This window comes from Nocardia sp. NPDC058176, from assembly GCF_042883805.1.
In the GTDB taxonomy this organism is placed as follows: Bacteria; Actinomycetota; Actinomycetes; order Mycobacteriales; family Mycobacteriaceae; genus Nocardia.
This window is the reverse complement of the sequence record NZ_JBHVVA010000001.1, coordinates 1308419-1366089: the sequence shown is the minus strand read 5'-3', so window position 1 is coordinate 1366089 and position 57671 is coordinate 1308419. Positions and strand designations below refer to the sequence as shown.

Annotated in this window: 42 protein-coding genes (1 of these 42 cut by a window edge); 14 read left to right on the top strand and 28 right to left on the bottom strand. The window is 69.2% G+C overall.

What is annotated here, in order from left to right; translation table 11 throughout:
* Positions 1–681, bottom strand: the 5' portion of a protein-coding gene (locus ACFVVM_RS06360; protein WP_387613636.1) for a TetR/AcrR family transcriptional regulator. Its footprint begins 6 nt before the window's first position; the window shows 681 of its 687 coding nt (coding positions 1–681); the start codon lies at positions 679–681; its stop codon lies beyond the left edge, outside the window.
* A 168-nt stretch (positions 682–849) separates the two neighbouring features.
* Here ACFVVM_RS06360 and fdxA point away from each other — a divergent pair, with 168 nt between their 5' ends.
* Positions 850–1185 carry a ferredoxin gene (gene fdxA / locus ACFVVM_RS06355; protein WP_387613633.1) on the top strand — a complete coding sequence of 112 codons (336 nt, stop codon included), beginning with the start codon at positions 850–852 and terminating at the stop codon, positions 1183–1185.
* 13 nt (positions 1186–1198) lie between these two features.
* On the opposite strand, the gene ACFVVM_RS06350 is transcribed toward fdxA, so the two are convergent.
* Positions 1199–2287, bottom strand: coding sequence for an epoxide hydrolase family protein (locus ACFVVM_RS06350; RefSeq protein WP_387613631.1), 1089 nt, complete (start codon positions 2285–2287; stop codon positions 1199–1201).
* 111 nt (positions 2288–2398) lie between these two features.
* Between ACFVVM_RS06350 and ACFVVM_RS06345 the strand changes: the two genes are divergently transcribed.
* Positions 2399–2878, top strand: coding sequence for a MarR family winged helix-turn-helix transcriptional regulator (locus ACFVVM_RS06345; RefSeq protein ID WP_387613628.1), 480 nt, complete (start codon positions 2399–2401; stop codon positions 2876–2878).
* Between the two features lie 69 nt (positions 2879–2947).
* Here ACFVVM_RS06345 and ACFVVM_RS06340 read toward each other — a convergent pair whose 3' ends face one another.
* Positions 2948–4183, bottom strand: coding sequence for a PucR family transcriptional regulator (locus ACFVVM_RS06340; protein WP_387613625.1), 1236 nt, complete (start codon positions 4181–4183; stop codon positions 2948–2950).
* A 268-nt stretch (positions 4184–4451) separates the two neighbouring features.
* Between ACFVVM_RS06340 and ACFVVM_RS06335 the strand changes: the two genes are divergently transcribed.
* Both ACFVVM_RS06335 and ACFVVM_RS06330 read left to right on the top strand, forming a co-directional pair.
* Positions 4452–20930: an amino acid adenylation domain-containing protein gene (locus tag ACFVVM_RS06335; protein ID WP_387613622.1), complete on the top strand. Its 16479-nt coding sequence runs from the start codon at positions 4452–4454 to the stop codon at positions 20928–20930.
* Positions 20931–20999: 69 nt separating this feature from the next.
* Positions 21000–22400: a DUF2252 domain-containing protein gene (locus ACFVVM_RS06330; RefSeq protein WP_387613619.1), complete on the top strand. Its 1401-nt coding sequence runs from the start codon at positions 21000–21002 to the stop codon at positions 22398–22400.
* Between the two features lie 5 nt (positions 22401–22405).
* On the opposite strand, the gene ACFVVM_RS06325 is transcribed toward ACFVVM_RS06330, so the two are convergent.
* On the bottom strand, positions 22406–23227 hold the full coding sequence (locus tag ACFVVM_RS06325; RefSeq protein WP_387613616.1) for a class I SAM-dependent methyltransferase: 822 nt from the start codon (positions 23225–23227) through the stop codon (positions 22406–22408).
* Positions 23228–23392: 165 nt separating this feature from the next.
* On the opposite strand from ACFVVM_RS06325, the gene ACFVVM_RS06320 reads away from it, so the two are divergent.
* Positions 23393–23767, top strand: coding sequence for an SHOCT domain-containing protein (locus tag ACFVVM_RS06320; protein ID WP_387613614.1), 375 nt, complete (start codon positions 23393–23395; stop codon positions 23765–23767).
* Between the two features lie 47 nt (positions 23768–23814).
* Here the strand turns inward: ACFVVM_RS06320 and ACFVVM_RS06315 are convergent, their stop codons facing one another.
* Both ACFVVM_RS06315 and ACFVVM_RS06310 read right to left on the bottom strand, forming a co-directional pair.
* On the bottom strand, positions 23815–25134 hold the full coding sequence (locus ACFVVM_RS06315; RefSeq protein WP_387613612.1) for a DUF1254 domain-containing protein: 1320 nt from the start codon (positions 25132–25134) through the stop codon (positions 23815–23817).
* Between the two features lie 109 nt (positions 25135–25243).
* A complete protein-coding gene (locus tag ACFVVM_RS06310) occupies positions 25244–26380 on the bottom strand; it encodes an epoxide hydrolase family protein (RefSeq protein WP_387613609.1) in 1137 nt (378 codons plus the stop codon).
* 62 nt (positions 26381–26442) lie between these two features.
* On the opposite strand from ACFVVM_RS06310, the gene ACFVVM_RS06305 reads away from it, so the two are divergent.
* Positions 26443–27432: a helix-turn-helix transcriptional regulator gene (locus tag ACFVVM_RS06305; protein ID WP_387613606.1), complete on the top strand. Its 990-nt coding sequence runs from the start codon at positions 26443–26445 to the stop codon at positions 27430–27432.
* A 49-nt stretch (positions 27433–27481) separates the two neighbouring features.
* On the opposite strand, the gene ACFVVM_RS06300 is transcribed toward ACFVVM_RS06305, so the two are convergent.
* The 3 genes from ACFVVM_RS06300 to ACFVVM_RS06290 all read right to left on the bottom strand — a co-directional run bounded on the left by ACFVVM_RS06300 (position 27482) and on the right by ACFVVM_RS06290 (position 29833).
* On the bottom strand, positions 27482–28309 hold the full coding sequence (locus tag ACFVVM_RS06300) for an alpha/beta fold hydrolase (protein ID WP_387613603.1): 828 nt from the start codon (positions 28307–28309) through the stop codon (positions 27482–27484).
* Positions 28310–28436: 127 nt separating this feature from the next.
* Positions 28437–28946: a DoxX family protein gene (locus tag ACFVVM_RS06295; protein WP_387613601.1), complete on the bottom strand. Its 510-nt coding sequence runs from the start codon at positions 28944–28946 to the stop codon at positions 28437–28439.
* Positions 28943–29833, bottom strand: coding sequence for a sterol desaturase family protein (locus ACFVVM_RS06290; protein WP_387613599.1), 891 nt, complete (start codon positions 29831–29833; stop codon positions 28943–28945). Before ACFVVM_RS06290 ends, ACFVVM_RS06295 begins: the two co-directional genes overlap by 4 nt.
* An 87-nt stretch (positions 29834–29920) precedes the next feature.
* Here ACFVVM_RS06290 and ACFVVM_RS06285 point away from each other — a divergent pair, with 87 nt between their 5' ends.
* Positions 29921–30517, top strand: coding sequence for a TetR/AcrR family transcriptional regulator (locus ACFVVM_RS06285; RefSeq protein ID WP_387613596.1), 597 nt, complete (start codon positions 29921–29923; stop codon positions 30515–30517).
* A 16-nt stretch (positions 30518–30533) separates the two neighbouring features.
* Here ACFVVM_RS06285 and ACFVVM_RS06280 read toward each other — a convergent pair whose 3' ends face one another.
* The 6 genes from ACFVVM_RS06280 to ACFVVM_RS06255 form a co-directional block, all read right to left on the bottom strand.
* Complete coding sequence (locus tag ACFVVM_RS06280) at positions 30534–31940, bottom strand: three-helix bundle dimerization domain-containing protein (RefSeq protein ID WP_387613594.1); 1407 nt, start codon at positions 31938–31940, stop codon at positions 30534–30536.
* A 223-nt stretch (positions 31941–32163) separates the two neighbouring features.
* A complete protein-coding gene (locus ACFVVM_RS06275; protein ID WP_387613591.1) occupies positions 32164–32754 on the bottom strand; it encodes a DUF308 domain-containing protein in 591 nt (196 codons plus the stop codon).
* Entirely contained in the window at positions 32751–35060 is a 2310-nt protein-coding gene (locus tag ACFVVM_RS06270; protein ID WP_387616771.1) for an ATP-binding cassette domain-containing protein, read from the bottom strand. The genes ACFVVM_RS06275 and ACFVVM_RS06270 overlap by 4 nt, the downstream gene beginning before the upstream one ends.
* A 160-nt stretch (positions 35061–35220) precedes the next feature.
* On the bottom strand, positions 35221–36426 hold the full coding sequence (locus ACFVVM_RS06265; RefSeq protein WP_387613589.1) for a GNAT family N-acetyltransferase: 1206 nt from the start codon (positions 36424–36426) through the stop codon (positions 35221–35223).
* A gap of 176 nt (positions 36427–36602) precedes the next feature.
* A complete protein-coding gene (locus tag ACFVVM_RS06260) occupies positions 36603–37226 on the bottom strand; it encodes a 1,4-alpha-glucan branching protein (protein WP_387613586.1) in 624 nt (207 codons plus the stop codon).
* A gap of 8 nt (positions 37227–37234) precedes the next feature.
* Positions 37235–38680 (bottom strand): S8 family serine peptidase, encoded by a 1446-nt coding sequence (locus ACFVVM_RS06255; RefSeq protein WP_387613583.1) that lies wholly within the window; start codon positions 38678–38680, stop codon positions 37235–37237.
* Positions 38681–38963: 283 nt separating this feature from the next.
* Here ACFVVM_RS06255 and ACFVVM_RS06250 point away from each other — a divergent pair, with 283 nt between their 5' ends.
* Entirely contained in the window at positions 38964–40673 is a 1710-nt protein-coding gene (locus ACFVVM_RS06250) for a glycoside hydrolase domain-containing protein (protein ID WP_387613580.1), read from the top strand.
* A 124-nt stretch (positions 40674–40797) separates the two neighbouring features.
* On the opposite strand, the gene ACFVVM_RS06245 is transcribed toward ACFVVM_RS06250, so the two are convergent.
* Both ACFVVM_RS06245 and ACFVVM_RS06240 read right to left on the bottom strand, forming a co-directional pair.
* A complete protein-coding gene (locus ACFVVM_RS06245) occupies positions 40798–40983 on the bottom strand; it encodes a hypothetical protein (protein ID WP_387613578.1) in 186 nt (61 codons plus the stop codon).
* 50 nt (positions 40984–41033) lie between these two features.
* Complete coding sequence (locus tag ACFVVM_RS06240; RefSeq protein WP_387613576.1) at positions 41034–41984, bottom strand: hypothetical protein; 951 nt, start codon at positions 41982–41984, stop codon at positions 41034–41036.
* Between the two features lie 461 nt (positions 41985–42445).
* Between ACFVVM_RS06240 and ACFVVM_RS06235 the strand changes: the two genes are divergently transcribed.
* Entirely contained in the window at positions 42446–43225 is a 780-nt protein-coding gene (locus ACFVVM_RS06235; protein WP_387613574.1) for a hypothetical protein, read from the top strand.
* A 24-nt stretch (positions 43226–43249) separates the two neighbouring features.
* Here the strand turns inward: ACFVVM_RS06235 and ACFVVM_RS06230 are convergent, their stop codons facing one another.
* Positions 43250–44233, bottom strand: coding sequence for a helix-turn-helix transcriptional regulator (locus tag ACFVVM_RS06230; protein WP_387613571.1), 984 nt, complete (start codon positions 44231–44233; stop codon positions 43250–43252).
* Here ACFVVM_RS06230 and ACFVVM_RS06225 point away from each other — a divergent pair.
* Positions 44232–45098: a nuclear transport factor 2 family protein gene (locus tag ACFVVM_RS06225; RefSeq protein ID WP_387613568.1), complete on the top strand. Its 867-nt coding sequence runs from the start codon at positions 44232–44234 to the stop codon at positions 45096–45098. The two genes, ACFVVM_RS06230 and ACFVVM_RS06225, sit on opposite strands and share 2 nt — an antisense overlap.
* 52 nt (positions 45099–45150) lie before the next feature.
* Here the strand turns inward: ACFVVM_RS06225 and ACFVVM_RS06220 are convergent, their stop codons facing one another.
* The 3 genes from ACFVVM_RS06220 to ACFVVM_RS06210 form a co-directional block, all read right to left on the bottom strand.
* Positions 45151–45894: a class I SAM-dependent methyltransferase gene (locus tag ACFVVM_RS06220; RefSeq protein ID WP_387613566.1), complete on the bottom strand. Its 744-nt coding sequence runs from the start codon at positions 45892–45894 to the stop codon at positions 45151–45153.
* A 269-nt stretch (positions 45895–46163) separates the two neighbouring features.
* Complete coding sequence (locus ACFVVM_RS06215) at positions 46164–46595, bottom strand: nuclear transport factor 2 family protein (protein WP_387613563.1); 432 nt, start codon at positions 46593–46595, stop codon at positions 46164–46166.
* Between the two features lie 116 nt (positions 46596–46711).
* On the bottom strand, positions 46712–47296 hold the full coding sequence (locus ACFVVM_RS06210; RefSeq protein ID WP_387613561.1) for a QsdR family transcriptional regulator: 585 nt from the start codon (positions 47294–47296) through the stop codon (positions 46712–46714).
* Positions 47297–47360: 64 nt separating this feature from the next.
* Here ACFVVM_RS06210 and ACFVVM_RS06205 point away from each other — a divergent pair, with 64 nt between their 5' ends.
* On the top strand, positions 47361–48524 hold the full coding sequence (locus ACFVVM_RS06205; protein ID WP_387613558.1) for an acyl-CoA dehydrogenase family protein: 1164 nt from the start codon (positions 47361–47363) through the stop codon (positions 48522–48524).
* Positions 48525–48533: 9 nt separating this feature from the next.
* Positions 48534–49661, top strand: a complete 1128-nt coding sequence (locus tag ACFVVM_RS06200) for an acyl-CoA dehydrogenase family protein (protein ID WP_387613555.1) — start codon at positions 48534–48536, stop codon at positions 49659–49661.
* 48 nt (positions 49662–49709) lie between these two features.
* Here the strand turns inward: ACFVVM_RS06200 and ACFVVM_RS06195 are convergent, their stop codons facing one another.
* Positions 49710–51215 carry a carboxylesterase/lipase family protein gene (locus tag ACFVVM_RS06195; protein WP_387616769.1) on the bottom strand — a complete coding sequence of 502 codons (1506 nt, stop codon included), beginning with the start codon at positions 51213–51215 and terminating at the stop codon, positions 49710–49712.
* 221 nt (positions 51216–51436) lie between these two features.
* Here ACFVVM_RS06195 and ACFVVM_RS06190 point away from each other — a divergent pair, with 221 nt between their 5' ends.
* Positions 51437–52123 carry a hypothetical protein gene (locus ACFVVM_RS06190; RefSeq protein ID WP_387613553.1) on the top strand — a complete coding sequence of 229 codons (687 nt, stop codon included), beginning with the start codon at positions 51437–51439 and terminating at the stop codon, positions 52121–52123.
* Here the strand turns inward: ACFVVM_RS06190 and ACFVVM_RS06185 are convergent.
* A complete protein-coding gene (locus tag ACFVVM_RS06185) occupies positions 52075–53640 on the bottom strand; it encodes an FAD-dependent monooxygenase (RefSeq protein WP_387613551.1) in 1566 nt (521 codons plus the stop codon). The two genes, ACFVVM_RS06190 and ACFVVM_RS06185, sit on opposite strands and share 49 nt — an antisense overlap.
* A gap of 128 nt (positions 53641–53768) precedes the next feature.
* On the bottom strand, positions 53769–54731 hold the full coding sequence (locus tag ACFVVM_RS06180) for a TauD/TfdA dioxygenase family protein (protein ID WP_387613548.1): 963 nt from the start codon (positions 54729–54731) through the stop codon (positions 53769–53771).
* 52 nt (positions 54732–54783) lie between these two features.
* Here ACFVVM_RS06180 and ACFVVM_RS06175 point away from each other — a divergent pair, with 52 nt between their 5' ends.
* A complete protein-coding gene (locus ACFVVM_RS06175) occupies positions 54784–55368 on the top strand; it encodes a TetR/AcrR family transcriptional regulator (RefSeq protein WP_387613544.1) in 585 nt (194 codons plus the stop codon).
* Between the two features lie 114 nt (positions 55369–55482).
* Here the strand turns inward: ACFVVM_RS06175 and ACFVVM_RS06170 are convergent, their stop codons facing one another.
* From ACFVVM_RS06170 to ACFVVM_RS06155, 4 genes are read right to left on the bottom strand one after another with little or no spacing between them, the layout of a single operon-like run.
* The gene (locus tag ACFVVM_RS06170; protein ID WP_387613541.1) at positions 55483–55989 is read right to left on the bottom strand and encodes a carboxymuconolactone decarboxylase family protein; all 507 of its coding nucleotides are present in this window, start codon (positions 55987–55989) and stop codon (positions 55483–55485) included.
* A gap of 36 nt (positions 55990–56025) precedes the next feature.
* Positions 56026–56214: a hypothetical protein gene (locus ACFVVM_RS06165; protein WP_387616767.1), complete on the bottom strand. Its 189-nt coding sequence runs from the start codon at positions 56212–56214 to the stop codon at positions 56026–56028.
* Entirely contained in the window at positions 56165–56470 is a 306-nt protein-coding gene (locus ACFVVM_RS06160; protein WP_387613538.1) for a DoxX family protein, read from the bottom strand. Before ACFVVM_RS06160 ends, ACFVVM_RS06165 begins: the two co-directional genes overlap by 50 nt.
* A 14-nt stretch (positions 56471–56484) precedes the next feature.
* A complete protein-coding gene (locus ACFVVM_RS06155) occupies positions 56485–57636 on the bottom strand; it encodes a serine hydrolase domain-containing protein (RefSeq protein ID WP_387613536.1) in 1152 nt (383 codons plus the stop codon).
* Between the last annotated feature and the right edge of the window lie 35 nt (positions 57637–57671).

The following is a 57671-nucleotide window of genomic DNA, read 5'->3' as shown; positions in this document are numbered from 1 at the left end:
CTGCGGATCAGGCGTGGGCAGGGTGCGAACCAGTGCGCGCACAGCCGATTCGAGCCGCTCCGGCGGAAACCGATCGGCATCGCCGATGACCAACCGCGCGAGCACCTCGACGAGACCGAGCATCACGTAGCCGACGAGTTCGGTATCGGCGTTGTCCGGGCCGCCACGCAGTTCGAACCCAGTCTCGAGCAGTTCGATCAACCGGTTCACGATGTTCTCGCGCGCCACGAACAGCAGTTCCTTGTAGTCGGCGGGCGCGCCGTCGGCGTGGGTGAGAATCAACCGCCACCGCACCGGATCGCGCTGCACCGCACGCAGGAACGCCATCACCGACGCGGTGTACTCGGCGTCGGGATCGGAGCCGTCCAGATCGGCGGGCAGCGATTCGCGCACCTGCCGCATACCGCGCGCATGCTCGCGCTGCAGCAGTGCCGCGACCAGTTCGGGCGCCGAGCGATACACCGCGTACAGCACCGGTTTGGCGACTCCGGCCTTCTTTGCGACCGCCTGCATGGTGAGCCCGGCCAGGCCGTTCGCCGCCACGACATCGAAGGCGGCATCGAGCAGCTGCTCTCGGCGTTCGTCCAGCGGCAGTCGCGGACCGTTGCGCCGACCGGTCTTTCGACCGCCGGCCGCGGGCGAGACCCGCCAGACTCCCGAGGCTTCCTCCGCGACACTCACCTGCGGATTCTCTCAAACACCGCGCCCGTTGCGAACCCCCGCCCCGGAACCGCCCCATAAGCCCAGATTATGAGGTGGTAGGCAACCGCCCACTACCCGGCGCCGCGGGCACGCCGAAGGATGGTGGACAGCCCGGTTCGCGGGGTGGAGACGGCGGAGGAGAACAGTGTGACGTTCGTGATCGGCGCCGCGTGTGTGGACGTGCTGGACCGGGCCTGTGTGGACGAGTGCCCGATCGACTGCATCTTCGAGGGTAACCGGATGGCCTACATCCAGCCCGACGACTGCATCGACTGTGGCGCTTGCGAACCGGCGTGCCCGGTGGAGGCGATCTACTTCGAGGACGATCTTCCGGCGGGGCAGGAAGAGTTCATCGCCGAGAACGCCCGGTTCTTCGCCGAGCCGCTGCCGGGGCGGTCCGCGCCACTGGGCCAGCCGGGCAGCGCCTCGACGGTCGGCGTGCTGGGCGTCGACACCGCGTTCGTACAGGAGTACCAGCCGTGAACGCGGTACTCCCCTAGCCGTCGGCGAGCAGCTTCAGGAAGAACTCCCGGATGTCGCCGGCGAGCAGGTCCGGCACCTCCATGGCGGCGAAGTGCCCGCCGCGATCGAACTCCGACCAGTGCCGGATGTCGTAGACCCGTTCGGCCAACGGACGTACCGACTGGGTGATGTCGTGGGCGAACACCGCGACGCCCAGTGGCACCGGGCACGGTTCGGTGCGGCGCGCGGCGTCGTGGTGCAGGCGCGCCGAGGAGGCGGCGGTGGCGGTGAACCAGTACAGGGAGATGTCGGTGAGCATGCGGTCCTCGTCGACCGGTGTGCGCGGGTCGGTCCACTGGGCGAAGCGTTCGGCGATCCAGGCCAGCTGGCCCACCGGCGAATCGGTCAGGGCGTAGCCGATGGTCTGCGGTGTGGCGGCCTGAAGCGCCTGGTAGGGCGGACGATTCGCCATGAGTTGCTTGACCTTGTCCAGCCGAGCCACCTCGATGTCGGTCAGGGCGATGTCGGCGGTGGGGTCGGGCCGGGTCGGCAGGTAGTTCACGTGGACGCCGACGACATGGTCGGGCGCGACCGCGCCGAGTGCGGTGGAGATGCCGGAGCCGAAGTCGCCGCCCTGGGCGCCGTAGCGCTGGTAGCCGAGCCGGTGCATGAGTTCGGCCCAGGCGCGGGCGATGCGGTCGATGTCCCAGCCGCGTTCGTGGGTCGGGCCGGAGAACCCGTAGCCGGGGATGGACGGGATCACCAGGTGGAAATCGCGCGAGAGCGGCTCGATCACGTCGAGGAACTCCAGGAACGATCCGGGCCAGCCGTGGGTGAGCACGAGGGCGAGGGCGTCCGGTTTCGGTGCTCGGACGTGGACGAAATGGATGTTCTGGCCGTCGATCTCGGTGGTGAAGTGCTCGAGTTCGTTGAGTTCGGCTTCGTGGGCGCGCCAGTCGTAGCCGGTGCGCCAGTGGTCGGCCAGTTCTCGCAGTCGCGCGAGGGGGAAACCGTAGTCCCATCCGGCGTCGGTGACCTCGTTGGGCCATCGCGTGCGGGCGAGTCGGTCATCGAGATCGTCGAGGTCGGACTGGGGGATGTCGATGCGGAACGGCTTGATCATGGTCTGCACTCCCGGTATTCGTTTAAACAGTAAACGTTTGTCTCATAAACGTTTAGTTTACGAACGATAGCATAATCGTTGGTCGGCCGAACGATCAGTTACGCTGGCCCCATGGAGAACCCATCCGAGCAATCACCCCCCAGCTGGGCGAATCTGCCCAGCTGGCTGCTCACCCAGACCGCCGACCACGCGCATCGCCTGGTGACCGAAGGGTTCTCGGCCGCCGGCGCCCGCGGCTACCACTACCGCCTGCTGGCCACGCTGGCCGAGCTCGGCCCGGCCAGCCAGGCCACCCTGGGCCGTCGCAGCGGCATCCACCTCAGCGACATGGTCGCGGCGATCAACGAACTCGCCGAGCGAGACCTCGTCGAACGCGCACCCGACCCCGCCGACCGGCGACGCAACATCGTCTCGCTCACCACCGCGGGCAAACGACAGCTGCGCAGACTGGAGAAGGGGCTGGCCGAATCCCAGGACGAACTACTGGCTCCGCTGTCCGCCGAGCAGCGTCGGCAGCTGACCGACCTGCTGACACTGCTGCTGAACCACCACTCCGGGCAGGCGGACGCCCCCGCCGAAGCGTGGCAATAACGAACTGGTCGCCCGATACTGTGCGCGGTGCACAAAATGAACGAAAATCGCGCTGTGCGGCAGGGTGATTCAGACCGCCGACGTCAGCACATGGCGGTGCCAACGGCACACACCCAGGGCGAAACGCACCTCGAAGCTGTCGGTGTCGACGCCGATTCCGTACCGGCCGGTGACCTGCTGAATGCGGTACTGGACGGTGTTGCGATGCACGCGCAGCACCCGCGCGGTGCGGGTGTAGCTGCCGTCCTGGGCCAGGAACACATCGAGAGTGTGGCGCAGCAGCTCCGCCTTCGCGCTGTCGGCGGCCAATCGCCCCAGGACGCGCTGCACGAATCCGGCGAGCTCGTCGGGATCGTCGGTCAGCAGCGCGAATGGGGCGACGGCATCGAAATCCACGACCACCGGCGCGTCCGGCCCGGCGGACACGACCAGGGCCTTCGCCCTGGCCGCACTGCGCGCGGAGCGCCGGAATCCGGGCAGACCCTCCCCCACCGGCCCGAGCGCGACGCGCACCGGCAGCCCGGCGGCCTCGATCTGCTCGGTGAGCGTGTCGGGCCCGACCCGTTGGCCGTCGACCGGGAACCAGATCCGCATATCGCGCGCGCCGGTCGCCGACACCAGCTCGGTACCGTCCGCGCCCATCGCCGTCGACAGCAGCTGACGCGTCTGCTCGAAGGCCCGGGCGGCATCGGCTCCGCTGGTGGTCGGTGTCGTCCACAGTTCCGCGGCGAGGTGGCGCCGGTCGAGGCGGTAGTCCAGGGCCGCCTCGGCGGCGGGCACGTCGGGGTCGTCGTTGTCGAGCAGCCGGGCGATCCACTGCTGGCGGGCCGCCTGACGGCTGCTGAGCCAGCGATCCCGCTCTGCCTCGTAGATCCGGCCCATCGAGGAGTTGAGGCGATCGAGGTAGCGGCCGGCGAACTCGAGCAGCTCGGCGATCCTGGCGGGCTGGTCGGGGCCGGGGACGGCGAGGATCAGCCCGATGGCGGCGTCGAGCAACCGGTACTGGCCCAGCCCGTAGGCCCGCAGCAGCACCGTCAGCGGCACACCGCGCCGGGCCAGCCGCTGGGCGTAGGCCGTGGCGGCGGCGGATGGGCTGACCGTGGCGGGGTCGATGTTGTTGGCCAGGACGTACTGCACGACGGCGACGTTCTCGGCGATACTGGCGGCCCGCATGTCGGCCAGGTCGAAGGCGATGTCGGTCACCGGGATCATCTGCTCGGTGACCCGGATGAGTTCCTCGGTGATCGCGCCGGTGAGCGGACCCAGCGCCTGGCCGACCCAGACCAGTGATCCGTAGGCCGCCACCGGCTCCTCCGTCCGTTGAACAAAAACTGTCGCCGACATTGTGCCATCAGCACAATTTTTGCCATCGGCGTGCGGTCGGCACGGTCGTAGCTGCCCCTTGTGTGGTCGTGACGCCGTGACCTGTGATGTCATGTTCGCTGAACGCCCCGATATCGACTCCTTCTTGCTTGTTCGACACTGGTCCACCGCTCGGTAGGCCCAGAATCCGACAGGGTTCGTGGGTCATCGCAGAGCCGTGGGCCGGACAGATGAAGGATGTAGTACTCGGATGGGTGAAGGTCGTCGTGCGCCGCGCGGTCGAGGCAATCGCAAGTCGAGCACTCCCCTGTTCGCCCAGTTGCTCACCGCCGCCGTCGACACCGCGGGCGATACGGTCGCGGTCTCCTGCGCCGACGGAGACCTCCGCCGCGAACTCACCTACACCGAGCTCGACGCGTACTCGTCACAGCTGGCCAGGGAGCTGATCGCGCGCGGCGTCGGTCCCGGCGACGTCATCGCCCTCGGTGTCACCCGCTCGGTCGATTCGGTGGCTGCGGTGTGGGCGGTGGCCAAGACCGGCGCCGCGTACGTGCCAGTCGACCCGGCCCTGCCCGCCGAGCGGATCGCCTATCTGCTCGCCGACTCCGGAGCAACGCTCGGCCTGACCTGCTCGCCGCATCTGCCGGCACTGGGCGAGACGGTGCAGTGGCTCGCCCTCGACACCGCGGCGGAGCGGATCATGGCGCACCCTGCCCACCCGATCTCCTATCTGGACCGGGTCCGCCCGCTGACCGATCAGCATCCGGCCTACCTGATCTACACCTCGGGCTCGACCGGTCGCCCCAAGGGCGTCGTCGTCACCCACACCGGCCTGGGCTCGCTGGTCGCGGCGGCGCGGGAACGCTATGAGGTCGACGCGGACGCCCGGGTCCTGCACGTGTGCTCACCGAACTTCGATGTCTCGGTGCTCGAGCTGCTGCTGACGTTCAATTCCGGTGCCACGCTGGTGATCTCGCCCCCCACGGTGTTCGGCGGCCCCGAACTGGCCGCGCTGCTGCGCCGGGAACGGGTGACGCACATGCTGATCACCCCCGCGGCACTGGAGTCGGTCGACGCGCGGGACCTGGACGCCTTGCGGGTGGTCGTCGTCGCGGGCGACGCGTTCGGTCCGACGCTGGTCGAGCGCTGGGCCGTGGACGGTCGCGCGTTCTACAACGGCTACGGACCGACCGAGGCCACCATTCTCGCGACCGGCACCACCCGCCTGCTCCCGGGTGAGCCGATCACGATCGGTGCGGCCTTCGCCGGTGTCGGTGTGCTGGTGCTGGATTCGCGGCTGCGGCCGGTGCCCGCCGGTGTCGCCGGTGAGCTGTATCTGTCCGGTCCGGCCTTGGCGCAGAGCTATCTGGGCAGGCCGGGGCTCACCGCGGACCGTTTCGTCGCCGCGACCTTCGCGGGTGCGGCGGGTGCGCGCATGTACCGGACCGGTGACCTGGTCCGCCGCACGTCCGAGGGCGAGCTCGAGTATCTGGGCCGCTCCGATTTCCAGGTGAAGATCCGTGGGTTCCGCGTCGAGCTCGGCGAGATCGATGCCGCGCTGACCGCCCATCCCGACCTCGAGTACGCCGTCACCCTCGGTGTGACCGCCGGTTCCGGTGCGACGGTGCTGGTGTCGTATGTCCTGGCGCGGCAGGGCGTCGCGATCGACACCGAGGAGGTGGCTCGTTTCGTCGGCACTTCGCTGCCCGCGCACATGGTGCCCACCCTCGTCATCGCCCTGGACGAGATCCCGCTGACGCCGAACGGGAAGCTCGATCGTGCCGCGCTGCCCGCACCGGTATTCGGTGCCGCCGGGTCGCGGGCACCGGAAGGCCCGGTGGAGACCCGTATCGCCGAGCTGTTCACCCAGGTGCTCGGGGTGCGCGAGATCGGCGCGGAGGATTCGTTCTTCGCCGCGGGTGGGGACAGCATTCTGTCGATCCAGCTGGTGTCGCGGGCGCGCTCGGCCGGGATCTCGTTCACCCCGCAGCAGGTGTTCGAGCATCGGACGGTGGCCGGGCTGGCACGGGTCGCGGTGCTCGGCGGTGAGTCGGTGCCGACCCTGGCGGAGCTGCCCGCTGGCGGTGTGGGCGAGGTGCCGTTGACGCCGGTGCTGGCGGCCGCGGTGGCCGGTGGCCGCTTCTTCGGCCGGTTCAGTCAGCAGATGGTGCTTGCCCTGCCCGAGAACATCGACCGGACCGCGATGGTGGACGTGCTCACCGCGGTGCTCGATCACCACGACATGCTCCGTGCCGGGGCCGAACAGGTCGACGGACACTGGCAGCTGCGGACGCTGCCGCCCGGCGCGGTGACGGTCGGCGACCTGCTCACCCGCATCGACGTTCCGGCGGGTCGCGGTACCGACGAACTCGCCGACATCGCCGACGCGGCCATGGATTCCGCGCTCGCCGCGCTCGACCCGCAGTCCGCCCGGATGATCGCCTTCGCCTGGCTGTGCCGCGCAGACGGTCCAGACGGTTTGGTCGTCGCGGCCAATCACGCGGTGATCGACGGTGTGTCCTGGCGAATCCTGTTGTCGGACCTGGTCACCGCGTGGGCGCAGTACGCGGCCAGGCAGCGGATCGCGCTCCCCGCGGTCGGGACGTCGTTCCGGCGGTGGGCACACGGCCTGACCGAGACGGCGAACAGCCGCCGCGACGAACTCGACCATTGGCAGCGCACCTTGGCGGTGCCCGACCCACTGCTGGGCGACCGCCCGCTCGACCCCACCGTCGACACCGCCTCGACAGTACGGACATTCACCGTCACAGTGCCCGTCGAAGTAACCCGGGCGGTATTGACCGACCTGCCGACCAGGTACCGAGCCGGTGCCGAGGACGGCCTGCTTGCCGCCCTGGCGCTGGCCGTGCGCACCTGGCGTGCACGCCGCGGCGTGGCCGCACCCGCGACCCGTGTCCGGCTCGAAGGCCACGGCCGTGAGGCCTCCGCGCTCGACGGCGCCGATCTGACCCGCACGGTCGGCTGGTTCACCAGCATGTATCCCGTCGCCCTCGACCTGGGCGAGATCGATGTCTGGCGGGGCGGCGCGGCGACGGCCGCACTGGTCAAGGCGGTGAAGGAACAGCTGCTCGCGGTCCCGCACAAGGGCATCGGCTTCGGGATGCTGCTCCACCTGGACCCCGAATCGGCTCCGCTGCTCGACGGCGCGCTCGGCCAGGTCGGCTTCAACTATCTGGGCCGCCTGTCCGCGAGCGATGTATCGGACACGCTCACCGACCACAGCTGGCTGCCCACCGCCGACTGGGGCGAACCGACCGCCGCCCAGGACCCCGCCCTGCCCGCCGCGGCCGTGATCGACATCAACGCACTGGCCGCCGACACCGAAGACGGTGTGCGCCTGCGGGCCTCGTTCTCCTACGCCTCGCGGCTCATCGACGAAGTGTCGGTGCGGGAACTGGCGGACTGCTGGACCGAGGCACTCACGCTGCTCGCCGACCATCTCCAGGATCCGGCGGCGGGCGGGTTGTCGCCCGCCGATGTAGCGCTGGTGTCGGTGACCCAGACCGAACTCGACACCTGGCACGCCGAGCGCCCCGGTCTCAGTGACGTGGTGCCGCTCGCGCCGCTGCAGCTGGGTTTGATGTTCCTGGCCCAGGTCTCGCCCGAGGACCCGTACCTGGTCCAGCTGGCCGTCGAGCTGGCGGGCGAGGTCGACACCGAGCGGCTGCGGCGCGCGGCACAGGCAGTCCTGGACCGGCACGCGATCCTGCGCACGGCCTTCGGCACGGCGGCGACGGGTTCGCCGGTCGGGTTCGTGGCCGAGGGTGTCACGGTTCCGTGGCACGTCGTGGAGACCACCGAGGCCGATGCCGAGGCGCTCCTCGCGGCGGAAGCGCGGACCGGCTTCGATTTGGCGACCGCGCCGCTGCTGCGGTTCACGGTCTACCGCCGCTCCTCCGGCATGCATCTGGTGTTGACCGCGCACCACCTGCTGGTGGACGGCTGGTCGATGCCGTTGCTGATGAAGGAACTGCTCGTCTGCTACGCCGGTGCCGAAGCGATGCTCCCGCGCGTGCGCCCCTACCGCGACTACCTCGCGTGGCTCGCTCGCCAGGACCGATCTGCCGCCCTGCGGGCCTGGTCGGACGCTCTCGACGGGCACACACCCACCGTGCTGGCCGCCGCGATCCCGCCTGCCGAGCGGGAAACCGGTTACGGCACCTGCGCTGTCGAGCTGTCCGCGGCGGAGGCCGAGTTGCTCGCGACGTGCGCGGCGGCCCACGATGTCACGCTCAACACGCTGTTCCAGGCCGCGTGGGGTCTGGTGTTGGCCGGGGTCGTCGGTCGCCGTGATGTGCTGTTCGGTGCGGTGGTGTCGGGGCGGCCGCCGCAACTGGACGGCGTCGACGGCATGGTCGGCCTGTTCGCGAACACCATTCCGGTGCGGGTCCGGGTCGAGGCCGACGCGCCGCTACGAACCCTGCTGACGCGAGTGCAGACCGAACAAGTCGCACTGCTCGGCGGTCACCATCTGGGACTGGCCGACATCCAGCGCTCGGCGGGCGCGGGCGAGCTGTTCGACACGCTCATGGCCTACGAGTCCTACCCCGTGGACACCGAGGGAATGCGCGGCGCCATCGACGGTTTGGACATCGTCGCGGTCGAGGCCGCCAACGCCACCCACTATCCGGTCGCGGTCGGTGTCGAGGTAGGCGACGGCATTCGCATCGGCGTGCAACACCGCCTCGACACGGTCGGTCACCCGGTCGCACAGGCACTCACCCAGCGACTGCGCACCATCCTCGACGCCTTCGTCACGACGCCCCACCGTCCCGCCGCCGAACTCCTCGAAACCCTGCTCGCACTCGACGATCCGATCGCGCGGACCGCGTACTGGCGAACGGTACTCACCGACCCTCCCCAGCTGAGCCTCCCGACCGACCGGCCGCGCCCCGCCGCTCCCGTCATCGCGGACGACCACGTCACCTTCGACATCCCCGCGAACCTGCACCAGCGAATCCAGGACTTCGCCCACGCACGCGACACCACAGTGTTCACGGTCATCCACGCCGTCTACGCCACGCTGCTGGCCCGATTGTCGGGCACCGAGGACATCACGATCGACGTGCCGTCCCCACAGGATGCCCGAACCCGCGTGCTCCGACTACCCGCGCCGGGCGGCATCTGCTTCGACGAACTCCTCGCCGACGCGGCCGAGGTCACCCGGCAAGCCTTCGCCCGCCCGGGCCTGTCCGCCACCGAACTGACCGCCCTGCGCACCCGGCACCCGGCTACGCGAGTGCTCCTCTTCGTTGACACGCCAACCGCTGATCCGGAGCACTGCGATCTCTCTCTGCGCGTTCGCACGACATCTACCGCACGTGCGGTAGACCGCGATCACGCATCGACAGTTCCGGCTGACGAGATGGCCGAGAACGCAGATCTGGATCTGGTCGCCACTCCGCCACACGTTCGCACAGCACAGAGCCAACTCGGTTCGCCTCAGGTCATGGCCCCACCACACGACCTCACCCCGCACCGGCCCGCGGATCTGGCTGACGAGCTGCCCGTGCCCCCGCGCGCAGGGGACGACAGCGACCGTCCCGCAGAGGGTCTGATCGCTGAGTTCGGCTACCCCAGTTCCCTGTTCGACCGGAATACGGTCTCCACGTTCGCCGAACGGTTGGTCCGCCTGCTGGCGGCCGCGACCGAACACCCGCTGACCCCCATCGGTGACCTGCCGGTACTCGGCGCGGAAGAGCACGCGACCATCACCGCCCGCCTCGCCGACCGCACCATCTCCACGGCGCTATTCCCCGACCTGGTGTCCCGCGGCCTGGAACTGGGCGCGGACCGCATCGCCATCCGGCACCGAGACCACTCGATCACCTACGGCGAGCTCGACGCGCAGACCTCACGCCTGGCCCGCGAACTGATCGCCCGCGGAGTCGGTCCCGAAATCGCTGTTGCCGTGGCCCTTCCGCGATCCGCCGACATGGTCGTGGCGGCGCTGGCGATCGCCAAGGCCGGTGGCGTCTACGTACCGATGGACCCCACCTACCCCGCTGCCCGGCTGCAACACCTGGTCACCGACTCGGGCGCCGTCCTCGGCATCACCGCGAGCACCCATCTGGACCGTGTACCCGATGGCGTGGATACGCACCCACCGTTCTGGCTGACCCTCGACGACCCCGCCCTGGCCCGTTCGTGCGCCACCCACTCGTCCGCCCCGGTCACCGACGCCGACCGCCGCGCACCCCTGCGCATTCAGCACCCCGCCTACCTCATCTACACCTCCGGCTCCACCGGCCTGCCCAAGGGCGTCACGGTGACCCACGCGGGCCTGAATCCCCTGCTGGAGGAAGCGGTCGACCGCTACCGCCTCGAGTCGCAGCACCGTTTCCTGCACATCTGCTCGCCGTGGTTCGACCCGTCGATCCTCGAATGGCTGTGCGCGTTCTCCACCGGCGCGACGCTGGTCGTGGTGCCCGCCGACATCATCGGCGGTGTCGAACTCACCGAGCTGCTGGCCACCGAGTCCGTCACCCACGCGATCATCACCCCCGCCGTCCTGGGCACCCTCGATCCCACGGGCCTGGACAGCCTCGAGCTGCTGTCGGTCGGCGGCGACGTGACCACCCCGCAGCTCCTGGCGACCTGGCAACCTGGCCGCCGCTACCTCAACGGGTACGGCCCCACCGAGACCACGATCATCTCCTCCTACGCCGAACTCACTGCCGGACAGCACATCTCGATCGGCACCCCGGTCACCGGCACCTCCGCGATGATCTTGGACGCCCGCCTGAACCCCGTGCCACCGGGTGTCACAGGTGAGCTCTACCTGGCCGGCCCCGGACTCGCGCGCGGCTACCGCGATCAACCGGGCACCACCTCGACCCGATTCGTCGCCGACCCCTGGGGCGCACCGGGCGCACGCCTGTACCGCACCGGCGACCTCGTGCGCAGCACCGCGACCGGGAATCTCGGGTATGTCGGCCGCGTCGACACCCAGCTGAAGGTGCGCGGATTCCGGATCGAGCCCGGTGAGGTCGACGCCGTCCTCACCGCCCATCAGAACGTCGGTACCGCCGTGACGGTGGGCCGCCCGACCGCGACCGGCGCCATCACCCTGGTGTCCTATGTCGTTGCGGCACAGGGCCATACCGCCGATCCCGCCGCACTACTCGACCGCGCCGCGAACCACCTGCCCGCCCACCTGGTGCCCTCCGCGATCGTGGTGCTCGACGCGATGCCGTTGACCTCCAACGGCAAACTCGACCGCACGGCCCTCCCGGAACCCGTCGCCGTCACCGAACCGGCCCGTGCACCGCTGGGCACCATGGAGACCCGCCTGGCCGAACTGTTCGCGCAGGTTCTGGGCCTGCCATCGGTCGGCGTGAACGACTCCTTCTTCGCACTCGGCGGCGACAGCATCCTGTCGATCCAGCTGGTCTCGCTCGCCCGCGCGGCGGGCCTCACCTTCACCACCCGTGCGGTGTTCGAGCACCGCACCGTGGCGAAACTGGCCGCGATCGCCGCCGTCGAGGACGATTCGGCACCCGAACTGCTGGCGGAGCTCCCCGGCGGCGGCGTCGGCGAGGTCCCGCTGACCCCGGTCCTGGCCGAGTTCCTGACCAGAGGTTCCAGCGACCGGTTCGCCCAGACCATGGTGCTCGCCCTGCCCGACGACATCGACCGGGCCGGTCTGCGCACCACCCTGGACGCGGTTCTACGCCACCACGACATGCTGCGCTCCCGCCTGCGCCACGACGGCACCGGCTGGCAGTTCGAGGTCCTCGCCCCCGGCGCCGTCACCGCCGACCCCCTGATCACCGAACTCGACGCGGACGGCGACGATCTCACCCGAATCGGCACGGCCGCCATGGATTCCGCCCTCTCGGCCCTGAATCCCGCTGCGGCCCGCATGATCGCCTTCACCTGGATCCGCAGGCACGGCGACCGCGACCTCCTCGCGGTCGCCGCCCACCACTACGCGATCGACGGCGTCTCCTGGCGCATCCTGCTGCCCGACCTGATCCTGGCCTGGGCCCAGCACACCGCCGGTCAGCCGATCGCGCTCCCGCCCGTCGCCACCTCGTTCCGTCGCTGGGCCCACGCCCTGACCATCACCGACCGCACCGCCGAACACGCCTACTGGCAGCAGGCACTGGCCACCCCCGACCCGCTGCTGGGCGCCCGCGCTCTCGACCCCACCCTCGACACCGAAGCGAGCATGCGCTCGATCACCGTGGAGATTCCGGTCGAGGTCACCGACCCGCTGCTGACGACCCTGCCCGCCCAGTACCGGGCAGGCGCCGACCACGCCCTGCTCGCTGCCCTGGCCCTGGCCGTCCGCAGCTGGCGCGCCCGCCGCTACATCGACGCCCCCACTCTGCGAGTCCGGCTCGAAGGCCACGGCCGCGAAGAACAGATCGTCCCCGGCGCGGACCTGACCCGCACCGTCGGCTGGTTCACCAGCGTCTACCCGGTCGTCCTCGACCTCACCGACATCGCGACCACCCGTGACGACAACACCCTCGCGGCCACGGTCCGCACCGTGAAGGAACAGCTGCTCGCCGTCCCCGACAACGGCATCGGCTTCGGCTTGCTGCGCCACCACGAGACAGCGGCACCCCTGACCGGCGGCCTCGGCCAGATCGGCTTCAACTACCTCGGCCGCGCGACCACCACCTCCCAGCCCGAGGACACCGCCTGGCTCCCCACGGCCGACCTCGGCGACATCGCCGTCGACTACGACCCCACCCTGCCCGCCAACGCCGTCCTCGACATCAACGCGATCGCCGTACCCACCGGGACCGGTCCGCGACTACAGGCCGACTTCCGCTACGCCACCGGCATCCTCGACGAATCCGCGGTCCGTGAACTCGCCGAGGAGTGGACGAGCTGGCTCACCGCACTCGCCGAACACACCCGGCATCCGAGCGCGGGCGGGCTGACACCGTCCGACGTGGCCCTCGTGCAGGTCACCCAATCCGACCTCGACACCTGGCGAGAAACCCACCCCGGCCTGTTGGACGTGCTCCCGCTGTCCCCACTGCAGCAGTCCCTGCTGGCCCTGGGCGAACTCCTCGACGAATCGGTGCACGCCTACCTCATCCAGCTCGTCGCCGAACTCTCCGGCACCCTCGACACCGACCGGCTACGCCGCGCCGCCGCGACCGTCCTCGACCGGCACGCCAACCTGCGCTCGGCCTTCGTCACCACACCCGACGGAACCCCGGTCCAGCTCGTCGCCGACACCATCGAACCGCCACTGCGCATAGTGGCCGTCACCGAGACCGAACTCCCCGACCTCCTGGCCGCCGATCAGCAGACCGGTTTCGATCCCGAAATCGCCCCCCTGCTCCGATTCACCGTGTACACCACCGGTTCCGGCCGCAGCCACCTCGTCCTGACCGGGCACCACATCCTGCTCGACGGCTGGTCCATGCCGCTGCTGATGAAGGAACTGCTCGTCCTCTACGCCACCGACGGCGACGCGACGGTCCTGCCCCCGGTCCGCCCCTACCGCGACTACCTCGCCTGGCTGGCCCGCCAGGACCGCGCCGCCGCCGAACACGCGTGGTCACACGTGCTGGCCGACGTGCGCCCGACCGTCCTCGCCCCGGAACTGACCTGGCCGCCCGCGACCGGAACCGGTTTCGGCCTGTGCGAGTTCACCTTCGACACCGCCCGCACCAGCGAACTCACCGCCTTCGCCGCCGCGACCGAGGTCACCGCCAACACCGTGTTCCAGACGGCATGGGGCCTGGTCCTGGCCGCGAGCACCGGCCGCGACGATGTCGTGTTCGGCGCCACCGTCTCGGGCCGTCCCCCGCAGCTCGACGGTGTCGGCGACATGATCGGCCTGTTCGTCGACGCGGTCCCGGTGCGGGTGCGCCTCGAATCCACCGGCACCGTCGGGGATCTCGTCCGCGCGGTTCAGGTCGAGCAGGCCTCCGTCCTCGACCACCACCATCTCGGCCTCGGCGCGATCCAGCGCGTGGCGGGCCTGGGTGAACTGTTCGACACCATGCTGGCCTTCGAGTCCTACCCGGTCGACGCCGAAGGACTCCAGCAGGCGGGCGGTGCGCTCGACAATCTCAGCATCGACGACCTGCGCGGCGCCGACCACACCCACTACCCGATCACCATCCTGGTCTTCCTCGGCGCCCACACCCAGGTCCAGATCAAATACCGGCGCGATCTCGTCGCCGACACCACCGCCCAGGCGATCACCGACCGACTCCGCACCGCCCTCGACGACCTCATCACCACCCCGACAGCCACGACATCCGGTATCACGCACCGGCTCGCGTCAGCTCCCGACCAGATTGCCCGATCGGCGTTCTGGCGGCGAACACTGGCCGACCTTCCTGGCCGCCTCGTCCTTCCCAGCGACTCCCGCTTCGGTGAAACCGACGCCACGTCGACTGCCTCGCCGACGCGCCACCACACCGATCGCCTCCGCACGGTCATCCCGCCCGAAACCAGGGGTCACGCACGATTCCCGGTTCCGGCCGCGGTGCACCAGGATCTGCGCCTGCTCGCCGAGACCGCGGGCGTGACCTGGTCGACGGTGGTCCGCACCGCCCTGGCCGTCCTGCTGTCCAGGCTCACCGCCACCGACGACATCGTCATCGAGTCCACCGACCTCCTCCTGCGCACCGAGGTCGACCCGGCCACCCGAGTCCTCGACCTGCTCCGCCGAGCCGATCGCACCGAATCCGAGGCACAGGAGCACGCGGGAATCCCCGTCGCCGACCTCCCTGCCCTCCTCGGCATCGAGAACCTCGCCCAGGTGTCCCTGAACATCGACCACCCACCGACCACCCACCACGACCTCGCCCTGGCAGTCCTCGAGGACACAACCGGCCTCGCCATCGAGATGTCCTTCGCCCGAACACTTCTCGACGACACCACCGCCGACGCCTTCGGTCGACGATTCGTCCGGCTCCTCACCGCCCTGCGACCGGAAACACCGGTCGGCGACCTACCCCTGACCGACCGCGACGAGCACACCTTCCTCACCCACCTCGGCGACAGCACCACCCCGCGAGCGACCGCGACCCTGCCCGACCTGCTGGTGCGCGGCACCGGCTACGGCCAGCACCGCATCGCGGTCCGCGACAACGGCCGCACCATCACCTACGGCACCCTCGACGCGGACTCCTCCCGCCTGGCCCGCCTGCTCATCGCCGACGGCATCGGCCCCGAAACCGTCGTCGCCTCGGCGATCCCCCGCTCCTACGAGGCGATCCTGACCCTGTGGGCGATCGCGAAAGCGGGCGCGGTCTACCTGCCGGTCGACCCGAGCTACCCGCCGGACCGCGTCCGGCACATGCTCGACGACTCCGGCGCCACGATCGGTATCACCGTGGGCGAGCGTGCCACCGGCCTGACCACCTCGGTGCGCTGGCTGGTCTTGGACGATCCGGCCGTGCGCGCCCGCATCTCCGACCACTCGGCGACCACGGTCCGCAACCGCGACCGCACCACACCCCTGCGTCCCGCCCACGCCGCCTACGTCATCTACACCTCCGGCTCCACCGGCACACCCAAGGGCGTCACCGTCACCCACGCCGGGCTCGGCGCCCTCGTCACCCACTCGGCGGCCCTGCTGGAGCTGCGCCACGACCACCGGATGCTGCACGTCTGCTCCCCGAGCTTCGACCAGTCCATCGAGGAGATCAGCACCGCCTTCCACCGGGGCGCCACCCTGGTGATCGCGCCACCCGACACCGTCGGCGGCACCGAACTCACCGACCTGCTGCGCGCCGAACTCGTGACCCACACGATCATCACCCCCGCACTGCTGAGCACCCTGGACCCGGCCCAACTGCCGGACCTGGTGTGTGTCTCGGCCGGCGGTGAGGCGTGCACCCCCGACCTGCTGGCCGACTGGCAGCCCGGCCGCCGCTTCCTCAACGGCTACGGCCCCACCGAAGCCACGATCGGCGCGACCTACACCGCACTACGAGCCGGTGACCGGGTCACCATCGGTCGCCCGGTGCCGGGCCTGCGCGCGGTGGTCCTCGACGCCCGGTTACATCCGGTGCCCGTCGGCGTCACCGGCGAGCTGTACCTGGCCGGCCCCGCGCTGGCGCGCGGGTATCGCGGCCGCGCCGCGGCGACCGCCGACCGGTTCGTCGCCAGCCCGTGGAGTACCGGGGAACGCATGTACCGCACCGGCGACCTGGTCCGCTGGGTGCGTGGCGCGAACGACGACTACGAACTGGAATACCTGGGCCGCACCGACTTCCAGATCAAGATCCGCGGCTTCCGGATCGAACCCGGCGAGATCGACGCCGTCCTCACCCGGCACCCGCGCGTCACCTTCGCGCTGACCCTGGGCACCGAGAACCCGGCCGGTGCGGCCGTGCTGGTGTCGTATGTGACCGGTCGCGACATCGATCCCGGCGCGCTCACGCGGTGGGCGTCGTCGATGCTGCCCGCGCACATGGTGCCCGCTGCCGTCGTCGTGCTGGACCGGGTGCCGCTGTCGGCAGCGGGCAAACTCGACCGAAAGGCCCTGCCCGCACCGGAATTCGCGGCCCGCCCGTTCCGTGCACCCGCGGCCGGGCTGGAACGCACCGTCGCCGAGGTCTTCGCCGAGATCCTCGGTGTCGACCGGGTCGGCGCCGACGACAACTTCTTCGACCGCGGCGGCAACTCACTGCTCGCCACCCGCCTGACCGCCCGGCTCGGTGCCGCCGTCGACCTGCGGGTGCCGGTGCGGGTGCTGTTCGCCGCCCCCACCGTCGCCCAGTGCGCGGCCGAGCTCGCCCGGCTGACCCGCGCGGACCGCCGCCCCGCCCTGCGCGCCCACCCGCGCCCCGATCGCGTCCCGCTCTCACCCGCCCAGCAGCGCATGTGGTTCCTCAACCGATTTGACACCGGGACCGCCGCCTACAACATTCCCGTGGTCCTGCGCCTGACCGGCGCACTCGACCCGACCGCGATGGGCCACGCGTTCACCGATGTCGTGGCCCGCCACGAGATCCTGCGCACGGTGTACCCGGCGCTCGAGCACACCCCGGTACAGCTCGTGCTCCCACCGGAGCACCCGGATGTGCCGCGCCTCGAGCTCCGCACGGTGACCGAGGCCGAACCCGGCGTGGCCCAGCTGGTGTCGACGATCTTCGACGTCACCGCCGAGGTGCCGTTGCGCGCCACCCTGCTCGAACTCGGTCCCGAGGAGTTCGTGCTGGCGATGGCGGTTCACCACATCGCCGGTGACGGCTTCTCCGGCGGCCCGCTCACCCGCGACCTGGTCACCGCCTACACCGCCCGCACGCACGGCGCCGCACCCAGCTGGGAACCGCTGGCCGTGCAGTACGCCGATTACGCGCTGTGGCAACAGCACCTGCTCGGCGCGGAGACCGACCCCGCCTCGATGGCCGCCGAACAGATCACCTACTGGCGCCAGGCTCTCGTCGAGCTGCCCGACCAGCTCGACCTACCCCGCGACCGCCCCCGCCCGGCGGTCCAGTCCTACGCGGGCGGACGAGCCCCGCTGACCCTCGACGCCACCACCCACGCCGCACTGGTCGAACTGTCCCGCACCCACGGCGCGACCCTGTTCATGACCGTGCACACCGCACTGGCGGTCCTGCTGGCGGGCCTGTCGGGCACCACCGACATCACCATCGGCACCCCCGTCGCCGGACGAGGCGAGGCCGAACTCGACGATCTGATCGGCATGTTCGTCAACACCCTGGTCTTCCGCACCCGGGTCGACAGCGGCGTGAGCTTCGCCGAACTGCTCACCCGCCAACGCGAGATCGACCTGCACGCCTTCGCCAACGCCGACATCCCGTTCGAACGACTCGTCGAGGTGCTCAACCCCACCCGGTCCACCGCGCGCCACCCCCTGTTCCAGGTGGGCCTGTCGTTCCAGAACCTCGCCGAAGTCGCCATGGATCTGCCCGGCATCAGCGTCACCTCGGTGGAGCTGGACCGCGCGCTGTCCCAGTTCGACCTGCACCTGATCCTGGCCGACCGCTACACCCCCGACGGCGCCCCCGCCGGCATCAGCGGCCACTGCACTTTCGCCACCGACCTGTTCGACGAGGCCACGGTCCGTGGTTTCCTCGACCGGTTCACCCGGCTCGTCACCGCGATCGTCACCGCTCCCGGGGCACCACTGCACACCATCGATCTGCTCGCCCCGGCCGAACGTGTCCGGATCCTCGACACCTGGAATCGCACTGCGCGGCCGACAGATCCCACGGCCACGCTGGTCTCGATGCTCGACGCCACGGTGTCCGCGAACCCGAGTGCGGTGGCCCTGGTCGCCGACGACGAGCGCGTGAGTTTCGCCGAGCTCGATGCCAGGGTGAACCGCCTGGCCAGGTATCTCCTCGCGGCGGGCGTGCGACCGGAGACCCGGGTGGCGCTGGCCATGCGGCGCTCGATCGACCTGGTCGTCGCCATGTACGCCGTCGCCACCGCGGGCGGGGCGTATGTCCCGATCGACCCCGATCAGCCCGCGGCCCGCACCCACCACATCCTCGACACGGCCGCACCGCTGCTCGTGCTCACCACCGCCGACACCGGGTTCATCGCCCCCGGAAACCGGGTCGTTTCCCTCGACCACCTCGACCACCTCGACCTCTCGGCCCACAGTCCCGCCCCGGTCACCGACCTCGATCGCCGCAGCCGTCTGCGCGCCGCGAACACCGCCTACGTCATCTTCACCTCCGGCTCGACCGGCCGCCCGAAGGGTGTCGCGGTCTCCCATGCCGCCATCGTCAACCAGTTGCGGTGGAAGACAGAGGAATTCGGTCTCAGCGTCGATGACGTCGTCCTACTGAAGACAGCGGCGACGTTCGATCTGTCGGTGTGGGAGTTCTGGACCACCGCCGCCAGCGGTGCCCGCCTGGTCCTGGCCGCCCCCGACGGCCACCGCGACCCGGCCTACCTCGCCGAGCTGATGCACCGCGAGCAGGTCACCACCCTGCATGCCGTGCCCTCCATGCTCGACGCCCTGCTCACCACGACCCTGCCGACCTCCTTGCGCCGCGTCCTGGCCATCGGCGAGACCCTCCCGGTCGCCTTGGCCCGCCGATTCGCCGCCGCGGCACCCGGCACCGCGCTGTTCAACGTCTACGGCCCCACCGAGGCCGCCGTCTCGATCACCAGCCACCCGGTCGAGGACACCGACACGGTGACCGTTCCGATCGGCAAGCCCGTGTGGAACAGTCAGGTCTATGTGCTCGACGCACGCCTGCGCCCGGTCCCGGCGGGCGTGCCGGGCGAGTTGTACCTGGCCGGAACACAATTGGCCGCGGGCTACCTCGACCGTCCCGACCTGACCGCCGAACGTTTCGTGGCCAACCCGTTCCGCATGGGCACCCGCCTGTACCGCACCGGCGACCTGGCGGCATGGAACACCGACGGCGAACTCGAATACCGCGGACGCACCGACTTCCAGCTCAAGATCCGTGGTTTCCGCATCGAACTCGAGGAGATCGACGCGGTCCTGGCCGGCCATCCCACGGTCGGCTTCGCCGTCACGGTCGGACGCGAAAACCAGTCCGGGGCAATGGTGCTGGTCTCCTATGTCGTCGCCGAGCGAGGAGAAGAGCCCGACGCGGACACCCTGCGCGAGTGGGCCGGTCACCACCTGCCCTCGCACATGGTGCCCGCCACGATCATGATCCTCGACCAGGTCCCCCTGACCCACGTCGGCAAACTCGACCGCGCCGCCCTGCCCGCACCCGAACTCGCCACCCGCACCTACCGACCACCCACCACGCCCATCGAACACACGGTTTGCGACATCTTCGCCGAAGTCCTGCGCCTGGACCGCGTCGGCACCGACGACCACTTCTTCGAACTGGGCGGCACCTCGCTGAGCGCCACCCGCCTGTCCGCCCAGCTCGGCGAGGCGCTGGCCCGGCCCGTGCCGGTCACCTGGATCTTCACCGCACCCACCCCGGCCGGTATCGTCGCGGCCTTGCGCGCCGACGGTGCCGACGGCGCGGGCACCGATGCCGCCTTCGACATCCTGCTGCCGCTGCGCCCCACCGGCACCCGCGAACCACTGTTCTGCGTGCACCCCATCAGCGGTGTCGCCTGGTCGTTCAGCGGCCTGGCCGCCCACCTCGACCCCGACCGTCCCCTCTACGGCCTGCAATCACCCGCGCTGAGTTCGGCCGAGCCGCTCCCGGATTCGATCGAGGAATGGGCCCTGCTCTACCTCAAGCAGATCCGCGCGATCCAACCCGAAGGGCCCTACCACCTGCTCGGCTGGTCCCTCGGCGGTGTGCTCGCCCACGCGATGGCCGTCCAGCTCCAGGAGGACGGCGAACAGGTCGCTCTGCTGGCCATGCTCGACAGCACCCTCTCGACCGCCGCACCGGCCCTCGCGACCACGGTCACCGCCGCCGACCTACTCGGCGGATTCGCCGGTGATCAGGCCGCCGACCTCGCCCAGCACACCGATCCCCGCGAGCTGGCCCGCACCCTCGTCGAGCAGGCCGCGCCCGGATCATCCCTCGACCCCGCCCGCATCGACCGCATCGTCGACGCGGCCATCACCTCGGCCGACCTCGACGCCGCCTACCGTCCCCGCCCCTACGACGGCGACCTCGCCTACTTCACCGCGGCCGCCGACGACCCCACCGCAACCACCGCGGCCTCCTCCTGGACCACCGCGATCACCGGCTCGATCCACAACCACCCGGTCGACGCGACCCACTGGCGGATGACCGACCCCACCGCCCTCGCCGCGATCGCGGCGGTCCTGCGGGAGTGGCTGTGACCCGAGAGGACTCGCGGTACATTTGCTGAACGTTCGCCGGAAACGGGATTGTTCGACGAAGGGACTGTGATGAGCGCAGAGGTACCCGGATCGGGATCACCGTCGTCGGCCCGGGTGCGGGCCATGCCGGTGACCGACCACGACGCCGATGCCGGTCGCGCCGCCAGGACCCGCGCACCCCGACGCGCCGCCGGTGAATGGGATCCGAGCACCCGGACCATCTCGGCTCTGGACCGCTTGCGCGCCCAGGAATCCGTGCGCGATCAGCAGTTGCTGCCCCTGCGCTACGCCCGGATGGCGTCCTCACCGTGGGCATACCTGCGGGGCGCGGCCGCGGTCATGGCCGCCGACCTGGGCGCACGCCAACACTCCGGACTCACCGCGCAGATGTGCGGGGACGCCCACATCCTCAACTTCGGACTGTGGGCCTCCCCGGAGCGCCAACTCCTCTTCGACGCCCGCGATTTCGACGAAACCCTGCCCGGCCCCTTCGAATGGGACCTCAAACGCCTCACCACCAGCGTCTTCGTCCTCGCCGAGACCGAGGGCATCGGCCGCTCGACCGCCGAGGACGCCGCCACCGCCGCCGTGAACGGCTACCGCACCGCGATGCGCCGCTACGCCCGCTCCGGCGAGCTCGAGATCTGGTACGACCGCTTCACCGCCGACATGCCCCTGGAACACCTCACCTCGGCCTTCGCCAAGGAGGCCAAGCACACGATCGACAAGCAGGCCGCCAAGCGTTCCCAGGAGGGCACGGCACGCCAGCTCGTCACCGTGGTCGACGGGCAGCGCCGCATCAGCGACGACCCGCTCAAGCGCCGCCATTTCCAGCTCAGCGACGAGGAGGAGATCAGCGTCTACGAGCAGATCTTCGACACCTACCTGGCCTCGATCCCACCGCACCTGGCCCGGCTCGTCGGCCGGTTCACCCGCATCGACACCGTTCAGCAGGTCGTCGGCGTCGGCAGTGTCGGCATGCGCGTCTACCTGCACCTGATGGAGGGCGACAGTCAACGCCAGTCGGTGTTCTTCCAGGTCAAACAGGCGACCTCTTCGGTGTACGAGGAATTCCTCGGCCCGAGCGTCTACGACAACCACGGCGAACGTGTCGTGGTCGGTCAGCGGTTGATGCAGTCGGCCAGCGACATCTTCCTCGGGTACGTGCGCGTCGACGAGAACGACTACTACGTCCGCCAGTTCCGCGACATGAAGATCATTCCCAGCGGCCGCGAAATAGCCGGCTACCTCCCGCAATTCGCCTCCGCCTGCGGCGCCGCCCTGGCCAAGTCACACGCCCGCAGCGGCGAGCCCGAAGCCATCGCCGCCTACATCGGCAAGGGCGAGGCCTTCGCCGCCGGCATCCTCGACTTCGCCCGCGCCTACGCCGCCCAAACCGACACCGACCACGCCGACCTGGTCACCGCCATCGCCGCCGGTGACGTGGAGGCGGCCGAACGCGGCTGGTGAACGCGCTACTCGAAGTCGACCAGTGTGATCGAGGGGCGCGCGTTCTTCAGGACCGGGGCGTTGGCCAGGAGCTTCATCGCGCGGCTGCCCCACGGTCCACGTCCCGCCGCGATGTCGACATCGGTGACCGCACGCAGCCGCGGGATCCGGATCGGCAGCTCGGCGGCCTCGGCGACCGACAGGTGGAACGGCATCGGCGGGGCCTGATAATCACTGCCGCGCGCCAGGGTCATCCCCTTCATGGTCCTGTTGCTGAACCACGCCGGAATGCTGTCGAAGATCAGCTGCCCGCCGGGGAACCGCGCGGCGCAGTCGCGGATCAGCGAGTACACCTCCGCCGGCGGCAGGTACATGAACAGTCCCTCGGCACTGATGAACACCCCGGCGTCAGGGTCGACATCGTCCATCCAGGAGCGATCCAGCGCCGACACCGCGACGTGCCGCAACCGCTCCTCGGCGGGAAAAACCCGCTCACGCACCGCGATCATCTCCGGCAGATCAACCGAGATCCACTGCGCGACCGGCACACCCACCCGCCAGAAGCTCGTCTGCAGACCTTCCCCGAGCGCGACGACGGTCGCGCCGGGATGCGCGCCGACGTAGTCGCGAATCGCGCGATCGAAGGTCACCGCGCGCAGCGGATGCGATTGGCTCGCCGGCCCGAAATCACCGTACGGATAGTCGATCCGCTCGTAGAGTTCGACGGCCATCGGATCCTCGTAGTCGGAATCGGCCCTGGCGGCCTCCACCGCGCGATTGCGCAGCGTCCACAGTGCCGTGGCGGGCACGCCGCGCAAGGTTGTGCCGTCGAGCCTGTCCTCAGCCATCGAGATCCTCCCGTCGCCGTCGGACTCACTGTAGGCAACCGGACGCGTCGATGGGGTTCGCTCGATTTCACCCGGTTCGGGTGAGGTGGACGCCCCCGCGGCGGCGCTAGCCTCGGGCGAACGCCACCGGGTGGCGTCTTCCCTCCGAGCCGATCGAGGTGCGTCATGTCGTTCTGGGATGTCGTGTGGCTGATCATCGTCAGCTTCGGGTTCGTCGCCTATCTGCTGCTGCTGTTCTTCATTCTCGGCGACCTGTTCCGCGACAAGCACACCTCCGGGTGGATCAAGGCGATCTGGATCGTGTTCTTGCTGTTCATCCCCGTGCTGACCTCGCTGGTCTACCTCATCACCCGCGGCAGCGGCATGCAGGAACGCGCGCAACTCGAGGCCGAACAGCAGCAGAAGGCCGCCGACAGCTACATCCGCACCACCGCGGGCACCAACCCCGCCGCCCAGATCGCCGACGCCAAACGCCTGCTCGCCGAAGGCACCATCACCCAGGCCGAATTCGACCAGCTCAAGGCCAAAGCACTGTCCTGACCGGCTCGGTCCCAGGCTGCCTGGTCGGGCACCGCCGTCGACGTCGTTCACACCCGTTCGACGGCGGGCAGGCGGTAGGTGCCGTCGAGGAAGGCCGGGCGTGGAATGTAGGCGCGGGCATTGAGATAGAAGCGCCCGGCGGGGGCGGGCAGCCAGTTCGGTGCGTCCTCGGCGGAAGGTGATTCGTGCTGGATGTGGATTGTCAGTGAGCCGTCGGCGCCGTAGGTGAGGCCGGGGGTGCGGTCACCGATGGAGTAGCGGTCGACGGCATTGTCGACCATCAACCGGGACGCGGAATCGTAGAGGGTGATCGACCAGAACGCCTCGACGGGCGGCAACTGTCCGGGTGCGAACCGCAGCACATACCGGTGTGCCCCGGACAGCGGTTCGCCGTCGGCGTCGGTCTCGGCGATCGGGTAGAGCGCCTCTTCGGGTGAATTGGTGTAGATGAACTTCCACGCGACCGCCGACCGGAACAGATAGTCCTCGCCGTAGTCGCCCATCGGCGGAATGTCCTGCCACCCCTGCACGACCGTGCCGAGGTTGTTGCCCCGGTCCTCGATCCGCTGGTGCGCGATGCGCGTCCCGTCCCCGATCGCGGCCCGCACCGCCGGATCGAAGGAATCCAGGTCGAATTCGGCACCGGGTCCGATCCCGAGCGGGGCGAGCCGACACAGCAGCGCCGTCTCGGGTTCGGACACGGTGTGGAACCGGAGCAGGAAGTTCAGCAGAGCGAACAGTCTCGGGGACCCGTACAGGTCGGCGGTGTAGGGCGGAAAGTCGATGTCGGCGGGCGGCTGCGGCGCCGGTCGGGCCAGGACTTCGCTGAGCGGCCGGATCCGCAGCCGCTCCTGGATCGCGATCACCGCGTCCAGATCGGCGCGACCCTCGATCGCGGTGCGGGTCGCGAGGGCGACGAACTGGCTGGGCGAAATGATCACCCGCGCGGGCGCACCGGTAGGCAGCGCGCCCTTGTATCGCGGTCCGACCAGGAGAAAATCGCCCCCGTCACCGCCGGTGGCACGGGTGCCGACATAGGCGAAATTGTCGGTGCCCATGTCCACCAGCTGGATGACGAAGTACCGGTACCCGGTGGCAGGCACGCTGAGCACGATCGGTTCGGCGCGCAGATCGGCGAAGGTCGTGGAGTACAGCGTGTCGTTGTTGGCGTTGACCACCGTGTCATAACTCGAGTCGAACAGGGCGCGCCCGTGCCGAAAGGTGTTGAAGCCGGAGTACTGCGGCGAATCCGGCCAGACGCACATTCCCCACATCGCCCGATAGTTCTCCACGATCGCGAAACCGTAGAGATAGGCCTGTTCGGCGAGTGCGCGGGCGGTCGCGGCGGTCAACGGGGACGACGTCATCTTCGGCGTTCCTTCCGGCGAGCAGGTCATCCCCCGAGCGGTCCTGCCAGTATCGCCGACAAGACCGCCTCGACACCCGTACCGACCCTGGCGTTTCGGGCGCTCGCGCTCAGCGCAGTGGGCGGAAGAACTCCCGCACGTCCTCGATCAACAGGTCAGGGGTTTCCATCGCCGCGAAATGCCCACCGCGGTCGAATTCGGTCCAGCGCACCAGGTTGTTCTGCTTTTCGGCGATGCCGCGGATCGTGGTGTCGCCGGGGAACACCGCGACCGCGGTGGGCACACCGGAGCTGGGCAGGTCCGCACCCCACTGCTGGGATTCCTTGTACAGGCGCATCGAGGAGCCGATGGTCCCGGTGAACCACAGGACCGAGATCTCGGTGAGCAGGGCGTCGCGGTCGATGGAGTCCTCGGGCAGTGCGGCGGCCGGGTCCTTGTAGGTGTTGACCACGTCCACGACCCAACCCAGCAGTCCGGCAGGCGAATCGGTGACCGCGTGGGCCAGGCTCTGGGGGCGGGTGCTGTGCACGCTCGCGTAGGCGGAGGTGTCGTTGGCGTTCCAGTCCTGCAGGGCGGCCAGCTTGGCCTGGTCCTCCTCGGAGTAGCCGGCACCGTCGTCGTCCCAGCCGGGGATGGTGATCGCGGCATTGAGGTGCACACCGGCGACATGCTCGGTGTCGACGCGACCCAGCTGCGGTGCGATGAACGAACCCGCGTCCGAGCCCTGCGCGCCGTAGCGGGTGTAGCCGAGGCGGCCCATCAACTGCGCGATCAGCTCGGCGGAACGTTCGGTGGCGGCCTGACCGGGCTCGTGGGTGGTTCCGGAGAAGCCGAAACCGGGCAGGGTCGGAATCACCAGGTCGAACGCGTCACGCGGGTCGCCGCCGTGTGCGCGCGGATCGGTCAGCGGCCCGATGGTCTCGCCGAAATCGGTGAACGGCCAACCGTGCACGAGCACCAGCGGCAAGGCGTCGGGCTCGGGCGAGCGGACGTGGGTGAAGTGGACGCGCTGCCCGTCGATCTCGGTGACGAACTGCGGGTGGGCATTGCGTGCGGCTTCGGCGGCCCGCCAATCGAATCCGCTGCGCCAGTACTCGGCGAGATCACGCAGGTAGGTGGTCGGCAGCCCATAGGACCAGCCGGTGCCGGGCAGGTCATCGGCCCAGCGGGTGCGGGCCAGGCGCTCGTGCAGGTCGTCGAGGTCGGACTGCGGGACATCGATCCGGAAGGGGTGGATTTCGCTCATAAACACCACGCTAGAAGCCACTTAGGCCAGGATCGGTCCTAAGAATGCGGCATGCTGGAGTCATGTCGGAAACCTCGGCTCGCCTGTTGCGTCTGCTGTCGCTGCTGCAGACCCACCGTGCGTGGTCGGGGGCCGAACTGGCCGACAAGCTCGAGGTCACCCCCCGCACGGTGCGTCGCGATGTCGAACGGTTGCGTGGCCTCGGCTACCCGGTACAGGCCCTGCAGGGCACCGCGGGCTACCGGCTGGGCGCGGGCGCCTCGATGCCGCCGCTGCTGCTCGACGACGAGGAAGCGGTCGCGGTGGCGGTCGGCCTGCGGACCACCTCCGGCGGTACCGTCACCGGCATCGAGGACGCCTCACTGCGCGCCCTGGCCAAACTCGAACAGGTGCTGCCCTCGCGGCTGCGTCACCGCCTCACCACGCTGCAGAAGTCGATGGTGCGCGTGAGCGCCGAGTCACCGCGCGTCGCGTCCGAGACCCTGCTGACCATCGCCGAGACCTGCCTGCGCCGTGAACGACTGCGTTTCGACTACACCGATCACGCGGGCCGGGTGTCGCGTCGCGATGTCGAACCGGATTCGCTGGTCAACGTCAGCAGGCACTGGTACCTGGTCGCCTGGGATGTCGACCGCGGCGACTGGCGTTCCTTCCGCGTCGACCGCCTCGAACCCCGCATCCCGACCGGCCCACGCTTCACGCCGCGTCCCCTCCCCGAAGGCGACGCGGCTGCCTACATGGCGCGCAGGCTCTCGTCCGCGTCGTGGCCGTGGCGCACCGTGATCACCCTGCACGGCTCGGCCACCGAGCTGGCCGAGCGTGTCTGGCCGGGCATGGGTGTCCTCGAAGCCGTCGACGACACCCACTGCCTGCTCCACCTCGGCGCCGACACCCCCGCATCGCTGGCCTGGATGATCACCGCGCTCGACACCGATTTCACCGTCACCGGCCCACCGGAACTACTCACCGCCCTGGAGACCCTGGCCACCCGCTGCCGCACCGCGATCGTGGCAGCCGATGCGGAATCGCACTCGCTGCCACCTGATCGGTGACGCGCGGAACCCGGCCCACCGGCATCAACTCCGGCGGAACCACAGGGACTCACGGCGCGTCGAGCACCTGCTGCAGCCGGGTCGCGAACGCGACGGGATCGTCGACGAACCCGGTGTGATCGCCGGGGAACACCACCGGCTCCACACCGAGCGAGGCGGCCAGTTCCCGGGAGGTGTGATCGCAGAGCTGGCCGGTCGACTCCGCCCCGATCCCGACGATCACCCGCGTCGGAATCGACCGCAGCAGCGGCGGGTCCGGCACCCACGCGGTGGTGTGGCGCAGTTCGTGCTCGAACCAGTAGCGCTCGGTGGCGACCTGTTCGGGATCGCGTTCACCGCCGAACATCTGCGCCAGCACCGGTTCGGGGATCCCGATGTTCGCCTGTGCGAAGAACTTCCGCCACGCACCGACCACATCACCGGTGGCGAAGGTGGCGATGATCTCCTCGGTGACCGCGCGCTGGGCCTCGGCATCGGGCAGCAGTTCGCGCAGTGGCGGCTCGTGCGCGACGATCGTGGTGACCAGGTCGGGATTGGTCTGGGCCAGCGCCAGCGCGCTGACCGCGCCGCCGCTGGAACCGAACACCACCGCCGGTCCCACGTCGAGGTGGGTGATGAGCCGGGCCAGGTCGTCGGCGCGGGCGCGCACCGTCGAATCCTGGCGCGGATCGTCGAGGGGGCTGGCCGCATGCCCGCGCGGGTCGGTGGTGAGCACGGTGTTGGTGGCGGCGAGCTGTTGGGCCGTCGAGGCGAAGGCGGCCGCGTTCATCGGCGCCCCGACCAGCACGAGCAGCGGTCCCGCCCCGCGGACCTCGTAATACAGGCGGGCGTCGGGCACCACGAGGGTGCCGGTGGTGACGGCGGAACTGGCGGTCATGAGACTCTCCCGGAGCTCGGCGACAGGTAGCACTCATAGAGACGGCGCCCGCCGCGAGAACTCATCGCCGCCCGCGAAATTTCTTTCACCACCATCGATTCCCCAGGTCACGGCACTGCCGTAGGACTCACCCGCCGACGCCGGAGTCCGGCCGCCAGCAGATCCCGAGCAGCACCACGGCCGACAGCACACCGAGCCCACCCGCGATCGCGGGCCCCGCTGGCCCGTTCACCGCGACACCGAGCACGTGATCGAGCGACCACCGACCTGCTCCGAGTGTCGCGGTGGCCACGGCGGTGGCGGCGAGCACCGCCGTGTACTCCCAGCCCTGCCCTGGCCGAAAGATGAAGAACCCGTTGCGCCGATGCGCGGTGATCGCCGCGACCACCATCGTCGAGACGACCGCGGCCGCGGCGAACGGCGTGCCCAGACCGAGCACGAGCAAGACGCCCGCGGTGATCTCGGTGGCCGTGGCGAGGACGGCGTGCACCCGGCCCGGTCGCAGCCCGATCGAGGCGAACCACCCCGCCGTGCCCGCGAGCTTGCCGCCGCCCCACGCGTGGTTGACACCGTGGGCGAGCACGACGCCGCCCACGGTGACGCGCAGGATCAGCGCGGCGAGGTCGACCGAGTTCACGCCGCCTGCTTCTTGCGTGCCTCGACCGCGGACTCGCGCGGCTGCCAGCCCGGCGGGGCGAAGATGTAGCCGAGCCGGTCGCGCCACCGCTTCGCACCCCGGACATCCCGAATGATGTTGCCGTACTCGTGGTATTGCAGTTTCAGCAGGTTGTAGGTGCCGACGGGCGTGGTGAGACCGTAGGTGGGGGTGTGCAGTTCGGGCTGGAACGTGCCGAACATCCGGTCCCAGATGATCAGGATGCCGCCGTAGTTGCGGTCCAGGTAGATCGGGTCACTGCCGTGGTGCACGCGGTGATGCGACGGGGTGTTGAACACGAATTCGATCGGGCGCCACAGCCTGCCGATGGTCTCGGTGTGGGTGAAGAACTGGTAGATCAGGTTCAGCGCGAACGCGACGTAGATCGTCCACGGCGCGAAACCCAGCAGGGGCAGCGGCGCCCAGAAGATCGCCTCCGACCACGGATTCCACTTCTGCCGCAGCGCGGTCCCGAGATTGAAGTACTCACTCGAGTGATGTGCCTGGTGCGCGGCCCAGCCGATGCGCACCCGGTGGGAGAACCGGTGATTGCAGTACCAGGCGATGTCGATGACCACCATCAGCAGCAGCCAGTACCACCAGGTGTCGGTCGGTAGCTGCCACGGCGCGAGCTCGACGTAGAGGATCACGAACAAGACCAGCGTGAGCAGCTTGAACAGCGCCATCGCCACCACCGAACCCATGCCCATGCTGATGCTGGTGCGGCTGTCGATCGCCGAGTAGGCGCGCGGGGTGTCCTCGTGCCCGGCGTGGCGCAGACTCACCGCCTCGATCGCGATGAACACCGCGAAGAACGGTATCGCGTACAACAGCGGGTTGTTGATCTGCTCCCACAGCGAGGACAGCATGCCGACTCCTAATATAGACGTGTGGGTAATTTACGAAATAGTCAATTCACTGTCAACGGCTGTCCCCGCTGATGGTTGGATAAGGGGGTGAGCACAGCCGGAACCAAGGGCGTCCCGCGCGCCGAGCGCGAGCAGTTGATCCTCGATGCCGCCGTGTCCGAGATCGGCCGGCTCGGCTACGCCGGTCTCTCACTCGCCGGTGTCGCCCTGCGCGCCGAGGTGTCGAAGCCGCTGGTGTACACCTATTTCCAGTCCAAGGACACGGTGTACATCGCGTGCGTGGAGCGCGCCGCGGCGATCCTCTACGACGCGATCGAGTCGGCCATCGCCGGGGACGACCTGACCAGGGCCCAGCGCACCCTCGACGCCCTCTTCGTCGCCCTCGAACCCCGACCGCACGACTGGACCGTCGTCTTCGACCGTTCCCACCCCGACGAGGGCCCGGCCGCCGAGGCCGCCCGCACGGCCCGGCGCCGCATCGCCGCCCAGGCCGCCCGCGGCGTCGCCGATGTCGTCGCCGCCGTCGACCTCACCGATCCGAGCGATCTGTCCGCGCTCACCGACGTCTGGATGGGCACGGTCACCTCACTGGTCCTGTGGTGGCTACGGCACCCGGACCAGACCGCCGCCCAGATGAGCGCCCGCAGCCACCGCCTGATCGCGGCCCTCGTCGCCGCCCGCTGACCGGGTCGAGGCGACCTCAGTTGTAGGAGTTCGCGACCCCGTCGAGCAGCCGTTCGAGCGTGTCGTAGGCGGGCACGTCGACGACATCGATCAGGTCCGCGGCCACCGGCACATCATGGGCGGCGGCGACGGCGGTGAACTGGGCGTTGTCGCCGGTGCGGAAGCCGTGTTCGGCGGCTAGACGGCGTAGTTCGGGGTTGTCGGTGAGCAGTCGGCCGATCGTGTCGCCGGGGCGGGTCAGCGGGACCAGGGTGTGGTTCGACAGTACGGTCGGGGTCGGATAGGTCAGCACCATGTCCGGGGTGATCCGGCCCGCGGCCGCCGCTCCGATGAACTGGGCCTCGTAGATGCACACCAGCGGCGTCGGGCCCATCCCGTTGGTGAGGTACTGGTTGAACGGCCCCTCACTGCTGTTGTCGGTGTAGCCCTGGGCGAGAAACAGTTTCGACAGCGCGGGCAGCACATGTGCCTCGGCGGTGGCGCCACGCACGATGGTGTGATCGTTGGCGACATAGCTGGCGATCGACAGGTACATGGCCGCGGAATTGGAGCTGCGCGGATCGGTGGTCGAGACCAGGATGTTCTTGGCCACCGGATAGGTCGTGTTGCCGGGCAGGTCGTCCCACTGCACCCCACCGGCGGCCAACTCCAGGTACCGGTTCATGTCGAAGCTCGCCACCGGCCCCGGTGTGATCACCCCGGCCGCGGTCAACAGCTCGGCGATGGGTCGGTAGGTGGCGATGGCGATCGGCGAGGAGAACGGTGTGTACTTGGCCGTGACACCGCGAGCACGCTGGATGCGTTCGGCGGCGGGACTGCTCGACGGGAACGCGAAGTCGTAGCGGTCCAGGTCGACCGAGGTCGCGATCTGCCGCGATCCGGCGGGCTCGACCTCGACGGTGATCCCGTTGTCGGCCAGCACCTCGACGACGCGCTCGTCGGCGAAGAACGCCATCTTCTCTGACCCGACCACCCCGCGCACCACCGTCGCCGCGGCCACGGGTGCGGCCGCAGGCGTCTCCGCCCCGCCGGGAAGCAGGACGACCCCGGCGACGACAGCGGCCACCACGACGACAGCGCCGAGCGACAGCGGCACCACCGCACGCCGGCTCACCACCCGCCGCGTCCCCGAAGCCTCCTGGCGCGCCACCGGCGCCGGAACCGCAGCGCGACCCGACGGCGCCGGTACACGCACCGTCGGGTCGGGATCGGCGAGTTCGCTGCGCACGATCCGCTCGACCAGGATGGGCACGAACTCCCGGATCGGCTTGCCCGCGAAGCGATCGTGCGCGGCACCCACCGCCGAGGTCACCTGGTCGACGGGGACGTTCTCGGACAGATCTTCGACCAGACTCTCGGTCATCCGCCGCATCGCCTGCGCTTCACGCTGGACGACATCGGCGCCGGGGTTCACGCGCGACACCACTTCTCTCCTGGGCTCACATTCGGGGCAGACGGACGCGGCGCGCCGTCCGGGCCCTCCCGTGCGCACGCCGCGGGCCACGCTACCGGCGCAAAGCACACGGACCCGCACTGCGACGGCCCGGGCACGCAGAGTTCAACACCCGCTCCCCTGCCCGCCATGTCATGTTGTCCACGAGTTCGCGCTGACACCGAAAATCGCTCTGCCGGTGCAGGTTTCGTGATCAGCGTTCGGCGACGGGCCGCACGTCACCCACCACGGCGCCACTCGCGGCGGGCTCACCGGCCCGCAGCGCGGCCCGCAACAACCCACCGGTCAGCAGGTCGAGGACACCGATCACCACCAGCGCGCCCCCGGCCGCCGTCGCCAGCCCCGTGACGGTCTTGAACGTGATCGCGATGAGCGCGATCCCGATCGCGAGCGTCACCCACCCACTGATCTCGTGCAGCCAACCATCGCTGATCTGCTCGTCCCACACCCCCACCAACGCCTGCACGGCCCCGCGCACCGCCCACCCGAGCCCGATCCACCACGCGAGCAACTCGATGCTCCCGCCCCCGAAACTCAGTACCGCCAGCACCGCGGTCAGCGCCGCGCTGACCAGCACCAGCAGCCGCAACACGAGCGCGATCCGCGACCGAAACCCCAGATAGGCTTGCACTCCCGCGCTCACCAGCAGCGAGACCCCGAACAGCAGGGACAGGGTCGACTCGTCGCGCCCCGGCCACAACAGCGTCGCCACCCCGAGCACGAACGACGCGCCGCCCGCGATCGCCAACGCCTGCCGGGTCCGCTGCCCCGCCGACTCGTTCATGCGATCCGCTCCGCCAGATACGGCGCGGTCCGGCTGTCCGGATCGGCCGCCACCTGTTCCGGTGTCCCCTGTGCCACGATCCGCCCACCTTGCGCGCCGCCGCCCGGCCCCATGTCGATCACGTGATCGGCCCGCGCGACCACGGTCATGTCGTGTTCGACGACCACCACGCTCGCCCCCGAGTCGACGAGTGAATCCAGTTGCCGCAGCAGCACATCGGTGTCGGCGGGATGCAGTCCGGTGGTGGGTTCGTCGAGTAGATACACCGTACTCGCGCGCCGTGCCCGCTGCAGTTCGGTCGCGAGTTTCACCCGCTGTGCCTCACCGCCGGACAGTTCGGTCGCCGGTTGCCCGAGCCGCAGATAGCCGAGCCCGACATCGGCGAGGGTGCGCAGGGCGCGCGCGACCACCGCCACGTCGGCGAGGAATTCGGTGGCCTGGTCGACCGTCATGTCCAGCACCTGCGCGATCGTGGTGTCGCGGTAGGTGATCTCGAGGGTCTCGGGGTTGTAGCGGGCGCCGTGACAGTCCGGGCATGGACTGTAGGTGCTGGGCAGGAACAGCAGCTCGACGGTGATGTACCCCTCGCCCTGACACGTCGGGCAGCGCCCCTCGGCGACATTGAACGAGAACCGCCCGACCCCGTAGCCGCGGGCCCGCGCGGCAGCGGTGTCGGCGAACAGTTTGCGCACGGTGTCGAACAGCCCGGTGTAGGTGGCCAGGTTCGAGCGTGGGGTCCGTCCGATCGGCGCCTGGTCGACCTCGACGACCCGCACGATCGCCGTATCGGCCTCGGCGGCGACCGAGATCGCGTGCAGCAGCGTCGATTTGCCCGAGCCCGAGACGCCGGTGATCGCGGTGAACACGCTCAGCGGGATATCGGCATCGAGGTCGCGCAGATTGTGGCTGGTCACTGCCCGCAATCGCAGCGTTCCGTCCGGGGTGCGGTCGGCGCGCGGTGGACGGGTGATCTCGTCGAACAGATACGGCCGGGTCACCGATTCGGTCACCGCGCGCAGTCCGTCGACCTCGCCGCTGTAGAGCACCCGCCCGCCGTGCACCCCCGCACCGGGCCCGATGTCGATGAGCCAGTCCGCGTGCCGCACGACATCGAGATCGTGTTCGACCAGGAACACGCTGTTGCCGGATCTCTTGAGCCTGCCGAGCACCTCGGTCAGTGCGACGGTGTCGGCCGGATGCAGTCCCGCCGACGGCTCGTCGAGGATGTAGACCACCCCGAACAGCCCCGACCGCAACTGGCCGGCCAAGCGCAGCCGTTGCAGTTCACCACCGGACAGGGTCGGGCTCTCCCGATCCACGCTGAGATAGCCGAGGCCGAGTTCGATCAGCACGTCGATGCGGGAGGTCAGGTCCTGGGTGAGCACCGCCGCCGCGCTCGTGCCGTGGGTGTAGGGGCGCAGGACGTCGACGAGTTCGCGCAGCGGCAGGTCGGCGAGTTCAGTGATGTTGTGGCCGGCGAAGGTCACCGCCAGCGACTCGGGTTTGAGGCGCCGTCCGTCACAGAGCGGGCAGGTCGCGGTGTGCAGGAACTCCGCGGCGCGCGCCCGCGTCGTCTCGCTCTTGGACTCGGCGTGCGAACGCAGCAGCAGCCGTTCGGCGCTGGTGTAGGTGCCCTGGTAGGGGCGGTGGATGCGGTCGGGGTCCCGCTGGGGATGCACGGTGACCACCGGCTTCTCGTCGGTGAACAGGATCCAGGTGCGGGCGGCGGGCGAGAGTTCGCGCCACGGCCGGTCGATGTCGTAGCCGAGCGCGGCCAGCACATCGCGCAGGTTCTTGCCCTGCCAGGCCCCCGGCCAGGAGGCGATCGCGCCGTCGCGGATGCTGCGCGACGGGTCGGGGACCATCGAGGCCTCGGTGGCTTCGTGCACGACGCCCTGACCGTGACAGCGCGGGCACGCCCCCTCGACGGTGTTGGGCGAGAACGCGTCGGAATACAAGCGATTGGTGCCCTCGGGATAGTGACCGGCCCCGGTTCGGGCCGGGCCATCCGGATAGTCGCCCTCGCGCGACATGAGCATGCGCAGGGTGTTCGAGATGGCGGTGACGGTGCCGACCGTCGAACGCGAGGACGGGGCGGAGCGGCGCTGGGCCAGCGCGACGGTCGGCGGCAGCCCGGTCACGGTATCGACATCGGGCGCCTCGACCTGGTGCAGCAATCTTCGGGCATACGGTGCCACCGACTCCAGATACCGGCGCTGCGATTCCGCGTAGAGGGTGCCGAACGCCAGCGAAGACTTCCCCGAACCCGAAACTCCGGTGAACGCGACCAGGGCGTTTCGTGGCATGTCCGCGTCGACATCGCGCAGATTGTGGACCCGGGCGCCACGCACCCGAACCGAAGGATCGACCTCGTGCGAATCCACAGCTACCGAGGCTACCCGCCGTGGCGCGGTCCCCGTCGCCGTACACGCAGACGTCTTCGGCGGCGGGGATCGGTCTGTCGGGCTAGAAGAACCAGCCGAGTTCGGGTGCGCGATCGGTCGTGAACGCCTCGTCGACTGCCCGCAGCGCCGCGGTGTCCTCGACGCTGATCCGGTGGGCGGCCGCCAATCTGCCGGCCCGGTGGGCTCCGAAGTAGAGCGCGCCGAGCACATTGATGTCGAAGGCGAGATCCGCGGGCCGGGTCGTGGGTTCGCACTCGGCCACGCCGTCGCGCACGCGCAGGGCGAACCGGCCGCCCGCGGACCGGAACGGATCGTGCACGGCCACCACCGTGTCCACATCGTGGCGGTAGGTGCGTGCGGTGAGCGCGGCGGGGACATCCATCACGCGCGCCCACAGCGAGTCGCCGCGGCGGATCACCCGCGCCGCACGGGAATCGGTGAGCAGGTAGGGCAGCGGATCATCGTCGGCGATCTCGGCTTCGATCGTATCGACGAGGTCCATGCCGAGCAGCACCCGCCACAGCGCCGGGTGCGCTTCCGGGGTGGCCGCGCGCAGTTCCGACACCGCGACAACGGACCGGTTGTCGGCGTAGCGGCGCCGGTACAGGGCATAGCCGTCGGGATGAACCAGCACGAACAGCGAAGTCGCGGCGGCGCGGTGCCGTTCGACATCGGCGAAGACCAGCGCCCACTTCTCCTCCGGTCGCGCCTGGGCGCCCGGCACCTGCCGCTGCCAGCGGTCGTAGACCTCCCGGATGTGCGGGGCGGCCTCGGCCAGGCTCGCCAGTTCGACGCCGCCGGGATCCGGTGTGGTCGGCCGGAATTCGGCCCGGCGCCGATCGATGGCGATCGCGGTGTCGAGGATGGTGGGGTCGTAGCCGAAGCGGCCGTAGATGGTGGCCTCGCTGGCGGTGAAGATCGTCAGCGGCAGTCCGTCGGCTTCGGTGCGCGCGTGCTGGGCGGTGTACAGCTCCCGCAGGATGCCGCGTCGTCGATGGGTCGGCGACACCGCCACCCCGGACACACCCGCAGCGCGCACGGTGCGCTGCCCCGGCACGGTCACCGTCATGGTGATGTCGGTGGTGTGGCCGACGACCCGCCCGTTGTCGACCGCGACCAACGCACGCTCGACCGGCCACAACTCGTGTTGCAGGCCCTGCTCGTCCGCCCCGTACCGCATCCCGAATCCGGTCTCCTGCAGGCCGACGATCGCGGGCCGGTCCTGCTCGGTCGCCGACCGCACCGTGACACTCTTCGCCGAAGTCATCCCCGAACAATGCCACGCGCCCCCACCCCCGCACACCCGGTTTTCCGCCGGGCAGCGGTAGTTGGACCGTTGATCACCACGCTCTCAGGTGAGTATCGGCCGAGAAGCGAACGCCACCAGAGCGTGGTGATCAACAGTCCAGATCGGGCATGTCCCGGGACGAGGGGTGAGAGGCTTCAGCTGCCGAGGACGCTGACCAACTCGACGGTGCGGACCGGTCCGCTGTCGGGTGTGTGCGGCGCGATCACCGATCCCCGTGTCCCCGGCTGGTGTGCTGCGGGCAGGCGATGGAATCGGACGGCGGCCGTGCCGATGGGGACATCGGTGTGGGTGTCGCCGTCGACCGCGACACCGCTCTCGCCACCGGCCGAGACCAACTCGACGCCGGCCACGACCACCGAGGAATCGACGGTGTCGCTGTCGTTCTGCGCCTGCGCGGCCGTCCGTCCGGCCAGCAGATCCAGCACCGCCGCGACGGCGACCGGGTCGCGGGTGGCGTCGTAGATCCACCGGCGGCCGAGCGTGCCGTGTTCGGCGGTGCCGAGCAGCGCGTTCTCGGCGCCGGGTAGCGGGGCGCCGCGATAGGTCAGCGGCACCTGATAGAGCTGTGGTTCGGGTGTCGAATCATCCAACAGCAGCAGGAATTCGATCCCGACCGCACCATCGGGATCGTCGAGCCGGAAACCACCGGCCTTGCGCAGTCGCGGCACCGTTCCCCGATACCACTGCCGCCCCGGCAGCCATGCCGCGACGAGGTCGGTCTTGCCGGGAACCAGGCTGGTGCGATGGATGACTGCCATACCGCAGGCTAACCCCGCGCGAGCATGGCGCGCAGATCAGGCAGTGCGCCGATGCGCTGGGTGACGGGTCGTCCGGGTGCGGCGGTCTGGGCGGAACCGGTCGCGCGCAGCAGGGCCCGGATCTCCGCCGGGCCCTCACGACCAGCACCGTTCGCCCGAATCCCTTGGTAGGCGGCCACCGCGCCGACGACGATCGGCGACGCGCTGGAGGTGCCGCTGAACTCATCGGTGTACCAGAGATCTTCGTCGGCCCCACCCTGCAGATCGCCGTAACCGGTCGTGGTGACCTCGCGGCCCCAGCCCTGCGCGTCCAGGCGGGCACCGTGATTGGAGAACGCCAGCCGCGACCGCGCCGGACCGTGCTCTCGCCCGTGCAGACCCGGTGGCGGCGCACCCGCACCGACCAGGACCGCGCCGGAATCCGCACCGCCGAACGGGTTACGCCACTCGGCGGGAAAGTCCGCGGGCCGGGCGGCGTACACGGCGTCGTCGAGGTTCTCCCCGCCATTGCCCGCCGCTTCCACGACGATGATGCCCCGTCCGGTGGCGTACCGGATGGCGGCGAAATCGTCGGGCCACCATTCCACGGCGATGTAGCCGCGCTGATCCGGCGTCGCCCGGTAGTCGTATCGCGGTCCGGGACGGTGCAGTTCGATGAGCACGATGTCGCCGGGGTCGAGGGCGTCGGCCGCGGAACGGATGGCGGCGGCCGAGCCGATCCCGAAGATCGAGATCGCCCTGATGTGGGCGTCGGGCGCGATCCCGGTGATCCCGAACTCGTTGACGTCGCCGCTGATCTCACCGGCCACCGCGGTCCCGTGATTGCGCCAGCCCAGATCCGGCGAGGAGCTGCCGCCGATCACCCCACCCTGGTTCTGGCGCAGGTCCTCGTGGGTGAACCGCCACGCGCCCTCCACGTCGATCACCCGCACCCCGGTGCCGAGACCGCCGGGCTGCGTGTGCGCCCACACCGCGTCGATCCCGTGCGGCGCCGACTCCAGATAGCCCTGCCGGGAACGGAAATCGGGGGTGACCGCCGGTGCCTCCGGCGCGATGGTGTTCTCGGCCAACGGCGCGAGCGGCGGTTCGGCGGCGGGCTTGACGTAGGCGGCGGCCACGGTGTCGTCCGCGCGGAGGCGATCCGCGAGCTCGTCGAGGTCACCGACCTCGCCGCGCACGCTGTAGTAACTCAGATACGCCCCGGCCACCGGTGCCTGTGGGGTGTCGGCCAGGCGCGCGGCGAGCCGGTTGTCCGGGCCGAAGATCGGTACCAGGTGCGCGGTGGCAGGCAGCAACTCGTCGACCCGCGAGCGCACGGAGCGGTTCTCCCGCAGGGCGATCGGGGTGATCGCGGGACCGGTCGGCGCGGTGACGACGATCAGTTCGGCGGGCGAGACCGCGGGGCCGGGCACCCCCGGTCGCCGCTGCCTGCTGGGTCGAGCGGTGGAGGCCATGGCTACAGTGAACCGTGCGCGGCCGCGGCCCGCCACCGTTGGCCCGAGATCGCCGTCCGCGACACGCCGAGGCCACATCCCGCGCCCGGCACACGACGCCCGGTCAGCGCCATGGATCGACGAATCCCGGTGCGCCGGAAAATCTTTCACCTACCATGGGTGCCGGGTGATCCCAGGTCACCCTGGGTACCGATTCCGGGTGCCTGCGTCACCCTGCCGCCGCAGCGCGGTGTTCGAGCGTGAAACCATTCCATCGGATACGCAGTCATGCAGGGGGTCAAACATGTCTACAGCTGTCGATTTCGCCGCCAGGCTCATCGATCCGCGCGCCATCGCCGCCGCGGGGCATTCCGCGGTGCTGGCCTATGTCTCGCCCAGCAGACCCGGCGCGAATTTCGGGGCCAAACCGATCACCGCCGACTACGCGCGCGCCCTCACCGCCGCCGGGCTCGACATCGTCTCGATCTGGCAGTACGGCAAACCCGGCGACCCCACCCCCTCGGATTGGACCACCGGTTTCGAGGGTGGTCGCCGGATGGCCGAACAGGCACTGGCCACGCACCTGAGTCTGGGCGCGCCGCAGCGGGCGCCGATCTTCTTCGCCGTCGACGAGGACATCTCCCTCGCCCAGTGGAACCGCACCGCCGTGGAGTTCTTCCGCGGCGTCAACGCGGTGCTCGGCACGGCGTGGACCGGTATCTACGGGCATTCGCGGGTGTGCGCGTGGGCCATCGAGGACGGCGTGATCGGCCGTCACGGTGACGTCAGCTGGGCGTGGCAGACGCGCGCGTGGTCCGGGGGCGAACGCGAACCGCGGGCGGTGCTGTATCAGCGGATCATCGACACCCCGTCCGAACCCGGTCCGCTCATCGACGGCACCCGCGTCGACGTCAACGACATCCTCGCCGCCGATTTCGGGCAGTGGAGCATCGACCGCGGGACCGCGATCCCGCCGTTCACCGAACTCGACCGGCTCGGCCCCTCGCACTCCCCGCGCGACGGTGCCCGCATCACGAATTTCCTGCTGCACACCCAGGAGGGCAACGGCACCGCCGAATCCCTGGCCGCCTACCTGAACAACCCGGCCAACGGCGTCTCCTACCACTACACGCTGCGTGACGCGGTGGTCGTGCGGGTGGTGCCGGAAGAACTCGCGTCCTGGTCGGTGCTCTCGGCGAACCGGTTCACGGTGAACCTGTGCTTCGCCGGCAGCCGCGTCGCCTGGTCGCGCGCGGACTGGCTGGCCATCGACGCCGACCTGCGTATCGCGGCCTATCTGGCAGTCCGCAGCGCGCACCGGCACGGGTACTCGACCGAGGTGATCGCCCCGCCCTACCGGGTGGCCGACGGCATCGCCGACCACCAGTACGTGACCAGGGCGCTGGGCATCGGCACCCACACCGATGTCGGCCCGAACTTCCCCTGGGATGTGTTCGCCGCCCACGTCGCGAGCTTCACCCACACCGGACACTCCGCCATCGACGCCCGCGCCGCGGCCACACCGTGGCTGGGCGCACGCCGCACCGACGGCGAACTCCCCACCCCGGACCGGCTCGGCCGCTTCGCCGAATTCGAACACGGCTACGTCTACTGGCACCCGAGCACCGCCGCACACGCCATCCCGACCGCGATCATGACCAAGTTCGCCGAATTGGGCTGGGAGACAGGCCCCCTGGGATACCCCACCGCCGAACACACCGAACTCCCCGACCCGCGCGGCACCGCCCCCGGACTCGCGCAAGCCTTCCAGGGTGGCACCGTCTACCGCCGCGCCGAGCAACCCGCACACTGGATCCACGGTGCGATCGGCACCCGCTGGGCGGCATCGGGCTTCGAGAACGGCCAGCTCGGTTGGCCCGCCTCCGACGAGATCACCCACGACGACGGCGTCTACCAGGAGTTCGAGTTCGGCCGCATCTACTGGGTCCCCGACCAGATCGTCGCCCTCCGCAACTCCGGCGACCCCGACACACCCCTGGCCCGCCCGGCTTAGACGGTGAGAACCCGACTCGGGAGTGCCCCGGCCGGCGCCGAGTCGGCTCCACCGATCCATGACAGGGTGACTGTCCGAGCAGGCCCGTGACCTGCTCGGTTCAGCGAGCCTGTGGTCCCCCTGGTCAGCCCAGGAGGAGTGCGAGGGTGGTGGCGCCGACACCGAGGACCAGCGCGGCGATCACGACGATCGCGATCAGTCGGGTGCGGGACGAGGGACCGGAGTAGGTCTCTTCGTCGTTCAAGATGTCGTCGATGTCGACGGCGGCGAACTCGCGGGTGGTTTCCAGAGGGCCGGGCTGCTCGGTCATGAACCCTGACGCTAGTCGAGGGCGCGCTCCGCCGTACCGGATACCCCCACTCAGGTCTGCGGTATCGCGGTGCGGCTGGTGGCCACCAGTTCGTCGAGTTGTCGTTCGGCGCGTTCGGCCCTGGCCAGGGTCTGCGCGCGTGCGTCGTCGAGGGCGGCGAGCCGCTCGGTGGCATCGGCGCGCGCCTGCTCCAGTTCCGCGGCTGCCGCCACCCGCCGCTGTTCGGCTTCCGCGCTCGCGCTGCGACGCAACTCGGCCAGTTCGGCCCGGGTTCGATCGAGTTCGGTGCGCACGTTGTCGAGTTCGGCGCGTGCGCGCCGCCATTCCTCACGGGCCTCGGCGGCCGCTTCCACCCGTTCGGCGGTGGCCTTTTCGGCACGTTCGGTGGCGCGGTCCGCATCGGCGGCACGCTGGTTGGCCAGGTCGCGATCGGCGTGCGCGGCAGCGATCCTGGCGTCGGCATCACGCCGCTGGTGCGCGATATCGGCGTCGGCCCGCTGTTCGGCGCGGGCGATGGCATCCGCCGATTCCTGTTTGATCGCCTCGATCTCCTCGGCCGCACGCTGTTGTGCCGCACGAATCTCGGCTTCGGCGTCGCTGCGCGCGGCGAACACGTCATCGGCGGCCTGCTTGGTGACTCGCTCCACCTCCGCCAGCGCCTCGTCCCGTGCGGTGTGCGCCGCGCCGATGGCCTGCTCGGCCTCCTCCGCCGACGCGACCGCGTCCTGGGTCACCGATTCCGCCAGCGTCCGAGCCTCTTCGGCCTCGCGCCGCGCCTGCTCGGCGGTCACCGTCGCCATCTCCGCCTCGGCGATCCGGCGGGCCGCATCCGCCTGCACCGCCTGGACCTGCGCCTCGGCGACCGACGGATCCCCGAGCGTCTGCATCTCGGCAACCGCCGCCGTGAGCGTGGTGCCCAATTGTTCAGCCAGCCCACGGAACTGCCCGAGCAGCTCATCGGCCCGCAACCGCGCCACGGTCACCGGTCCTTGCGTCGTCACAGTGACGGAACTGACCTCAACCTCCGACTCCTGCTGCTGCCGTTGCCTTTCCCGCCACGCCCGCCATCGCGTGTGATCTGGGTGATCACAGTATTCGGAAGGTCGCCCGGGTCCCCCGGCACGAGTAATGGGACGGGCACATCCTGGGTAGTTGCAGACGCTCGACACAGGAGAATCGTAGCGTTGGTTCCGTCATTCGGTTACGTATTACACGAAACGAAATCCGTGTCGCCCGTTCGGGACTCGATCCCAGACCCCTCCATCCTGGCCACCGATAAGTGAACATTATCGGTGGTCAGGATCCCACCTCCTTCCAAACTATCTGGAACTATTTACGTTTCCGTTTGGTTGGTACCAACGCTACGTATTCGCAACGGAACGCCGCGAAAACTGTGCTCGGTAGGACGGGCGTACCGAGTCGGCTCACACCCCGGCATGGTGACGATGTCTAGGCTTGGCGGGTGAGATCGCCGAAAGAGTTGAAGCAGCAGTGGTTGACAGAGCTGGTGTGGCTGTTCGCCCGGCCCGAGATGTATGCCTGCAGCGGGCGGGAGATGCAATCGGTCGTGGATCGGCGACTGCAGGATCTGTGCTTCCTCGATGATCGGGACGACGACCACACCCGAATCCGGGAAGCCGTCAGCAGCTTCGGCAAGCTCGGTGTCGACGGACCGTTCGCGGCGATCTTCGGTGAGGAACACCGCTATACCGCCGAAGTTGCCTCCGTGTACGCCGAGTTCTATCACCAGCTCGGATACCTGCCCGTAGACCGGCTGCTCAGTCCAGCCGAGTGGTCACCGCTGCTACGCCTGCCGGAATGGGTGGCCGACCGCGACTTCCGCCGCAGCGAAGTCGAGGCCACCTTCGGACCGCCCAGCCTGCGAGTAGGAAAGCGACTGCTGTGCTACGCCCCGGCGGACGCTGGACGATGGGTGTTCTTCGATTGCTGGGGCGATCTACCGCGGCGGTACGAACCCGGTCAAGGCTGTTTCACCGGAGGGTTCGACACCGATCCCCTGGTCCGTGACATTCGCATTCCCGCAGCCAGTTTCGAGGACGGCCTCATCTTGACCCTGTACGGAAAGGTACTGCGCTGGGGACCGGGCTGGTGGATTCACCACCCCAGCCCGACGGCCACCGCGGAGCAGCGGGCGATCGCCGCTCAACTGCGGCGTGTCGAATCCACGGACCCCTCGCAGGCGCTGAAGAGCCGAACTCGCGATTCGTGCGATCCACAGTGAGCGGACCTGGGCCGATGAGACTGGTCAGTTCGAGTGCACATCATAGATACGGTTCATTGCTTGCAGGGTTTCGATGAGTTCCTTTCGGAGGTTCTCGGGTCCGATGATTTCTACGTCGGCGCCGAGCTTGAGGAGTTCGGGTACGGCCGCTTCGACCGACTCGATGGGAACCACGACCTCGGTCCAGCCTGCTGGGTCCGGTCCGGCCGCTGTTTGCTGGGCGGCGACAACCATGGCCGGTTCCAGCAGGCTGGGCAGTCGGTCGATGGCGCGGCGAGAGAGCCGAAGGACAGCTGTGTCCCTGTGACAGCGCTGGTCGAAATCGTTGAGGTAGCTGTTCCAGTGGGCGCCCAGGTCAAAGCCTTCGGAGCGGTCGAACGGTTGGGGAAGAACCTCCACGTCGAGGATGCGGGACACCCGGTAGGTACGCAGCTGTCCCTGGTTGCGAGCCACGAGGTACCAGTCTCCGGCCTTGAGGACGAGGCAGTGCGGCTCGACGGTTCGGGTGATTTCGTGCGGCTCTGCCCAGCGCAGGTAGCGGATCTGCACGGCGTGCTGGTTCCAGGTGGCATCCGCGATCGAAACCAGATGGGGTACGTGCTCCGTGTCGCCGTACCAGGGTGGGGAGTCGAGGTGGAACCGATCGGCAATGCGGCTGGCGCGGTCGCGCAGGTCGGCGGGCAGCGCGACCTCGAGTTTGAGCTGCGCGGTGGTCACTGCGGCGGTCAGGCCCAGTTGGGCGGCAGCCGCCGGCAGCCCGGCCAGGAAAAGCGCCTCGGCCTCGGCCGCGGTGAGACCGGTCAGCCGGGTCCGGTAACCGCCGAGTAGGCGGTAGCCGCCCTCGTGCCCAGGCTCTCCGTACACCGGCACGCCTGCGATGCTGAGCGATTCCACATCCCGGTAGATCGTCCGCACCGATACCTCCAGGATGTCCGCCAGCTCCTGGGCGGTCATCCGGTCTCGGGATTGCAGCAGTAAAAGCAGAGACACCAGACGAGCCGCGCGCATGCCCACAAGACTGCCAAAGTTCACTGACAGAAGGTGTCAGGGAAGCATCGTTAGCGTCTTGGCCATGACCTTGACAACGGATATCGACTCCCTGACCAGCCGCTACACAGCCGTGTGGAACGAGCCGGACCCTACTCGGCGGCGCAAGGCCATCGCCGAGCTGTGGACCGAGGACGGAGTGGAGTACACCGAAGCCGGTGAGTACCAAGGGCCTGAGGCCATCGAAGCCCGAGTCACCAGCGCGTACGAGCAGTTCGTCGCGACAGGAGGATTCGTCTTCGTCCCTGCGGAGGACGCCGTGACCCACAACAACGCAGTCATGTTCTCGACCCAGATGGTTCCCGCAGCGGGCGGCATTCCCGTCTGGAGCGGCGCCGTCTTCATGCTTCTCGACCAGGACGGACGAATCCGGCACGACTACCAGTTCACCGGCAAGGACGCGGGCACCCGTGCTGTCGTGGCCGAGTTCCTCAGCCGCTTGACGGAAGGCGATCCGAACCGGATCGCTGACCTGTTCGCCGATCCGGTCGACTGGCAGCTCGACTGGCCCGATGCTGGGCATCCCGCCGTGCCCTGGATCCGACAGCGATCGACTCGCCCCGACGTCGCCGACCACTTTCGGGCCCTGAACGACTTCCACATCCCCGAGAAGCGGGGCGGGGCGACTCCCACGATCCTGGTCGACGGCCCGGATGCTGTGGTGCTCGGCGATATTCGCCAGACGGTGAAGGCCACCGGCAGGGCGTACAGCGCTCGCTGTGCACTGCACCTCACTGTCGAAGATGGTGTGATCACCCGTTACCACGTCTACGAAGACAGCCTCACCGTCGCGCAAGCACTCACCGACAACGGCCCCGCCCACTGAGTGTCAACATGGCAGAGGGGCGCGAAACAACACGGTGGTGGCTGCGTAGACGTCAACCTTCCGAGACGAGGACCAGGAACAGGAAGGCCAGAAAGCGGGGGTCGTCCCTTTCCTCGAAGAACTCTGGGAACTGATCCAGTGCCGCCGGGGCGGGGCCGGGTTCGTCGAGGTGAGTCACTCGAAAACCGGTGTCGAAGAAGGTCTTGAACATCGTCGACAGTGACCGGTCCCAGAACGTCAGGTCGGCGGCCTGTCCTGCCATGTCCGTCTCATGACGAGGCCGTGTGGCGAAGTAGTTCGTCGTATCGCCTGCTTGCAGGGCGGCGAACCAGATGACAAGCGGATGCTCCACGGAGAGGATCAGGCGGCCTCCCGGTTTCAGAACTCGTCGGATCTCCGTCAGTGGGGAGTGCCAGTCCTCCAGGTAGTGCAGCGTGAGAGAGCAAACCACGTCGTCGAAGGTGGAGTCGTCGAATGGCAACGGGTCAGCTAGATCCGCGACGTACAGCTCCGGGCCGCTGCCGACGCGGTCCCGGGCGATGTCGATCAATGCCTTGCTGCCGTCGACTCCGACAACAGTGGCTCCGCCCTCGAGCAAGTCGGCAAGTGTTGGGCCGGAGCCACAGCCGACGTCCAGCACGTGCTTACCGGACACGTCGCCGAGCAGATCACGGATCGCGGGCCTGTTGTAGTACTCGTTGAGGAGGCTGGTCGCGTTCTCAGCAGCGTAAGCGTCCGCAATCGGGTCGTATGCCGCAGCACGGCCGGAGTCGCTCGAAGGTGTCGAAGTGTCCATACATCGAAGCTAGCAGCGGCCTTGTAGCCCGGTCCTTGACCCGATTCACCTCCCGCCATGATCATCTCGCCGAATGAACACCAGCTGTCGATGACCGAACGGCCGACGGACCCGGCATCAAACAATATGTACCGCAGGCGATTCGCGGTGCGACAGGAACCTCGGCGAGGTCGCAGCATTGCGGCCCTTGGTCAGCACGATGGATCGATGATGGAAGCGCGTTCCAGGGTCCGTCTCGCCGGGCGTGGCCAGGATTACCGAACGCCTTCCTACGGTGTGCAAGCATCGGCGATGGCGGCGGTATCCCAGTAGAACGGGCGGATCTCGCTGATCCGTCCGGCGTCGACGGTGACCGTCTGCAGGATGGGGAAAGCGAGTTCGCGGCCGGTGGACCGGGTGCGGGCTCGCACGTGAGTGAGGACCACCAGTGGGCTCGTTTCGGCGAGATAGGTCTGCTCGACCATCTCGAAACGATCCCACACCCCGCTCATCGCGACGAAGAATCGTTCCAAACCCTCGTGCCCACGCCACGTTCCGCCGTAGGGCAGATTGTCGGCCTGGTACAGCACGACGTCGGTGGCGAAGTACGGCGCGAGCAGGGAGAACGACGAGAAACCGGGGCCGCCGCCGGCCAGGTACCGCGCCTCGGCTTCGTACATGTTCTCCAGGACGGACTTGGCTGTCATCGATGATGCTGTCATGACGATCATGGTGGGTCCGGGCAGCACCGTGTGCTGGCGGGAATCCGCCGTCGCATGCGCGCTCGGAGGCTGACCCGACAGGCCTCCCGGTCTGCGTCACCGAGGGGAACCGACCCTCAGGTGCGCAAGAGCGCGGTCTGCACCTGACGCAACCGTTCCACATCACCACGGAATCCGGCGACCGCGTCGTTGTAGAGGAACGCCTCCCACAACCGGACCAGCGCATAGGCGAGGGTGTCGCGCTCGATGGGCGGCTGGTAGCCCTGGTCTTCGGCGCGGGCGATGAGTTCCCCGACGACGGCGACCGCGGCCTGATGGACGGGTCCGTCGCTGCGGGTGATCGTGCGCAGGGCCACGGTGGATTCGTTGTCGAAATAGCTGCGCAGTGAATCGTCGTCGACGATCCAGTGGATGGTGCGGTCGAGGATTTCGTCGAGTCTGGCCCCGCCGGTGCTGGTGCAGCGGCGTTCGGCGTGGGCGACCATGCGTTCGAGCTGGTGGGCGATGGCGGCGCCGAGCAGGCCTTCGCGGGAGCCGAACCAGCGGTAGATGCTGGTCCGGCCCAGGCCGAGTTGTGCGGCGATGGCGTTGACGTCGACGCGCTGACCGGTCAGGAAGACCTCGATTGTCGTCTCGAGCACGTCTTCGCGGCTGGCCGCGGCCGGTCGGCCCGGTGCTCTGGTCCCTTCTGCCCGTGTCACCCGCTCAGCATAGGCGCCCGCGGCCTATTTGAAACATATCGATCTCTGTGTAACATACTCGACCATGCAACTGGCACTCACCGAGGACGAGCTCGCCTTCCGCGACGAGCTGCGCGCCTTCTTCCGGCGCGAGATCCCCACCGACATCCGCAATCGCGCCCGGCACATGTCCGAACTGTCCAAGGACGATTTCGTCACCACCCAGCGCATCCTCAACGCCCACGACCTCGCGGTCCCGCACTGGCCCGTGGCCTGGGGCGGCCGCGACTGGACCCCGGTCCAGCACCATCTCTGGCACACCGAGATGCAGCTGGCGTCGGTGCCCGAGCCGCTGACCTTCAACACGAACATGATCGGACCGGTCATCGCCCAGTTCGGTTCCGAGGAGCTCAAGGCGCGCTTCCTGCCCGCGACGGCGAATCTCGACATCTGGTGGTGCCAGGGCTTCTCCGAACCCGACGCCGGCTCCGACCTGGCCTCCCTGCGCACCGTCGCGGTCCGCGACGGCGACGACTATGTCATCAACGGCCAGAAGACCTGGACCACCGCCGCCCAGAGCGCGGACTGGATGTTCTGCCTGGCCCGCACCGACCCGGACGCGCCCAAGAAGCAGGCGGGCATCTCGCTGCTGCTGTTCCCGCTGGACTCCCCCGGCGTGACCGTGCGGCCGATCGAACTCATCGACGGCGGTTTCGAGGTCAACGAGGTGTTCCTGGAGAACGTGCGCGTCCCGGCGAATCAGCTCGTCGGCCAGGAGAACCAGGGCTGGACCTACGCGAAGTTCCTGCTCGGCAACGAGCGCACCGGCATCGCCGCGGTCGGTCAGACCAAGGTGCGGCTGTGGCTGGCCAAGGAATACGCCAAGCAGACCCGCCTGGACTCCGGCACGCTGCTCGGCGACCCGACCTTCGCCACGCGCATCACCGAACTCGAAAACGAGCTGCTCGCACTGGAACTCGTCCAGCTGCGGGTCGCGGCCGGTTCCGCCGACGGCGCACCCAACCCGGTGTCGTCGATTCTCAAGCTGCGCGGCACCGAGCTGCAGCAGGCCGTCACCGAACTGCTCGTCGACATCGCGGGCCCGGAATCGATCGCCCGCGAGGACGACACCCACGACTGGGCACGCCGCAGCACCGCCACCTACCTCAACTACCGCAAAACATCGATCTACGGGGGATCCAACGAGGTGCAGCGCAGCATCATCGCTTCGACGATCCTCGGATTGTGAGACACCATCATGGATTTCGAACTCACCACCGAACAGGACCTGCTGCGCGAGACCGTGCGCAACGTGCTCACCCGCCACTACACGCCCGAACGCCGCCGCGAGGTCATCGACGGTGAACTCGGCTGGGACCCGCGGGTGTGGTCGACCTTCGCCGAGATCGGGCTGCTCGGCCTGACGATCTCCGAGGAAGACGGCGGAATGGGCGCCGGACCCATCGAAACGATGCTGGTCATGGAGGAACTCGGTCGCGCGCTGGCCCCCGAGCCCGTGCTGGACTGCGCGCTGCTGCCCGCGATGGTCATCTCCCGTGCCGGAACGTCGACGCAGCGCAAGGAGCTGTTGACGCGGATCGCCGAGGGCGAGTTGCGGGTGGCGATCGCGCACGGCGAGCCGGGAGTGCGTCGGCCGTCGACGCAGGTCGGTACCAGGGCCGTCGAGCAGGGCGGCAGGTGGCAGCTGACCGGTCGCAAACATCCGGTGCCGCACGGTGACAGCGCGGATCGATTGATCGTCAGCGCGGCACTGCCCGATGGCGGGACCGGACTGTTCCTGGTCGACCCGGACGACACCGGGGTGAGCAGAGTCGGCTTCCGTACCTACGACGGACACCGCGGTGCCGACATCACCTTCGAGGGCGCTTCCGCCGAGCCGCTCGGCGACGCCGTCGACGTCTCCCCCGTCATCACCGAGTCCATCGTCACCGCCCAGGCCGCGCTGGGCGCCGAAGCGATCGGCGCGATGTCGGAGGCACTGCGTCTGACCACCGACTACCTGCAGACCCGCAAGCAGTTCGGTGTTCCCCTGCGCACGTTCCAAACCCTGACCCACCGCGCCGCCGACATGTACGTCGCACTCGAACTGGCCCGCAGCATGAGCCTCTACGCGTCGATGGCACTGGCCGACGGCATCACCGACCCGGTCGTCGCGGCCCGCGCCAAACTGCGAATCGGCCGCTCCGGCAGGCACATCGGCCAGGAGGCGATCCAGCTGCACGGCGGCATCGGCATGACCGCCGAATACCCCGTCGGCCACTACACCGCCCGCCTCACCGCCATCGAACACACCCTCGGCGACACCACCGACCACCTCCGCTACCTGACCAGCCACCTCGGCGACCACCAGATGGTCGAGATCTGACCCGCCACCGTGTCACCGCGGCCTTGCAGACGCGGTGACACGGTGGGCTCACCTCACCAGGTCCAAGCTGTCGAACTCGACTGCTTCCCAGAGGCGCCGCGAACGCTCTTCCGGGTAGGACAGAGTCGTCGGTTCGGCGGTGTAGACGCGAGTGGGTCGGGTGTGCGAGTCGTAGGCCGTCCAGCCCGGTGTGCCGGTGGTCGCGAAGTTCACCCAGTCGGCGCGCATGTGCCGGGCGACGTCGATGACCTCGTCGGCCGCATTCGGGTAGGCAGTGACGCGGCTGCGTATCTCGTCGGGAGCGAGGGTGCTGAACACGAGCAGGACGTCGAGGCTGTGCGAGGCGTCCTGTTCCCGGTCGAAGGCCCAGCACAGTTCGTACATCCACGTCGAGCTGCCACCGGCGTGATGGGCGTCGGCCAGGTGCACGCTGGGCATCCGGAACAACCAGTCCGCATGGACGATCTCGCACAGCTGCACTGGGGTCGCCTCCGGGTAAGCGGCGCGATACCGACCGGCGTCGATGGCGGGGGCGAGACGCGCGACGGTCTCGCTCACGTCGTCATCGGTGACATGTTCGGCGAGATGTCCTGCGAATAAACGATATTCGTCGCGGGTGTGCCCGACGAGCAGGTCGATGTCTCGCGCGGCGCCGTCAGCGAGTGCGCGCCACGGGGATCGTGGGAGGCGATCGCCGTCGATCACCGGTGAGAACGGAGTCGGCGTCGAGGTCATCGGCCCCCAATCGTCGGCGAACCGCGGCAGCTTCGCGATGACCGTCTCGGTCGCATCGACCAGCGCCTGCGCAGGGATGTCGGTCAGATCCGCGACGGTGGCCCGGACACCGACTTCCGCGGTGATCCTCGTCGAGATCGCACTGGCCAGCTGCGGGGTGAAGAACGTGCAGGGGATGCTCTGCACTATCGCGCGACGAAACAGTCCGGCCGCCAATGGCATCGACGCCAGGGCCGCGACACAACCCGCCCCGGCGGACTGACCGAAGACGGTCACCGTGCCCGCATCGCCGCCGAATCCGCCGATGTTCTCCTGCACCCAGCGCAACGCGGCAGCCTGATCGAGGAGGCCGCGATTGTCGGGTTCACCGGCGAGATGGGCGAAGCCGTCGAATCCGGTCCGGTAGTTCACGCTCACCACCACCACGCCACCGGCCGCCAAGATCGCGCCGTCGCAGTGCGGGTTCGCGGAGTCACCTTCCAGGTAGGCACCGCCGTGGATCCACACCATCACCGGAAGCCTGGCATCGCCGGGATCCGGAGTCCATACCGAGAGCGACAGGCAGTCGTCCGAGCCGTCATCGACCGTGCCCGTCACCGAGGTCATCACCGACCCGGTATGCCCTGCCTGCGGAACCGCGGGCCCGAACTCGTAGGCGTTTCGGACGCCAGCCCACGCCGACGTGGCGACCGGCGCACGAAACCGCCGCACCCCCACCGGCGGCCGCGCGTACGGGATACCACGAAACACGGCGATGCCCTTCTCCCACCGCCCGCGCACAACCCCTGCCGCTGTACGAACTTCAGGCCCGCTACGCACACTCACCCCCGCAATTACGCACCACCACAGTGGAATTCACACGCTTTGGCGTTCACCGCCCCTCATGGGAACGCACCTCTCACGCCGATTATCGCGTGGTGGTCGCTGGATCGGCGGTGTTGCCGTGAGGCGGGCGGTGATCGAGGAGGGCGGCGTCCATTTACCACCGGTGAACCTCGAGACCGGCCCGAACCTCACTCGACGACCGCCGTGGACCATGCATGAGCCGCCGGGCCGGTGAGCGTCGCGTCGAGTTCAATGGCACGGTGAACCAACTGCTGCACCGTCTTCCCGACATCGCGACCCTGCGTGACCGATGCCGGGCGATGGCCATGATCGATGCCGTCCTCAGCCCCGATTGGGAGTCTCGCTACTACTCGTTCAACAGTGCCTGGGGCGAGAGCGAGGAGCTGGCTTCCATGCGCAACGGCTCCGGTGACGACTGGTTCATCGTCTTCTCCGCTGCCGGCGTCTACGGTCGCGGGTTCGACCACGAGTCACCGAATGCCCCGCACGTGCTCGATGCTGTACCCGCCGCCTTCGGCGCCTTCGTCACGGAGCCGGCGTTCGCCGATCACGACGGTTCCCCCCTCGCCACCGTGTGCTTCTGGCGCGGCCATGACGACACCGAGTGGAGTGTCTCGACCGCCGACCATGGCGGTCGGGCACTGTTCGAGTTGGTCATCGAGGGGACCCCGGAGGCATACCGGGACTGGGCGCAGGATTACTACGAGACCGAGGTGAGTCTGAGCGCGGTGCATCATGTGTTCGCGCTGCGGCCGCTGACACCGGAGGTGGTGGGTGAGCTCAATCCTGATGTCGCGTTCGGCGATCTCGCGGGCGACCTGGTCGAGATCGGCTACCCCGATGAAAGTGCCTGCGCGACACCGTCGAGTGGTCCCGCGTAGGCCAGGTAGCCATCGGGGCGGATGAGGTAGGCGGCGGTGTCCGGGGAGTATCCGCGGGCGAAATCACCTGCGCTGTCGTGGATCACGGTCAAGGTGGTGTCGGCGGGGGTGTCCGGGGCCAGCACGAGGTAGACGTCGAGTTCGCCCGGGGCCAGGCGACGCGCCTGCTCGGCCGCGTGTTCGAGTGCCAGGTAGTTCGGGGTGCCGCTCTCGTGGATCAACAGGGTGTGGCCGGGTCCGGTGAGCAGGGAGAACAGGCGCAGGGGGAACTGGACGAGATCGCGGGTCAGTCCGGCGGCGTCGGGGGCGCGTCTGCCCGCGGCGACCGCACCGACCGCCGAGGGTGTGATGATCGGGCTCCGGCCGTAGTCCACGAGCAGCTGTGCCTCACGACGCAGGATCTGTTCGGGATCGGTGAGGTCGGCGCCGATTCCCTCGCGGGCGGCGCGGACGGTGCGATCGACGACTTCCGCGCCGACCGGCCGACGTTCGGCGTCGTAGCTGTCCAGAAGCTCGGGGGCGGCCGAGCCCGCGGTGACGAGCGCGAGTTTCCACGCCAGGTTGTGCGCGTCCTGGATGCCGGTGTTCATGCCCTGCGCACCGGTGGGCGGGTGGATGTGGGCGGCGTCGCCCGCCACGAAGGCCCGGCCCTTGCCGTACCGGTCGACGATGCGGTGGCTGATCCGAAAGACCGAGGACCAGCGCATTTCCCGCGCGGTGACCGGTTGCGGGGACAGCCGGTCCAGCACGGCCTGGATGTGGTGCAGTTCCGGCGCACGCGATCCTTCGAGTCCGTGTGCCACATCGCCGGATTTCGGGGCGGCGACAGCGAGTTCGTCGGGCGCCGACATCGACACCCGGTAGCGGCGGTGTCCGGGCAGCGGTATGCAGACGAGGACGTCGTCACCGCGACTGGACCGCACGCCGTACCCGGTCGGCATGGTCCAGTCCAGCTCCACGTCGCCGAGCATGTACTGCTCGGCGAAGGCCGCGCCCTCGAAGGTGAGACCGAGCTGTTTGCGGACCGTGCTGTGCGCGCCGTCGGCGCCGACGAGATAGCCGGTGCGCACCGTCTGCTCGCCGTCGGCATCGCGCAGCACGGCGGTGACACCGGTGTCGTCCTGCGCGAAAGATGACAGGGTGACACCGTATTCGACGCGCACACCGGTCCGGGCGAGCTGTTCGGCGAGCACCCGCTCGGTCTCGTACTGCGGCAGCGCCGCGAAGCCATAGGGCACGTCGGGTGGCAGTTCCAGGACGATCCGGGTGACTTCGACACCATCGGCGTAGGCGATTTGCCCGCGGATCGGCACGGCCGCGTCCAGCACGGCGCGCAGCACACCCATCCCCTGGAAAACCTCCAGCGTCCGCGGCTGCACGCCGACGGCCTTGGCATACCGGGGCCGCACACCGAGCTGCTCGATCACCCGGCACCGCGCCCCGCGCCGTGCCAGTTCCAGTGCCGTCGTCAGCCCGACCGGGCCCGCGCCGACGACGAGGACTCCCGGATCGATCATCCGACCTCGCCTCCTCGTGGAGTGATCCGGCCAGTTTACGTCCACCGAAACCGGCAATGGCACACTTCCAGCAAACCAGGATTCCTGGGCGGTGGACAACCGAACCGGGACACGCGTGCGCCGGTCGCTCAGCGGGTCGGTCGCGGTCCGATGATGGAGGCGCGTTCCACGATTCGGGTCTGGGGCCAGTAGTCGCTGGCGGCGTAGTGCTGGACGGCGCGGTTGTCCCAGAAGGCGACGGTGTCGGGTCGCCATTTCAGGCGGACCTGGTGTTCGGGGTAGTCGGCCTGGCGGGCGAGGCGGTCGATCAGGGCGCGGCTGCGGTCCTCGTCGTAGCCGACGATGTGGTCGGTGAAGATGCGGTTCACGTAGAGGTGTTTGCGGCCGGTCACGGCGTGGGTGGCGACGACCGGATGCCGGACCGAGGGGTTGCGGCGACGCAACTCGGCCTGCTGTTCGGCGGAGGCGTGGCGGCCGAAGGCGCGGGTGAAATCGTGGACGGCGTCGAGGGTGTCGATCTCGGCGCGGGTGTCGGCATCGAGTGACTCGTAGGCGGCGTACATGTCGGCGAACAGGGTGTCGCCACCGATCTCGGGCACGGCCACCGCGTGCAGGATCGCGCCGAGCGAGGGGTGTTCACGCCAGGTGACGTCGTGGTGCCAGGCGTTCTCGACGCCGACCATCTGCGCGCCCTTCTCGAAGCGCACCAATTCCGGCTCGTCGGCGCTGGCGGCGAGTGCCGGGTGGATCTCGAGCTCGCCGAACCGCTTGGCGAAGCCGACATGCTGGGCCGAGGTGAGCGGCTGGTCGCGGAAGAACAGCACCTTGTAGTCGTGCAGGGCGCGGCGGATGTCGTCGATCACCGCCTGCGGCTGCTCGACGGTCAGGTCGATGCCGCTGATCTCCGCACCGAGGGTCGTGCCCACCTGTTCGGCGTCGAAGTGCTGCCACCGCAGCGCGGCAAGCCGCTCGCGTTCGGCCCGCAGGTGGGAGAAGGGTCCGGCGAGCAGGGGGTAGCCCGGCAGCGGGAACGGCCGCACGGCGGGTTCGGCGCGATTCTCCGGCGTGGCGACCGCTGTTGATTCGGACACTCGGCTCTCCTTCACTCGTGTAGTCATCCGACTACAGCGCTACCGTAGTCGGATGACTACAGAGGCGGCGACGGATCGGATCGCACAGATTCCAATTCCCACCGGCCGTGACGCGGTGCGCGCGGCAGTGCTGCGGCACGCGGCACAGCTGTTCGCCGAACGCGGCCCGACAGCCACCTCGGTTCGCGACATCGCCGAACGCGCGGGGATCAACCACGGGCTGATCTTCCGGCACTTCGGCGCCAAGGAGAACCTGGTCGCCGCCGTCCTGGATCACCTGGGCGCCGAGCACGGTCCCGAGGTCGATCTCACCGGCCGCAATCCCGTCGACCCTGCGATCCGCCTGCACCTGACGGTGCTCGCGCGCTGCCTGCTCGACGGCTACCCGGTCGGGCAGCTCCAGCAACGATTCCCGATCATGGCGGCACTGGTCGATCGCGCGAAATCCGCCGGCGCCGACCCGCACGACGCCGCGCTGGCCGCCGCCAATGCCGCGGCGCTGATGGTCGGCTGGGAACTGTTCGGCCCGTTCCTGCGCGCCGCGACGGGCCTCGACGACGTTCCCGAGGCCGAGCTGCGACGGGATGCCAGCTCCAGGGCCGCCCAGATGCTGGACTCCGGCCGGACCACCGGGTAGCGAAATCGGGGATGAGGACGTCGCTGGAGTGGACCGTCGGCGGCGACGCGCGATCGGGGGTTTGTGGGGTCGTGGCGAACGATCACCTCGACCCCACAACCAACGGCCGGATGATCAGTCCGGCACGGGCGTCCACTGTTCGGCCGGCGGTCGGCCGGGCAGCGGTTGCCCGAGGAGGGCGAGCGGGACGAAGAAGTTCACCTGGCCGATGACCATCGCGAGCGTGGCCAGGGCTTTGTCGTCGTAGTGCTCGGTGGCGAGGGCGTAGAGCTCGTCCGGCACCCGCTCACCGCGCGGCGCCGCTTGGAGGACGGCATCGACCAGGGCGAGCGCGACGCGTTCGGCGTCGTTGAAGTAGGGGGCGTCGCGCCATGTCGCCACCGCGGCGATCCGCTCCTCGGACTCCCCCGCCGCGCGCAGATTGCCCGCGTGCAGGATGGCCAGGTAGGTGCTGGCGACGAGCTGACCGGCGCGCAACTGCACCAAGCCGATCGTGGTCCGCGGGATCGCACCGTTGCCGGTCGCGGCGAACAGGGCGGCACCGACCGCGCCGAGCTCGGGGACGAGCTGCTGGGGGTTGGGCAGCCGGGAGCCGGTGCGCTGGTGATTCGGAGTGTGCATGGTGGTTCCTTTCGATGGGGTGAAACTCTGTGCGGGTCAGGCAGTTCGGGGGCGACGCCAGGTGGTGCCGACGGCGCGCAGCGCGGCGGTGGTGGAACCGCCGCGGGGCAGCCAGGCCCGCGCGGCGAAGGTGGCGGCGGCGAAGAACAGCGGCATCGCCCACTTGTCGGGGCCGTCACCCACGGCCAGGTGCGAGGTGACGGCACCGCCGTAGACGAAGACCAGTCCGGCGTAGGCCCATTCCTTGGTGGGGATGGCCCGGGGTCAGGATCGCGGCGAGGGCGGCGGTCTTGGCCACGCCGAGGACGGTCGCGAAGTACAGCGGGTAGCCGAGGTGGTCGAATGCCGCGCGGACGTAGGAGATCCGGGCCAGGTCCCAGTACGCGCCGACCGCGGTTTCGGCCAGCACGGCGGCCACGGGGACCCAGCGCGCGATTTCCAGGCCGCGGGAGCGGATCAGTGAGGTTGTGCGAGTGGACATTTCGTGGTTCTCCTTCAGGCGGTCGCGGCGCGGTGCAGGGCGGCGGCCAGTCGGGTGTTCTCGGGGGCGGCGAAGGCGAAGGCGGCGCGGCGGCGGGTGTAGCCGTAGGTGAGGCCGCTGTGCGGGTCGGCGAATCCGTCCGAACCCGCGGAGCCGGTGTGCCCGAACGCGTGGACGCCGAGGAACGGGTACAGCAGGCTCTTGGCTTCGAAACCCACGGTGTAGGGCGCCTGCGCGCCGCGCACCAGATCCGCTCCGCTGGAATGGATCGTGGAGATGGTGGCGATGGTGTCCAGCGTGAGCAGCGGTGGCCGGCCGTCGACACCGGTGACGGCCGCCGCGTACATGCGCGCGAGGCCGCGCGCACTGCCGACACCGCCCGCCGAACCCGGCCCGAGACGGCGCAGGGCCGGGTCGTTGGGCAGTGCCATGACGTCGGCGGCGGTGAAGCCGCGCGCGTTGAGGTTGTAGGAGATTCCGGCCACCCCGTGCGGGTTGGGCGAGTTCGCGGCGAAGGCCGCCGTCATCTCCGGCGTGGCCCGCCACGGTGTGATCGGCAGGTAGCGGTGCTCCAGTTCCTCGGGCAGGCCCAGGTACACATCCAGGCCGTAGGGGGCGCGGACGCGCTGTTCGAACAGTTCCTGCACGGTGGCGCCGGTGACCGCGCGGACCACCTGACCGAGGATCGCGTACATGACGAACCCGCCGTACCCGTGCACGGCGCCCGGGGCGAAGTAGGGCCGCTGCCCCACCAGCCGTTCGGCGACGAGCTGCTCATCGGCCAGCTCGGCAATGGTGAAACCACCGTCGGCGCCGACGATCCCGGCCCGGTGCACCAGCACGTCGCGCACGGTGATGTGGTCCTTGCCCGCGGCGGCGAACCGCGGCCAATAGTGGGCGACCGCCCGGTCGATGTCGAGCGCACCGTCCTGGATCAGCAGTGCCATCACCAAGCCCGCGGCGCCTTTGCTCGACGAGTGCAGCCCGGTCAGCGTGGTCGCGGTGACCTCGGGTCCCGCCCACAGGTCCACCACCTGCCGGCCCCGCACGAAGGCCGCCAGCTGTGCCCCTGATTCGCCGTCTTCCTCGGCGACGACCGCGGCGAACTCGGCGCGCACCTGGTCATAGCCGGCGGCGACGGCGCCGTGCACTTCGATCGCATTCACGTTGTTGATCCCTTCGGCTGCGGTTCGTGTTCTGG

What these genes read in the sequence shown, in the direction of transcription:
- ACFVVM_RS06350 (WP_387613631.1), bottom strand. Translation starts at nt 2,287, where the DNA reads ATGATCAAGCCGTTCCGCATCGACATCCCCCAGTCCGACCTCGACGAT.
- ACFVVM_RS06345 (WP_387613628.1), top strand. Translation starts at nt 2,399, where the DNA reads ATGGAGAACCCATCCGAGCAATCACCCCCCAGCTGGGCGAATCTGCCC.
- ACFVVM_RS06335 (WP_387613622.1), top strand. Translation starts at nt 4,452, where the DNA reads ATGGGTGAAGGTCGTCGTGCGCCGCGCGGTCGAGGCAATCGCAAGTCG.
- ACFVVM_RS06330 (WP_387613619.1), top strand. Translation starts at nt 21,000, where the DNA reads ATGAGCGCAGAGGTACCCGGATCGGGATCACCGTCGTCGGCCCGGGTG.
- ACFVVM_RS06325 (WP_387613616.1), bottom strand. Translation starts at nt 23,227, where the DNA reads ATGGCTGAGGACAGGCTCGACGGCACAACCTTGCGCGGCGTGCCCGCC.
- ACFVVM_RS06320 (WP_387613614.1), top strand. Translation starts at nt 23,393, where the DNA reads ATGTCGTTCTGGGATGTCGTGTGGCTGATCATCGTCAGCTTCGGGTTC.
- ACFVVM_RS06315 (WP_387613612.1), bottom strand. Translation starts at nt 25,134, where the DNA reads ATGACGTCGTCCCCGTTGACCGCCGCGACCGCCCGCGCACTCGCCGAA.
- ACFVVM_RS06310 (WP_387613609.1), bottom strand. Translation starts at nt 26,380, where the DNA reads ATGAGCGAAATCCACCCCTTCCGGATCGATGTCCCGCAGTCCGACCTC.
- ACFVVM_RS06305 (WP_387613606.1), top strand. Translation starts at nt 26,443, where the DNA reads ATGTCGGAAACCTCGGCTCGCCTGTTGCGTCTGCTGTCGCTGCTGCAG.
- ACFVVM_RS06300 (WP_387613603.1), bottom strand. Translation starts at nt 28,309, where the DNA reads ATGACCGCCAGTTCCGCCGTCACCACCGGCACCCTCGTGGTGCCCGAC.
- ACFVVM_RS06290 (WP_387613599.1), bottom strand. Translation starts at nt 29,833, where the DNA reads ATGCTGTCCTCGCTGTGGGAGCAGATCAACAACCCGCTGTTGTACGCG.
- ACFVVM_RS06275 (WP_387613591.1), bottom strand. Translation starts at nt 32,754, where the DNA reads ATGAACGAGTCGGCGGGGCAGCGGACCCGGCAGGCGTTGGCGATCGCG.
- ACFVVM_RS06270 (WP_387616771.1), bottom strand. Translation starts at nt 35,060, where the DNA reads ATGCCACGAAACGCCCTGGTCGCGTTCACCGGAGTTTCGGGTTCGGGG.
- ACFVVM_RS06265 (WP_387613589.1), bottom strand. Translation starts at nt 36,426, where the DNA reads ATGACTTCGGCGAAGAGTGTCACGGTGCGGTCGGCGACCGAGCAGGAC.
- ACFVVM_RS06260 (WP_387613586.1), bottom strand. Translation starts at nt 37,226, where the DNA reads ATGGCAGTCATCCATCGCACCAGCCTGGTTCCCGGCAAGACCGACCTC.
- ACFVVM_RS06255 (WP_387613583.1), bottom strand. Translation starts at nt 38,680, where the DNA reads ATGGCCTCCACCGCTCGACCCAGCAGGCAGCGGCGACCGGGGGTGCCC.
- ACFVVM_RS06250 (WP_387613580.1), top strand. Translation starts at nt 38,964, where the DNA reads ATGTCTACAGCTGTCGATTTCGCCGCCAGGCTCATCGATCCGCGCGCC.
- ACFVVM_RS06245 (WP_387613578.1), bottom strand. Translation starts at nt 40,983, where the DNA reads ATGACCGAGCAGCCCGGCCCTCTGGAAACCACCCGCGAGTTCGCCGCC.
- ACFVVM_RS06225 (WP_387613568.1), top strand. Translation starts at nt 44,232, where the DNA reads ATGCCCACAAGACTGCCAAAGTTCACTGACAGAAGGTGTCAGGGAAGC.
- ACFVVM_RS06230 (WP_387613571.1), bottom strand. Translation starts at nt 44,233, where the DNA reads ATGCGCGCGGCTCGTCTGGTGTCTCTGCTTTTACTGCTGCAATCCCGA.
- ACFVVM_RS06220 (WP_387613566.1), bottom strand. Translation starts at nt 45,894, where the DNA reads ATGGACACTTCGACACCTTCGAGCGACTCCGGCCGTGCTGCGGCATAC.
- ACFVVM_RS06215 (WP_387613563.1), bottom strand. Translation starts at nt 46,595, where the DNA reads ATGACAGCATCATCGATGACAGCCAAGTCCGTCCTGGAGAACATGTAC.
- ACFVVM_RS06205 (WP_387613558.1), top strand. Translation starts at nt 47,361, where the DNA reads ATGCAACTGGCACTCACCGAGGACGAGCTCGCCTTCCGCGACGAGCTG.
- ACFVVM_RS06200 (WP_387613555.1), top strand. Translation starts at nt 48,534, where the DNA reads ATGGATTTCGAACTCACCACCGAACAGGACCTGCTGCGCGAGACCGTG.
- ACFVVM_RS06190 (WP_387613553.1), top strand. Translation starts at nt 51,437, where the DNA reads ATGAGCCGCCGGGCCGGTGAGCGTCGCGTCGAGTTCAATGGCACGGTG.
- ACFVVM_RS06185 (WP_387613551.1), bottom strand. Translation starts at nt 53,640, where the DNA reads ATGATCGATCCGGGAGTCCTCGTCGTCGGCGCGGGCCCGGTCGGGCTG.
- ACFVVM_RS06175 (WP_387613544.1), top strand. Translation starts at nt 54,784, where the DNA reads ATGACTACAGAGGCGGCGACGGATCGGATCGCACAGATTCCAATTCCC.
- ACFVVM_RS06170 (WP_387613541.1), bottom strand. Translation starts at nt 55,989, where the DNA reads ATGCACACTCCGAATCACCAGCGCACCGGCTCCCGGCTGCCCAACCCC.
- ACFVVM_RS06160 (WP_387613538.1), bottom strand. Translation starts at nt 56,470, where the DNA reads ATGTCCACTCGCACAACCTCACTGATCCGCTCCCGCGGCCTGGAAATC.